The sequence below is a fragment of the Streptosporangium jomthongense genome (genome assembly GCF_042650425.1).
Lineage (GTDB): Bacteria > Actinomycetota > Actinomycetes > Streptosporangiales > Streptosporangiaceae > Streptosporangium.
Genome location: NZ_JBHSBC010000049.1, coordinates 125,748 through 181,630, shown reverse-complemented (window position 1 = coordinate 181,630; position 55,883 = coordinate 125,748). Strand labels below are relative to the sequence as shown.

Sequence of the window (55,883 nt, the reverse complement as noted above, 5' to 3'; positions counted from 1 at the left end):
AGACCAAGGATCTGCCGCTCTACGTGCTGCAGAGCACGCTGAGCGGGGTCGGCCAGGCCCTGCAGTTCGGCGGCCGCGTGAAGGACAGGATCAGGCGCCTCGCCGGGCAGGACGTGGAGGAGGAGACCGAAACCACCGAGACCGCCGAGCAGGCCGCCGACGACAAGCCCGCCCGCAGGGAGCCGGTGATCTTCGCCCCGCGTCCCGACAGGACGGCCGCCAAGGAGACCGCCGAGCCCGCCGAGCCGAAGGCCGAGGCGAACGGCGCCAGGACGCGCCCCGAACCCGTCATCTTCGCCCCCGCGAAGCCCGCCGCGAAGCCCGCCGCCGAGCCCACCGCGAAGTCCACCACCGAGCCCGCCACCGAGCCCACCGCGAAGTCCACCACCGAGCCCGCCACCGAGCCCACCGCGAAGTCCACCACCGAGACCCCGGAGAAGGCCGCCCCACAGGCCGAGACTCCCGGGGCCGTCGCTGAGCCCGCCGCGAAGCCCGTCGGTGAGGTCGCCGAGGAAGCCTCCGCCGCCCCGGCTGACGCCCCCACCGACGCCGCCGTGAGCGCCCCCGCTGACGTCCCCGCCAAGCCTTCGGCCGAGACCCCCGCCGAAGCCCCCGCCGAGGCTTCCGCGGACGCCCCTGCGGAGGCCCCTGCCGAGCCCCTCGCTGAGACCACCACCGGGACCCCGGAGAAGGCCGCCCCGCAGGCTGAGACCACCGAGGCCCCCGAAGCCGCTGAGGCCGCTGAGCCTTCAGAGGCCTCAGGGACGAAGGCGGCCGAGGAGGAGGAGGAGGAGAGCGCGCTCGTGGAGCCGATGCCGGGGTACGCCACCCTGACGATCGCCTCTCTGCGCGCCCGGATGCGCGGCAAGTCCGCCGAGCAGATCGGTGGCCTGCTCGCCTACGAGCGGGCCACCTCCGCCAGGCCCGAGGTCGTGCGCATGTACGAGAACCGCCTGGCCAAGCTCCAGGCCGCCGAATGACGGCCCGGGCCGCGTAGGCTCTGCGGACATGACCTCGAAGACCACCCCCGAACAGCCGCTTCCCGTCCGCACGGTGCTGCAGATGGTCGGCGGCTGGATCGGCAAACTCGGCACCGTGTGGGTCGAGGGGCAGATCACCGAGCTGACCGCCCGGGGTGGCACGGTCTTCCTGACGCTGCGCGACCCGGTGGCCAACGTCTCGGCCCGTGTCACCTGCCCGCGCGGCGTGTACGAGGCGACCGTCCCCCGCCCGGTGGACGGCGCCCGGGTCGTCATGCACCTGAAGCCGGACTTCTGGGTCAACAAGGGTTCCTTCGCCTTCACGGCCCTGGAGATGCGCCCCGTGGGGGTCGGCGAGCTGCTGGCCAGGCTCGAACGCCTGCGCCAGCTGCTCGCCTCCGAGGGGTTGTTCAAGGTGGACCGCAAGCGGCGGCTGCCGTTCCTGCCCGGCGTCGTGGGGCTGATCTGCGGCCGTGACTCGGCCGCGGAGCGCGACGTGCTGGAGAACGCGCGGCGCCGCTGGCCCGCGGTGCGGTTCAAGGTGGAGACGGTCGCCGTGCAGGGGCCGTACGCCGTGACCGAGGTCACCGAGGCGCTGCGCGGGCTCGACGCGGACGACGAGGTCGAGGTCATCGTCGTCGCGCGGGGCGGCGGCTCCCTTGAGGACCTGCTGCCCTTCTCCGACGAGTCGCTGGTCAGGGCCGTGGCGGCCTGCCGTACGCCGGTGGTCAGCGCCATCGGCCACGAGCAGGACAACCCGTTGCTCGACATGGTCGCCGACGTGCGGGCCTCGACCCCCACGGACGCGGCCAAGAAGGTCGTGCCCGACGTCGGTGAGCAGCTCACGCTGGTGCGCCAGCTACGTGACCGGGGGCGCAGGGTCGCGGGCGGGTGGCTCGACCGCGAGCTGACCTGGCTGGCGGCCGTACGGTCCCGGCCCGCGCTGGCCGACCCGGTCCGGGAGATCGAGCGCAGGGCCGAGCAGGCCGAGCAGCTCAGGGACCGTGCCCGGCGCTCCCTGGGCGCCTCCCTCGACCGGGCGGAGGACGCCCTGGGGCATCTGCGGGCCCGGCTGGTCGCGCTGTCGCCCGCGGCGACGCTGGAGCGCGGCTACGCGATCGTGCAGCGCCCCGGCGGCGAGGTCGTACGGCGGGCGGCCGACGTCGCCCCCGGCGCCGAGCTGACGATCAGGTTCCCCGACGACCGGGTCACCGTCAGACGGGACTCCGCCACGTGAGCGAGGGGTAGCCGTCGGCGGTGAAGCCCATCTCCCGGTAGAGCGGCGCCCCGTCGGAGGTGGCGTGCAGGTCGATCCTGCGGATGTCCCTGGCGCGGTACCACGCCATGAGGGCGGCCAGCACGGCCCTGCCGTGTCCCTGCCTGCGGTGGGCGGGGTCGGTCGTCATGCCCTGGATGTAGCCGTAGCGTCCGTCGGGCAGGCCGGGGCCGGGGAAGCGGTCGAAGATGAGACCGACCCCGCAGGAGGCGAGTCCGCCCTCTGGGGCGTCGACCACGTAAACGGCGGTGTCGAGACTGCCGATCCGCTCGCTGAGGCTGTCGGCGTAGGACTCGCGCCAGCCTCCGTCGATCGGGAAACTGCCGTCCATCGCCATGCGGTCGGCCAGGATCTGGCGGAGCCGTACCAGTTCGGGGATGTCCTCGGATGTCGCGGGGCGAACACTCACCGGCCCAGTCTCCCAGGCGGAAGATCGTCGGCGGTCGGCGGGTCCCCGTCAGGGGCCTGTCCGCGGAACTTTCCACCTACCGAGGTCGCCCAGGCCGCGCCCCGCGGAACAAGCCCTAGGGTGGGGGCGTGGCCGATGAGAAGACACCGTCGTACGAGCAGGCGCGTGAGGAGCTGACCGAGGTGGTCCGCCGTCTTGAGGCGGGCGGGCTCACCCTGGAGGAGTCCATCCAGCTGTGGGAACGGGGCGAGCGGCTCGCGGCATTGTGCGAGGAGTGGCTGCAGGGCGCCCGGGTGAAGCTGGCGGCGGCCATGGCGCAGCGCAGGGGGCCGGACCCGGCGGGAGACACGCCCTTCCAGCCCTTCTAGGTCAGTTTGGTCTGCTGCTTGAGGGTCGCGGCCAGGGCGGACAGCTCGTCCCACTGGGCGGTGCCGGTGACGACGAGTGTGACGTCGGGCAGAACCCTCACCAGGGAGCGCTGGTTCTTGTCCTCGCGGAAGCGCTTCTCCCAGATCACCCCGTCGACCTGGAGGCTGCCCTGGGGCCGGTCGCTGTTGGCCATCCGGTTGGCGAACCCCGCGGCGGGCCGTTCGTCGCTCTGGGCGATCAGGGCGTGGGCGCGCTTGGCGGTGGCGAAGCCGAGCCGCCAGGTCACGGTCGTCTTGCCCTCGCTGTCCTTGCCCTTGGTCATCCGCGAACTCGTCGGCACCCAGTTGGCGAGCACGGACGCGGGGGACCACACCTGGTACGGCGCGTCCCGGCGCATGTTGGCCACGTCGATCGAGTAGTCGACCTTGGGAATGTGCTCGGTACGGCTCTGCGGGGTCACCAGGAGAAAGACACCGACGCCCGCGAGACAGACCATCATCGCGAACGCGTATCCGTAGAAGCCCTGAGTGAACCGTCTCACGACCATCGAGACTATCCGCTCGCGGGGGCGCTCCCGCCTCAGGGGCGCCGGATCTGCCCGATGATGCCCAGTACGTTCTCGGCGAGGGCGCGGGAGGTCTCCTCGTCCGGTGACAGGACGACCTCGATGACGGCGGCGTCCAGCGCCCCGGTGAGCACCACGACCAGCGCGTTCTCGTCGTCGAACAGGCTGGCGCTGCGCCTGGTCCACCGGCGCAGCCGTTCGCGCATGACGACCTCGAAGCCGGGCGGCCCGTCACCGCGCAGGAACAGCGCGGCGATCTCGCGTTCTGCCAGGCAGCCGTCGAGGTAGGCGCGGGCGCCCGCGACGAACAGCCGCACGGGGTCGTCCTCACCCGTGGCGCGGGCCGTGTGGACGGCCTGCCTGGTCCGCCGGGCCTGCCGCTCCTGGAACTCCTCGAACAGCGTCAGGTAGAGGTCGGCCTTGCCGGAGAAGTGGTGGTAGAGGCTGCCGACGCTCGCCTCGGCCCTGGAGACGATGTCGGTGACGCCGGTGTCGGCGAAACCGCCGGTGAGAAAGGCCTCCCTGGCTGCGGCGAGCAGGGCCGTACGTGTCGCGGCGCCTCGTTCCGAGGCGCGTGCGGTCAGGCCCGCGGGTTCCCGTTCCGTGTCACGGCTCATCGTGGGGACATTATCCTCCGCTGCTCGGTCAGAAGAGGGACAACTACGATCGATGTGCAGCAATCCACGAGAGGGGCCCTCCGCCATGTCCGATCAGACGACCGTCCCTGCCGAACTGGCCACGGGTGAACACGCACCTGATCGCAACCTCGCCCTCGAACTCGTCCGGGTGACCGAGGCGGCGGCGATGTCCGCGGCCCGCTGGGTCGGGCGGGGTGACAAGAACGGCGCGGACGGCGCCGCGGTGAACGCCATGCGCCAGCTGATCAACACTGTGTCGATGAGCGGTGTGGTGGTGATCGGCGAGGGTGAGAAGGACAACGCGCCGATGCTCTACAACGGTGAGCGCGTCGGCGACGGCAGCGGCGCCGAGTGCGACGTGGCCGTCGACCCGATCGACGGCACCCGGCTGACCGCGCTCGGCATGCCGAACGGCATCTCGGTCATCGCGGTCAGCGAGCGCGGCTCGATGTACGACCCGTCGGCCGTCTTCTACATGGACAAGCTGGTCACCGGGCTCGAGGCGGCCGACGCGGTGGACATCAACGCCCCGGTCGCCGACAACATCGCCGCGGTGGCACGTGCCAAGGGCGGCGCGCCCTCCGACGTGACCGTGGTGATCCTCGACCGGCCGCGCCACGACAAGGTCATCCGGCAGATCCGGGAGGCGGGCGCCCGGATCAAGCTCATCACCGACGGCGACGTGGCCGGTGCCATCATGGCGGCCCGCGCGGGCACGGGCGTCGACCTGATGCTCGGCATCGGCGGCACGCCCGAGGGCATCATCGCGGCGTGCGCGCTCAAGTGCCTGGGCGGGGTCATCCAGGGCAGGCTGTGGCCGCAGGACGACGCCGAGCGGCGCAGGGCGCTGGACGCCGGTCTCGACCTCGACGCCACGCTGACCACCGACGACCTGGTCAGGTCGGACGACGTCTTCTTCGCCGCGACCGGGATCACCGACGGTGAGCTGATGCAGGGCGTGCGCTACCGGAGCGGGCGGGCTGTGACCAACTCTCTGGTCATGCGGGGCCGTTCCGGCACGATCCGCAAGATCGAGAGCGAGCACCAGCTCTGGAAGCTGCGGGCCTACAGCGCGATCAACTTCGACGACGCGAGCTGACCCGTCACGCCGACCGGCGGCGGAACCACGGCCTGCGGGGACGTTTGGGCGACTTGGCGACGACGTTGCCCATGGTGACGAGGCCGGTGATCTCGATCACCGGCCCGTCCGGGGAGGGCGGGACCTGGTTCTTCCTTCCCGCCATGAACCCCGACCCGGACATCAGGATGCGCACCCCCTCGGGGACGATCAGGGTGAGGGTGGCGGCCATCACGGTGACGTTCAGCGTCACGTGGCTCGACTGGAGCACCGCCTCGCGCAGGTCGAGGGTGACGTTGGCGCAGATGGCGGTGGCGGAGTAGCGGGTGGGCACCACCCAGCGGCCCGCGTGTGTCTGGGTGCCGAAGAGGGCCATGACGGGCCGGACGTCGGTGCGCAGGGGCTGCTCCTCCGGCGGGAGCAGGTCCGTGGTGAACGCCGCGAGCTCACCCAGGGTCCTGGCCTGGTAGACGGCGGTGAGGCGTTCCTCGTGTTCGTCGGGGGTGAGCCTGCCGTCGGCGAGCGCGTCGGCCAGCACCGCCGCCACGCGTTCCCGGTCGTCGTTGCCCGCCCTCAGATCACCGGGACGCGGTTCGTACACGGGATCGCGAGGCGCCGGGGGAGGGTAGCTGTCCACCTCTCGACCATAACCTTCCGGGGAACCCGTGAAGCCTCCGCGTGAGCGTCCGTTGACCGTCGGGTACGGCAGCGCCCCGGTCCTGCGGGTCTCCCGGCTCGCCGGAGGCTTCCGGCCCTCCCTGCCCGCGGGCCCTGTCCACGGTTGCGTCCGGGAGGCCGTCTAGGGCGCCTTCGTCATGGGCAGGCGCGGGTCGTCGGGGGCCTGGCCGTGCGCCCGGATCTCGGTGGCCGCCGCCGGGCGCTCGGGCCCGGCCAGCACGCTCAGGTGGTAGAGGTCGTGGCCCGGCGCCGCCGTCGACGGGCCGTGGCAGCCGTGCGGGACGAGCACCACGTCCCCTGAGGAGACCTCGGTCACCGTCTCGTGGGCGCCGTGAATCCGCTGGTAGCCGGGCCCGCCCTCGAAGTAGTAGATCCGCTCGCGCACGGCCCCGCACTCCGGGGTCGCGTCGTGCTCGTACGGCGGGCAGGGCGTACGGTTGCCGCCCGGGGTGAGCACCTCGACCGCGACGAGCCGGTCGCACTCGAAGGCGCCGGGGGCGCAGAAGCCGTTGATCTGGCTGCTCGTCCGGCCCTCCCCGCGCACCTCGACGGGCACCTCGCGGGCGGGGCCGTACCTGACGGGGAAGCTTCTGCTCGCGCGGGCCGTGGGGAAGGCGAAGCGGCCTGCGCCGGTGATCCTGACCGTCGCGCCGACGGGCAGGTAGGCGAAGTCGCTGACCGCGTGGAAGACGGAGACACGCCCTTCGAGGGCGAGCCGTACGCCGTCGCACTCGATCCGGCACGAACCGGAGAGCGGCAGGACCAGCATCTCCTCGTCGCCGGTGCAGAAGAGCACGCTCTCGTCGGAGAGCGTGAGCAGGCGGAGCCCGGCGTGGTTCCAGCCCGCCGTCTCCGGGGTGATCCACAGCGCCCACGGCGCCAGGGTGGAGGTACCCGCGGGGACGAGGGTCATGGTCTCTCCCGACGTCGTGTTTCGCACGATCCTTCGCCCATGCCGCCTCCAGCGTGTCCTGGCCGTTACCGGCAGGCGTATAACACCGTCGGCCCGACCACAAGACCCACCGCCGCACACGGTATGACGGCGGCCGTGGACATCGACATAACGACGGCCGATTCCCGCGCGAATTACCCGTCCGACCTGCGCCGGGGCCGGGGCGGGCGGCCGGACTACCTTCGACAACCGCGGCCCGGGACCGGGTCGCGGGGTTCGACTGGAGGAGGACACATGGACCTGCGACTGTCCGGACAGGTGGCCGTCGTCACTGGGGCGTCCAAGGGAATCGGGCTGGCGGTCGTGAGCACCCTGCTGGCCGAGGGCGCCCGGGTGGTCGCCGCCTCGCGCGGGAGCAGCCCGGGGCTTGAGGAGCTCGCCGGAGACGACCTGGTGCACGTCGCGGTCGACCTCATGGAGCCGTCGGCTCCCGGACTGGTGGTCGCCCGTGCCGTCGAGGAGTTCGGCGGGCTGGACATCCTGGTCAACAACGCCGGAGGGCCGCCGCCCGGGGTGACGTTGCCGCGTTCGTCGTTCTTCGAGGCCGGTGACGACGACTGGCGGACGGTGTTCGAGCTCAACCTGTTCTCGGTGGTGCGCGCCGTACGGGCGGCCGTCCCGCTGATGCTGCGGCGGGGCGGCGGGGCGATCGTCAACGTCTCCTCGGGCAACGCCAGGCAGCCCTCGCAGATGAACGTCGACTACGGCGCGGCCAAGGCGGGCGTGAACAACCTGACCAAGGCTCTGTCCGAGGAGTTCGGCCCGCAGGGCATCCGGGTGAACACGGTCTCCCCCGGTCCGGTCCGCACGCCGTGGTGGACCAAGCAGGGCGGCGCGGCCGACGTCATCGCCTCGATGACGGGTTCCGACCGGGACAGCGTGATGGACCGCCTGGCGCCGGAGATGATGCGCCTGACCACCGGCCGCCTGGTCGACCCGCAGGAGGTGGCCGACGCGGTCGCGCTGCTGGCCTCCCCGAGGTCGGCCAGCACCACGGGGGCCGACTTCGTGGTGGACGGCGGCTTCCTCAAGGCGGTCTGATCCGTCGCCTCCTCCGGAGGTCAGTGGGTGAGCCGCTCGTGGGTCTGTCCCTGGATCTGTCCGGGGCTCTGCTCCGGGGCGCTGCGCTGGCTGGGCAGGTCACTCCTCTCCAGCCGGCGCCTGCGCTGCTCCGCCTTGGAGATGTCGGCCGGCTGCTGGGGCGCCTCGCCTTCGTTGCTTCTGATGGTCGCCAGCGCTATCGCGATCAGCGAGACCGCCAGTCCCGCGACCACGAGGAGAGCCAGGATCGCGAGCATCACGATGTTGCTGCTCAGGATGGTGTCCACGGTTCTCATGACGTCCTCCGGCCTTCTCTCTTTCCACCTTTCTCCTCTTCTTCGCGAAGGGTGGTCGAAAAGCCGTCATTAAAGGCCCAAATGTTGATATATGCCTTTTGGTGGGTTTGTGGTGCCCGACCACGGCGAGGAGGCGTGAGCGGCAGGCCGTACCCTCTATGAGACCGGAGAAGGCCACCGGCACGGAGGACCGAGGACGATGCCCGAGTTCGACTACACCGACCTGCTTCCGCTGGGACAGGACGAGACCGAGTACCGCCTGATCAGCACCGAGGGGGTGCGTGTCGTCGAGGCGGCGGGCCGCAGGTTCCTCGAAGTCGATCCCGAGGCGCTGCGACTGCTGACCGAGACGGCCGTCCACGACATCTCCCACTACCTTCGCTCCTCCCACCTGGCCCAGCTTCGCAAGATCGTCGACGACCCCGAGTCGAGTGGGAACGACCGCTTCGTCGCGCTCGACCTGCTCAAGAACGCCTCGATCTCGGCGGGCGGCGTGCTGCCGATGTGCCAGGACACCGGCACCGCGATCGTCATGGGCAAGCGGGGGCGTCACGTGCTCACCGACGGCGCGGACGCCGAGCACATCTCGCGCGGTGTCTACGACGCCTACACCAGGCTGAACCTGCGCTACTCCCAGATGGCCCCGATCACCATGTGGGAGGAGAGGAACACCGGCTCCAACCTGCCCGCCCAGATCGAGCTGTACGCCGAGGACCCCAACGGGCACCCCGACGAGTACAAGCTGCTGTTCATGGCCAAGGGCGGCGGCAGCGCCAACAAGTCCTTCCTGTACCAGGAGACCAAGGCGGTCCTCAACGAGAAGCGGATGCTCGCCTTCCTTGAGGAGAAGATCCGCTCCCTGGGCACCGCCGCGTGCCCGCCGTACCACCTGGCGATCGTCGTGGGCGGCACCTCTGCCGAGTTCGCCCTGAAGACGGCCAAGTACGCCAGCGCCCGCTACCTGGACTCCATCCCCACCTCGGGCTCCCCCAGCGGCCACGGCTTCCGCGACACCGAGCTTGAGGCGAAGGTCTTCGAGCTCACCCAGAAGCTCGGCATCGGCGCCCAGTTCGGCGGCAAGTACTTCTGCCACGACGTCCGCGTCATCCGCCTGCCCCGGCACGGCGCCTCCTGCCCGGTCGCCATCGCGGTCTCCTGCAGCGCCGACCGCCAGGCGCTGGCCAAGATCACGGCCGACGGGATCTTCCTTGAGCGGCTGGAGACCGACCCGGCGAGGTTCCTGCCCGAGACCACGGACGAGCACCTGTCCGACGACGTGGTACGGATCGACCTCAACCGCCCGATGCAGGAGATCCTCGCCGAGCTGACCAAGTACCCGGTCAAGACCCGCCTGTCCCTGACCGGCCCGCTGGTCGTGGCCCGCGACATCGCGCACGCCAAGATCGGCGAGCTGCTCGACGCGGGCGGCGAGATGCCGCAGTACATGAAGGACCACGCGGTCTACTACGCCGGTCCCGCCAAGACCCCCGAGGGATACGCCTCCGGATCGTTCGGGCCGACGACGGCGGGCCGCATGGACTCCTACGTCGAGCGCTTCCAGGCCGCGGGCGGTTCCATGGTCATGCTGGCCAAGGGCAACCGCTCCAAGCAGGTCACCGACGCCTGCGCGACCCACGGCGGCTTCTACCTCGGCTCCATCGGCGGCCCCGCCGCCCGGCTCGCCCAGGACTGCATCAGGAAGGTCGAGGTCCTGGAGTATCCGGAGCTGGGCATGGAGGCCGTCTGGAAGATCGAGGTCGAGGACTTCCCGGCGTTCATCGTGGTCGACGACAAGGGCGACGACTTCTTCACCGACCGCACGGGGCCGGTGCTGTCCATCGGGCGGCGCTGACCTGAGACGACCCTGGGAGGGGGCGGGGAGATCCTCGCCCCCTTTTCCGTGTTCCGTTTTGCGTCCCTGCCAAGGTGTTCCGGCGGCCGCGTTTCAATGGCCGGATGGACACCTCACGGGCGCGGGCCCTGTTCGCGACCGCCAGGGTCGCCCGCCTGGCAACCGTCAGCGCCGGTACCGCCGGCGCGCCCCGGATCGTCCCGGTGACCTTCGACGTGGACGGTGACACGGTCGCCTTCGCGATCGACCACAAGCCGAAGCGCACGACGGATCTGCGGCGGCTGCGTGACATCGCCGCCGACGACCGGGTGTGCCTGCTGGCCGACCACTACGAGGACGACTGGACGCGGCTGTGGTGGGTCCGTGCCGACGGCAGGGCCAGGATCGTCACGGACGGGCCCGGCAGGGAGCGTGCCCTGGCCCGTCTGGCCCGGCGCTACCCGCAGTATCGCGAACGGCCTCCGCACGGCCCCGTCGTGCTCATCGAGGTGACGTCGTGGACGGGATGGGCCTTCAGCGATCCGCCGAGGGAGGGCTGAGAAAGGTCCCGCGCGGGAGGACGGTGCGAACGCCCTCGATCCGACCGGCTCGGGACGGCCCGGACCACACGGACGTCCGTGCCGCGCCGCGCCGTACGGGTGCGCGGGACCCCCTCCGGACCAGCTGACACCTGCCATCATGATGTAATTGCGAATTACTTGCAACTACTAAGAGTCCTAGGTCGCAAGTCTGATGCACATGCATGTATCCGGCAGTAGTGTCGGCGAAGTACCGACCAACGAGGAGGTAGACCTTCATGGGTGAGTACACCCTTCCGGATATGCCCTACGACTACGCGGCGCTTGAGCCCGCGATCACCGGCGAGATCCTGGAGCTGCACCACTCCAAGCACCACGCCGCCTACGTCAAGGGCGCCAACGACACCCTGGAGCGGCTGGCCGAGGCCCGCGACAAGGGCGAGTTCGGCGGTCTCGTCGGCCTTGAGAAGACCTTCGCCTTCAACCTGTCCGGCCACGTGCTGCACTCGATCTTCTGGGAGAACCTCTCCCCCGACGGCGGCGACCGCCCCGACGGTGAGCTGGCCTCCGCCATCGACGAGCACTTCGGCTCGTTCGAGGCCTTCCAGAAGCAGCTGACCACCGCGACCGCCGGAGTGCAGGGTTCCGGCTGGGGCGTGCTGGCCTGGGAGCCGCTCAGCCGCCGCCTGGTCGTCGAGCAGATCTACGACCACCACGGCAACGTCGGGCTGAACACCACGCCGCTGCTGGTCTTCGACGCCTGGGAGCACGCCTACTATCTCCAGTACCGCAACGTGCGCCCCGACTACGTCGAGAAGCTGTGGTCGCTGATCAACTGGGACGACGTGAAGCGGCGCTTCTCGACAGCGACGAGCGCGAAAATCTGACCGAAGAACGCAAGAAGTTTCGGCCCGGTCCCTACTGGTCGCATTACGCAAATCGGTAAGCTGCCCATCATGCGTGCGCCCTCCGGATACCTCCTTGCAGCGCGCTACCGGCTTTCCGAGCCGGTCGGGCGCGGCGGCATGGGTACCGTCTGGCGCGCGCACGACGAGTTGCTCGACCGCGAGGTCGCGGTCAAGGAGGTGCGGCTGCCCCTCGTCCTGGACGAGGACCTGCGGGCGGAACTGTGCGCCAGGACCGAGCGTGAGGGGCGGGCGACCGCGATGGTCGCCCATCCCTCGGTCATCACCGTCTTCGACGTCGTGACGGAGGACGAGCGTCCCTGGATCGTGATGGAGCTGCTGCGCGCCAGATCCCTGGAGCAGCTCCTGCAGGACCGGGGACCGCTGCCGCCCCGCGAGACCGCCGAGATCGGCCGCCAGGTCCTCGGGGCGCTGCGGGCCGTACACGCCAAGGGGATCCTGCACCGGGACGTCAAGCCGAGCAACGTCCTGGTGACCGACGACCGGGCGGTGCTCACCGACTTCGGCCTGGCCGCGCTCGAAGGCGACGTGTCGATCACCCAGGCGGGCATCGTGCTCGGCTCCGCCGGATACATCGCCCCCGAGCGCGTGCTCGGCGCCAAGGCCACCCCCTCGGCCGACCTGTGGTCGCTCGGCGCGACCCTCTACACCGCCGTCGAGGGCCGCGGCCTGCACGGCCGCCGTACGGCGCCCCCCGCCCTGGCCGCGTTGACCAGCGGTGAGCCGATCCCGATGGAGAAGGCCGGCCCGCTGACCCCGGTACTGCGCGGCCTGCTCATGATCGACCCGGCGGCCAGACTCGACGCGGTGCGCGCCTCGATGATGCTCGCCAGGGTCGCGGCGGGCGGGACGGCGGAGGAGCCGCTCGCCAGGACCACGGGCAGGATCGGCAGGAACACCGCGACGCTCACGGTCCCGTCGTTCAACCGCCGTCCGCAGCACCGTGGGCTGCACCGCGCGGGTTCCGCGCCGTTGCCGCCGCCCCCGCTCATCCCTCCGCCTCCGCAGACCGTGGCGCAGCCTCCCGCGCCACCCCCGCCGTACCCGCCGCCCTCGTCCAGGGCGCACCGCCGCCCGGCGGAGGGGATGCACCGCAAGCCGATGAGCCAGGCCCCGGAACCGCGGCCGTTTGTCCGGTTCGTCACGCCCCTGATCCGCCTGGTGCTCCCTCGGCTGTTGTGGCCTAAGGAGCTCCGTAAGCGAAGATAAAGCGAGCTTCAAGGAAGAATCGCTATCTTCTTCTCATGCCGGAACAGCAGACGCGCGTGCTCGCTGACCGCTACGAGCTGATCACACCGCTCGGCCGGGGGACGATGGGGACCGTTTGGCGTGCCCACGACCGTTCCCTCGGTCGTGAGGTCGCGATCAAAGAGATCCGTCAGGAGCCCGGGCTCAGCGAGGCACAACGCGCCGAACTTCGGGAGCGCATGATCCGTGAGGGTCGTACGGCAGCCCGCATCAGTCATCCCTCGGTGGCCACCGTCCACGACGCGATCGTCGAGGACGGCAGCCCGTGGATCATCATGGAGCTCGTCCAGGCCCGCTCCCTCGAACAGGTCATCGAGGAGGAGGGGCCGCTGCCGCCCCGGCTCGTCGCCGAGATCGGCGTGGACCTGATCGGCGCGCTGCGCGCCGCCCACGACCAGGGCATCCTGCACCGGGACGTCAAGCCGGGCAACGTGCTGGTCACCGAGAGCGGCAGGGTGGTGCTCACCGACTTCGGCATCGCCAAGGCGGAGGGGGACAGCAGCCTCACCAAGACCGGCATGGTGATCGGCTCGCCCGGCTACACGGCGCCGGAGCGGGCACGCGGTGAGCACACCGGCCCCGAGTCCGACCTGTGGTCACTCGGCGCGACGCTGTACTTCGCCGTCGAGGGCCGTCCGGCCTACGAGCGTTCCTCGGTGGCCGAGACCCTGGCCGCGCTGATGACGGACAAGGCCGATCCGCCGACCCAGGCCGGCCCGCTCCGGCCGGTGCTCGAACACCTCCTGGAGCGGGACCACACCGCCCGTCCCTCACACCTGCAGGCGATCGCGATGCTCAGGACCGTCGCGGACACCCCGACCGGGTCCATCCCGGTCGTGCCGCCCCTGGAGGCCCCCGGCGCGTCCCAGAAGGCGGCCTCCCAGAAGGCGGCGCCCGGAACAGCCGCCGGGGGCACCGGGGGCACTACTGCGAAGGCCGTCCCTGGGGCGTCCAGGCCTGCCGGGGTACCCGTCAACCCCGTCCAGTCCCCGTCCCGCCCCTCCACGGCCCAGCCGCCCGTACAGGCCCCGGCTCCGGCTCCCGCCCAGCCCTCCGCGCCGGCTCCCGCTCCGGTCTCCTCGCAGGGAGACGACGAGGAGTTCGACGCCAACCGCACGGTGGTGGTCATCCGCCCCAAGGGGGGTCTGCGCCTGCCTCCCGGTCCGCAGGCCGCCGCTCCCGTCCCGCCGACGACCCCCGCGCCGGTCGACGGGCGCCCTGCCGTACCCGGCCTCGGAACGCCGGTCGCGGGAGCGCGGACTCCCTCCCCGCCTGCCCCTCCGGTGCGGGACAGGCCGGTCGCGGGCCCCTCGGCCCCTCCCCCTTCCCCGGGCTTCCCGCCCGGCGGAGCCGTACCGCCGCCGCAAGGACCGCCGCTCCAAGGACCGCCGCAGGGTCCCTGGGCGCCCGCCGGGCAGCCGGGGGACGGCGTGCGTTCCCACGGGCTCGGGACCGACCTGTTCGCCATCGCCGGGCAGAACGGCCCCTCCGCCCAGAACGGTCAGGCGCCCCAGCGGAAGTCCTCCGGGAGCCGGGCCGGGGTGCTCGTCCTCATGGGCGTGGCGGCCGTCGCCCTGGTGGTGATCGTCATCCTGGGCGTGTCCTTCCTGACCGGCTGAACCGGCTGAACCGGCTGAACCGTGGCGCCCGGCGACGGACCGGGCGCCACGGGACGTCGCCGGGTCAGACCCCGATCACGTTCAGGGACACCCACAGCGCCACGACCGCGAGCGGCAGCGTGNNNNCCGACGGTGAGCAGGCCGAGCCGGGTGAACTCCCCCAGCTCGACCCCGGTGTCGTGCTCGCGCACGATCCGCCGCCACAGCAGGGTCGCCAGGGACCCGGCGTAGGTGAGGTTGGGCCCGATGTTCACCCCGATCAGCACCGCGAGGACCGCGCCCGGCCCGGCGGGGGCGGTCAGCGGCAGCAGGACCAGTACGGCGGGCAGATTGTTGATCACGTTCGCCAGAACCGCGGCCAGCGCCGCGATCCCCAGCAGGGCGGGCAGGCCGGTGCCACCCGGGACCAGGTGACCAAGCGCGTCGGCGAGGCCGTTGCCGACCACCGCCCGCACCACGACGGCCAGCGCCAGGACGAAGGCCAGGAACGGCACCGCGGCCGACCGCACGACGGCCACCGGGGTGGTGTGCCCCCTGGCCAGGGCACGACAGGCGAGTACGGCCGCGCCCGCCAGGGCCGCCCACGCGGGGTTGATCCCCAGCCAGGAGGCGACCACGAACCCGGCCAGCGTGCACACCACGGTGACCAGCGCGAAGACCGGTGTCTCACGAGGCTCGGCGACGGCCGGGGCCACGGCCCCCGCGTCCAGATCCGTGGCGAAGAATCTCAGGAACAGGACGTACTCCACCCCGACCGCGACCAGCCAGGGCAGGGCCATCAGGGCCGTGAACCGGGTGAAGCTCAGGCCGCTGGCGGCGAGGGCGAGCAGGTTCGTCAGGTTGGAGACCGGCAGCAGCAGCGAGGCCGTGTTCGACAGGTGGGCGCATGCGTACACGTGCGGCCCTGGGCGGGCGCCGAGCCGGGCGGCGGTGGCGAGCACGACCGGCGTCAGCAGCACGACCGTGGCGTCCAGGCTGAGCACCGCGGTGATGAGCGAGGCGGCGGCGAACACCTGGGCCAGCAGGTGACGTGGCCGTCCCGCCGCGCCACGGGCCATCCAGACGCCGCAGGCGTGGAACAGCCCCTCGTCGTCGCACAGCTTGGCCAGGACGAGCACGGCCGCCAGGAAGCCGACAACCGGTCCCAGCCGGGCCATCTCGGCGACGGCCTGTTCCACGGAGATCGCCCCGATCGCGACGACCGCTCCGGCGGCGGGGACCGCGACCACGGCCTCCTGCCAGCCCCACGGCCGGATGACCGCGCAGGCCAGCACCGCCAGGAGCAGGAGGACCGAGACCGTCTCGGCGAGCACGGCGTTCAACGGCGTCCTTTCCTGGGCGGGACCTTCCGGGCACGGACAGGGCGGCCACAACTGTGGGAGGAGTCTCGCAAACGCCCTCAGGTATGGTCACGTCACCCCAGGCGTCCGTGTCCGGCGAAGGCGCAAACTGGAAGCATGAGCGAGTTTCGGATCGAACATGACTCGATGGGCGATGTGCGGGTCCCGGCGGACGCGAAGTGGCGGGCGCAGACACAGCGGGCCGTCGAGAACTTCCCCGTCTCCGGCCGTGGCCTGGACAGCGCGCACATCGCGGCACTCGGCCTGATCAAGGCCGTCGCGGCCGAGGTCAACACCGAGCTCGGCGTGCTCGACAAGGAGATGGCCGAGGCGATCGCCGAGGCGGCGACGGACGTCGCGGAGAACGAGTGGGACGCCGAGTTCCCCGTCGACGTCTTCCAGACCGGCTCAGGCACCTCCTCCAACATGAACGCCAACGAGGTGATCGCGACCCTCGCCGAAGAGCGTCTCGGCCGCCCCGTCCACCCGAACGACCACGTCAACGCCTCGCAGTCCTCCAACGACGTGTTCCCGACCTCGATCCACGTCGCGGCGACGACCGAGGTGACCTACCACCTGATCCCGTCCCTGCGGCACCTGGCGACCGCGCTCAGGAACAAGGCGCTGCAGTTCGAGGACGTGGTCAAGGCGGGCCGTACGCATCTGATGGACGCCACCCCGGTGACGCTGGGGCAGGAGTTCGGCGGTTACGCCACCCAGATCGACAACGCCATCACCAGGGTTCGCGGGGTGATCCCCCGCCTCGTGCAGCTGCCGCTCGGCGGCACGGCCGTGGGGACCGGGATCAACACCCCGCCCGGCTTCGCCCCCAAGGTCATCGAGAAACTCCGCGAGGCGACGGGCCTACCGTTCTCCGAGGCCCCCGACCACTTCGAGGCGCAGGGGGCCAGGGACTCCATCGTGGAGCTGTCCGGCCAGCTCCGCACCGTCGCCGTCTCGCTCAACAAGATCGCCAACGATCTGCGCTGGATGGGCTCGGGGCCGCGCACCGGACTCGGGGAGATCAACCTCCCCGACCTCCAGCCCGGTTCCTCGATCATGCCGGGCAAGGTCAACCCCGTCGTCCCCGAGTCCGTGTGCATGGTCGCGGCCCAGGTCATCGGCAACGACGCGGCCATCGCCTTCGCCGGGGCCTCGGGCAACTTCGAGCTCAACGTGATGCTGCCCGTCATCGCCCGCAACGTGCTGGAGTCGATCCGGCTGCTGGCCAACGTCTCCCGGCTGCTGGCCGACCGCTGCGTCATCAGGATCACCGCCAACGTGGACCGGCTGCTCGAATACGCCGAATCGTCCCCCTCGATCGTCACCCCCCTCAACCGGCACGTCGGCTACGAGGAGGCCGCGAAGATCGCCAAGCAGGCCCTGGAACAGCGCAGGACGATCAGGGAGGTCGTGGTCGAGCGCGGTCACGTCGCCAACGGCGCCCTCACCGAGGAGCAGCTCGACGCGCTGCTCGACGTGCTCTCCATGACCCGGCCGCCGTCGGCTCCCGAGGATCGGGGAGACTCCCGGACATGACACAGATCAAGATCTACGGCCGCCGCGACGTCTGGGCCGACCGGCGCCGGGAGGTGTCCGACACCCTGCACGCGTGCCTCACCGAGGTGTGGCGGCTGCCCGAGGACAAGCGTTTCCACCGGTTCCTGCTGCTCGACGCCGAGGACCTCCTCTGCCCGCAACGGAGCGAGCGGTACCTCATCGTGGAGATCGTCTGTTTCACCGGCAGGACGGACGAGGCCAAACGCGACCTCATCCGCGCGCTGTTCGCCAGGGCCCAGGAGCGACTCGACCTGCCCGCCGCCGACCTGGAGATCGTGATCATCGAGTCTCCGCAGGTCAACTGGGGCATCCGGGGCATGCCCGGTGACGAGCTCACGCTGACCTACCCGGTTTCCGTCTGAGGCGACTGGACTCTCCCCCCGTGGGAGAGTCCAGCCTTACGGCATGAAGCAGATCCACCGCGACCTCTACACGGCCACCGCGACCCCGCGCCTCCTCGACGTCCCCGAACTGCCCTGCCTCATGTTCGACGGCTCGGGCGCCCCCTCGGACGAGTCGTACCTCGACGCCGTCGCCGCCCTGTACGGCGTGGCCTACGCCGTACGCGCCGAGTTGAAGCCGGTCGTGACCTACTCGGTCGCCCCCCTCGAAGGGCTCTGGGACGGCGACCCCGGCGACCTGTCCGCCATGCGCTGGACGGCCCTCATCCCCCAGCCCGCCCAGGTGACCGCCGAGATCGTCGAGCGGGCGGTGGAGACCGTACGGCGTAAGCGGCCCGGGACGCGGCTCGACGGCCTGCGGCTGGGCACCATGAACGAGGGCAGGTCGGCCCAGATCCTGCACGTCGGCCCCTTCAGCGAGGAGCCCGCGACGGTCAAGACGCTGATGGAGTTCATCACCGGGCAGGGCCTGGCCCTGACGGGCAGGCATCACGAGATCTACCTGTCGGACTTCCGCCGCACCGCCCTGGAGAAGCAGCGGACCATCATCCGTTACCCCGTCGGCTGACGGGCCTGGCGTCCACCGGATCGGCGGGACCGGACACTACATTCGACGTCATGACTGATCTGGCGGGGCGACTGGCCCTGGTGACCGGGGCGGGCAGCGGGATCGGACGGGCGTGCGCGCACCGGCTGGCCGCCGCCGGGGCGCACGTGGTCGTGCTGGACAGGGACGCGGGGGCCGCCGCCGAGGTGGCCAGGGAGGTCGCCGGGACGCCGGTCGTCGCCGACCTGGCCTCGCCCGGCTTCGTCGACCTGGTCCCCGCCGACGTGGACGTCCTGGTGAACAACGCCGGGTTCCAGCACGTGGCGCCGATCGAGGAGTTCCCGCCCGAGGTGTTCTCCACGATGCTGAAGGTCATGGTCGAGGCGCCGTTCCTGCTGGTCAGGGCGGTGCTGCCGGGGATGTACCGGCGGGGCTGGGGGCGGGTCGTCAATGTCTCCTCGGTCCACGGCCTGCGTGCCTCGCCGTACAAGTCGGCCTATGTCACGGCCAAGCACGCCCTCGAAGGGCTGTCGAAGGTCGTCGCGCTCGAAGGCGCCGAACACGGCGTCACCTCCAACTGCGTGAACCCCGCCTACGTCCGCACGCCCCTGGTCGAGGAGCAGATCGACGACCAGGCGAGGAACCACGGCATCGGCAGGGACGAGGTCGTGGAACGGATCATGCTCGGCCCGGCGGTGATCAAGCGGCTGATCGAACCGGAGGAGGTGGCCGAGCTGGTCGCCTACCTGTGCGGCCCGCACGGCTCGTTCGTCACCGGGGCCTCCCTGCCTCTCGACGGAGGCTGGACGGCCCGCTGAGAGCCACCGCCGGGGCGGGCGCGACAATGACGTCATGAGCGCGCGGGTCTTCCTCGAACTACTGGCCAGGGAGGCGTCCGCCGTGGAGTTCGAGGGCCCGGTCCTGGCCGCCAGGAGCGCGGGCGCGGACGCCGCGACGCTGGCCGACCTGGAGGAGGCCAAGATCGTCGCGCTGCGGGTGCGGGAGCTGCTGCGGCGCAGGGCCCGGCGTGAGGCCGAGCTGTCGGCGCTGTTCGACACCGCGGGCGACCTGGCCGGGCTGCGCGACCTCGACGCCGTCCTTGAGGCCATCGTGCGCCGGGCCAGGCAGCTGCTCGGCACCGACGCCGCCTACATGACGCTGCACGACCCCGACCGGGGAGACACCTGGATGCGGGTGACCGACGGCTCGGTCTCGGCCAAGTTCAGGGCGTTGCGGCTGCCCATGGGAGCGGGGCTCGGCGGGCTGGTGGCCCAGACGGCGACGCCGTACTCGACGGCCGACTACTTCGCCGACCCCCGTTTCCGCCACAGCACGGACATCGACGACGCCGTGGTCGAGGAGGGGCTGGTCGCCATCCTGGGCGTCCCGCTCAAACTCGGCGGCCGGGTCATCGGCGTGCTGTTCGCGGCCAACCGCGGCGTGCGGCCCTTCAGCCAGGACGAGGTGGTGCTCCTGGGCTCGCTGGCCGCGCACGCGGCGGTGGCGATCGACAACGCCAGGCTGCTGCAGGAGACCAGGAACGCCCTTGAGGAGCTGAGCGAGACCAGCCGCCTGGCCAGCGCCCACAGCGGGGCCGTCGAGCGGGCGGCGCACGCCCACGACCGGATGGCCGGGCTGGTGCTGCGCGGCGGCGGCGTCGAGGACGTGGCCGCCGTGGTGACCGAGGTGCTCGGCGGCTCTCTGGTCGTGCTCGACGACGCGGGACGGCCGATCGCCGGCGACCCGGGCGAACTGGGCGAGGGCGTCACGGCGGTGATCGCCGAGGCGGCCAGGACGTCCCGCGCGCTCGGCCGTACGGTCAGGAGGGGCAACCTGCTGGTCGCCTCGGTCGACGTGGGCGCGGAACCGTTGTGCACGCTCGTGCTGCGGGCCGCGGAACCGGTCGCCGACACCGACCAGCGCATCCTGGAACGGGCGGCGCTGGTCACCGCGCTGCTGACACTGTTCCGCCGTACGGTCGCCGAGGCCGAGGGCCGGGTCAGGGGCGAGCTGCTCGAAGACCTGATCTCCCGTCCCGGCATGGACGGCCTGACCGAGCGGGCCCGGCGGGTCGGCGTCGATCTCGGGGCCGCCCACGTGGTCGTCGTGGCCCGCTACGGCGACGAGCGGGAGCGGGCCGCGTTCTGGGCCTCCTCGCACGCCGCGCTCAACCGCGGCCTGGCGGCCCAGGGCGGGGACGAGGTCGTGCTGCTGCTGCCCGGCGAGGACCCCGGCGCGCTCGCCAGGCGGGTCGCGGCCGAACTCGGCGCCGCCCTCGGCCGTCCGGCGACGGCGGGCGCCTGTGGCCCCGTACGCGGCCCCGGAGAGGTGGCCGGGGCCCACCAGGAGGCAAGGCGCTGCGCGGACGCCCTGGTGGCCCTGGGCCGCGAGGGAGAGGGCGCGGGCGTCGCCGAGCTCGGCTTCGTCGGGCTGCTCGTCGGCGGAGGCCGTGACATCGAGGCGTTCCTCACCGCGACCGTGGGCCCGGTGCTCGACTACGACGCCCGGCGGGGGACGGCGCTGGTGCGCACGCTCACCGCCTACTTCGGCACCGGCTGCTCCCTGTCCCGTACGGCCGAGGCCCTGCACATCCACGTCAACACGGTCACCCAGCGCCTTGACCGGGTGGCGCAGCTCCTGGGGCCGGGCTGGCAGGCCCCGGAACGGGCCCTGGAGGTCCAGCTCGCCCTGCGGCTGCACCGGCTCAGCGGCCGGCCGGGCTCGGCCCCGCCGGGTCAGCCGGGCACGTAACGCCGCTGGGCGGCCCTCGTCACCCTGACGACCCTGCGAACCCCCGGGATGCGCAACGCCACCCGTTTGAACAGCGGGTAGCGCGGGGCCGGTCTCCTCGCGGCGGAGGCCGCGCGGACCTCGACCCGGCCACCGAGGCTCATCCCGACCTTGAAGCGCAGTCCGACCTCCCGGTCCCCGATCCGCAGGAACGGCCGCCAGTCGCCGGGGGCGAGGAACCCCTCACGGTAGACCCGCCGTACCGGCACCTTGGCGACGAGCCGCCCGGCGAGCTGCCCCGGCACGCCCGGCTCGACCAGCGCGGGCGCGCAGATCTCGTGCTCCCCCCTGCTGGCCCTGCGCAGCACCAGCTCCGCCGCGGGCCCCCCGCTCGGCGGCACGTACGGCACGGGCACCACGACGAACACGTGGTCGCGCCGCGAGGTGACGGTCGCCCCCGGGGAGACCAGCGCGATCGACTCGGCGAACGAGCGGGGCTCGACGCACACGCCGAGTTCTCCCCGGTCCGACCACCAGGGGATGACCAGGCGCTCGGAGTGGTCGGCCAGTGTCCCGGTGCGGTTCGGCGGGGAGCCGGTCACCCGGGCGCGGACCTGGTGGGGGCCGCCGTACATGCGGACGTGGACCTCCCACAGGCCGGGGGGCAGCGCCTCCCCGAGGGCCGCGGAGGAGGCGTCGAGCCTGGCCGATCCGGTGACCTGGAGCCTGACCCCGTTGTGGTGCCTGCTCTGGATCACCGAGCAGGTGACGGGCAGGAAGTAGATGAGCCCGCTCTCCTCGTGCCTGACGTAGACCTCGAACCTGGCCCGGGAGGCGGCGTGGGTGACGTCGGCCAGCTCGGGCCGCAGGCTGAGGCCGTCGAGGGGAACGGGCGGCTCCCAGGCCAGACCGTCGTCGCCGTACCGGACGAACCGCACCGGTTCCCCGCCCGCGCGGACGATCTCCACGGCGAGGTTCATGGTGAAGGCGCCGTCCTGCCAGGACAGGCCCCTGAGGTCGGCCCGCAGGCGGGTGCCGCGCATGGCCTGGGCGAGTTCGACGAGCTGGTCGAGCCTGCCCGCGCGCAGCAGCGCCGCGCGCACACGCATGTGGACGGGCAGGTAACGGTCCAGGCGTGGCGGGAAACGCTGCACGACCAGTTCGCGCAGGGTCGTGAAGGTCGCCGCCCTGTCCTTGGACGAGGTGACGAACCCGGCCCCCGCGAGACGGCGCAGCACGGCCGTGCGGAACCAGTGGGCGTACATCCGGTCGCGCCGCCGCCCCTGGGGGACCTCGTAGTCGACGACGTCGAGCAGTTCGCGTAGTTCGGTGGCGTGGACGTAGGGGTCGTCCTCCTGACGCGCCGGACGTTCCCCGAGGAGGCAGCAGACCCGGTCGGCCAGGACGGTGATCGTCCTGGCCCGCAGGTAGGCCCTGGTCACGAACGTCTGCTCGGCCAGCGTCCCCCCGGGGTCGGGGAAGGTGAGCACCTCCTCGTCGAGGAACTCCCTGCGGTACAGCTTGTGCGGCGTCGGCAGGGTCAGCAGCCGGTCCCCGAGCAGGTCGGCGTTCTCCCGGTTGCGTTCGAAGATCTTGGACGGCGGTGCCTGGCCGTCCGCCAGCCGCCCGATGAGGATGTCCGCTCCGGTCTCGACCGCCCGGTCGTACATGCGCTCAAGGGCGAGGCGGTCGAGGCGGTCGGTCTGGTCGAGCAGGTAGACGTACTCGCCCCTGGCGACCGCCATGGCGACGTTGCGCCCGCGCATCGGCGAGCCGGTCCGCCCGAGGTGCAGGACCCGGACGTTCGAGCGGACCGCGGCGATGGCGTCGAGGCGGAGCTGGATTCCGTCGTCCGATCCGTCGTCGGCGAAGATGACCTCGTACTCCTCCGAGGACATCGACTGTTCGAGCACGGACCGGATACACGCGTCGGCGGTATCACCGGGGTTGTACACCGGCACTACGACGCTGACTTTTACATCCATGCGCCCAAGCGTGCGACGCCCGCGTCTTCGAGATGGTCAGACTTGCCGACTCTTGGAGTCTCAGTACCACCCCGTGGCCTGGGAATGGCCCCAAGCACCACAAGGGGTGCCGTAACGCCCCTTGATGTAGGTGAGGCCCCACTGGATCTGGGTGGCCGGGTTGACCTGCCAGTCGCTGCCCGCGCTGGCCATCTTGCTGCCGGGCAGGGACTGCGGGATGCCGTAGGCGCCGCTGTAGCGGTTCATCGCCCGCTCGTTCCAGCCGCTCTCCTTCATCCAGAGCTTCTCCAGGCAGCCCCACTGGTCGCCCCAGCCCATGGCCTCAAGCATGCTCTTGCCGAGGGCCTTGTTGCCGGTGGGGTTCGCGCTTCCCGGCGGGAAGGCCTTGGGGTCGAAGCCGTTGCCGCCCGGCGCCTTCTTCGGGATGACGATCGGGTCCAGCGGGTCACGGTCGCCGCGCGCCGCCTTGAGTTTGTCCTCCTTGGCGGCCTGGGCCGCCTGCGCCTTCATGACGTCGGTCTTGGGGTCGGGCGCGAACGGGTCGCCGCCGCCGAACACCCTGGCCAGTTCGTCCACCGAGAGCGCCGACGCCGAGGAGGTGGCCGAGGCGTTCTGGATGGCGGTGTGGACGGTGAAGCCCCCGCCGCCGACCACCACGACGATCGACGTGCCGATGATGACGGCGCGCTTGGGAGTCAGCCATCCCCGCGGCTTGACGGTCCCGTCGGAGCGGGCCGTACGACGGGAACGCGGAGCCCGGGGCTCCTTCAAGTGCGGTGATCCTGAACTCACGACCTATGAGCTTGCCGTGCTCTGGGGGGTGCTTCGCAACCCGAACGATGGAGTTGACGGCTGTTCACGGAACGTCCAATGGGATTTGTGTGACCTAGGTGCGTGACTACATGGTCTTTCCTTGACACCGACCGGCAAATGTGATGTTAATCACACTTTTCTCAGGAGACCTGTCCCACGGGCCCCTGTTCCGAGGGAAGTGGCCTCGGTCAAGCCTCACAGAACAGCGTCATGATCTCGCCCAACCCTCGTCACAGTTTCGTGACGTGGCAGGTGCTATCGGGCATTGCAACAATAATGACCGCGTGGCTGGCATCCTCCTTGTAGAAGACGACCCCTCGGTCCGGACGGGACTTGAGCTGGCACTGAGCCGTCAGGGCCACACCGTGACCTCGTACGGCACCGGCGAGGAGGCACTCGACCACATCCGGTCGCGCCGCCCCGAGATCGCCGTGCTCGACGTCATGCTTCCCGGGATCGACGGAGTCGAGGTGTGCCGCAGGATCAGGAAGCTGGACCAGCTCCCGGTGATCCTGCTCACCGCGCGGGGCGACGACCTGGACGTGGTGGTCGGGCTTGAGGCCGGAGCTGACGACTACGTGATCAAACCGGTCGAGCCGAGGGTTCTCGACGCCCGGATCCGCGCGGTCCTGCGCCGGGTCGAGTCCCTGGCCTCCGACCGCATCACCTTCGGCGACCTGGTCGTCGACCGGGGGGCGCTGAAGGTCTCGCTCGCCGGCCGGGAGGTCCACCTGACCCCGACCGAACTGCGCCTGCTGCTCGAACTGGTCCGTCACCCCGGCCAGGTCCTCAACCGCAGATACCTGTTGCGGGCCGTGTGGGACCACACCCACGTCGCGGACTCCCGGCTGGTCGACGCCTGCGTCCAGCGGGTCCGCGCCAAGATCGAGGCGGTGCCCGCCGAGCCCGAGTTCATCCACACGGTGCGTGGTTTCGGCTACCGCTTCAGTCCGCCGTGAGACGGATCTACACCGGCCTGCGCGGGCGCCTGGTCATCACCTTCACCCTGATCGCCATCGCGGCCTCCTCCCTCGTCGCGGGGATCGGCTACGAGCTGGTCAAGACCCGGGTGATCGAACGCGCAGAACAGGTCGCGGTCGGCGACGTGCGCAACACCCTCGAAGGGATAAGGGTGCCCATCGGCGGCCTCTGGCCCGGTGAGACGCCGCCGACCGACACGGAGATCGACGAGCTGCAGAAGAGGCTGCGGACCCCCAACGGCGCCGTCGTCGTCCGCTACGAGGACCCCCGCGTGCCGCGGGACGAGTACCTCTACCCGGACGGCGACTTCAGCATGAACGACGTCCCGACCGACCTCGTCCTCGGGGCCGACCGCAAGATCGCGATCAAACGGCAGCGGATCAACGGCCGCATGTGGCTGATCGTCGGCACCCCGGTGTGGCGGATCGAGCCGATCCACACCGCCCAGCCGACCGGGATGAGCATCTTCGCCTTCGTCCCGCTGTCCGAGGAGGAGCAGCTCCTGAACGACCTGCGCCAGCCCCTGGCGGCGGCGGGGGTCATCATGCTGGGCATCGCGCTCGCGGTCGCCCTGCTGTCGGCCAGGCGGGTGCTGCTGCCCGTCAGGAGGCTCGGCTCCGCCGCGCGCGCCCTCGGCGCCGGCCACCTGGACACCCGGCTGCCGGTGCACGGCCAGGACGAGCTGGCCGAGCTGACCGCGACGTTCAACGACACCGCGGCCGCCCTTGAGCGCAGCGTCTCCGAGTTGCGCGCGCTTGAGGCCATGTCCCGCCGTTTCGTCGCGGACGTGTCCCACGAACTGCGGACCCCGCTGACCGCGATGACCGCGGTGACCGACATGCTCTCCGAGGAGGCGGACCGGCTGCCCAGCGAGCCCGCGGCGGCCGTACGGCTGGTGCTCAGGGAGATCGCGCGGCTGCGGACCCTGGTCGAGCAGCTCATCGAGGCCAGCCGGTTCGACTCGGGGACGGCGACGCTGCACCTGGACAGCGTGAACGTCGCCGACGCGGTCAGCGACTGCCTTGAGGTGCGGGGCTGGCTGGACAAGGTGCGGACGAACGTGCCGCAGGGCCTGACCTTCTCCCTCGACCCCCGGCGCTTCGACGTGATCGTGGCCAACCTGGTCGGCAACGCCCTGCGCCACGGCGAGCCCCCCGTCGTGGTGACCGCGCGGAGCACGCCGAACGGGCTTGAGGTGAAGGTGCGCGACCACGGCAAGGGAATCCCCGCCTCCGACCTGCCGCACGTGTTCAACCGCTTCTACAAGGCCGGGGCCAGGGGCGACGGCAGCGGTCTCGGCCTGTCCATCGCGCGGGCCAACGCGCACCTGCACGGCGGCACGATCTCGGTGCGCCCGCAGGACCCGGGCACGCTCTTCACGGTCTGGCTGCCCCCGGCATGAACCGAGACACCAGGAGAACGAGGAGAACGGCGATGCGGCGCGCGCGGCGGCTCACCTGCCTGCTGACGGCCGTCCTGACGCTGAGCGCGTGCGGGATCGCGCCGACCGAGGTGCAGGACCTGGGACGCCCCCCGGTGATCAGCTACAGCCCCACGTGGGTGACGGTCTACCTGCTCCACAACGGCCGTCTGGAGCCCGCCAACGTCCCGGTCGGCTCGAACTCGGCGAAGAACATCATCGACGCCCTGTTCAGGGCGGGCAAGCAGCCGCCGAAGCCGGAGCTGAAGCTGACCAGCGCGCTCGGCTCCTTCAGCCACCACGACACCGAGACCACGAGGTACCGCGACGAGTCGCCGCGCAACGACCCGTCGGGCAACCTGGGCTACCGGCTGACCGTGATCGTCACGGGCGCCGGGGAGATGTCCAGGGAGGCTCTCGCCCAGATCACCTGCACGATCCGGCAGAACAAGCAGGAGAGCATCTGGAGCGTCGAGGTCACCAGGCTGTTCCCCGGAGCGCCGAAGACCTGGGGGGAGCACACCTGCTTCGAGTACCGCGATCTCGCGGCCAAAGGGGTGCGACTCCCCCCGTGATCGTCACGGGCCCTGCGGCCCGATCACATCGTGACGTCCTCCAGCATCTCGGTGACCAGCGCGGCGATCGGCGAGCGCTCGGAACGGGTCAGCGTGACGTGGGCGAACAGCGGGTGTCCCTTGAGCTTCTCGACCACCGCGACCACGCCGTCGTGCCTGCCGACCCGCAGGTTGTCGCGCTGGGCGACGTCGTGGGTGAGCACGACCCTGGAGTTGGCGCCGATCCTGCTCAGCACGGTGAGCAGGACGCCCCGCTCCAGTGACTGCGCCTCGTCCACGATGACGAAGGCGTCGTGGAGCGAACGCCCGCGGATGTGGGTCAGCGGGAGGACCTCCAGCATGCCCCTGTCGATGACCTCCTCGATCACCTCGGGGCTCGTCACCGCGCCCAGGGTGTCGTAGACGGCCTGGGCCCACGGGCCCATCTTCTCGTTCTCCGAACCGGGCAGGTAGCCCAGCTCCTGGCCGCCGACGGCGTACAGGGGGCGGAAGACGATGACCTTGCGGTGCTGGCGCCGTTCGAGCACGGCTTCGAGGCCCGCGCACAGGGCCAGGGCCGACTTGCCGGTTCCCGCCCTGCCGCCCAGCGAGACAATGCCGACCTCGGGGTCCATCAGCAGGTCGAGCGCGATGCGCTGCTCGGCGGAACGGCCGTGCAGGCCGAAGACCTCCCGGTCGCCGCGCACCAGACGGACCGACTTGTCCGGCTGCACCCGGCCGAGGGCGGAACCACGGCTGGACAGCAGCCGCAGGCCGGTGTGGGTGGGCAGGTCACGTGCCTCGGCCAGGTCGGCCGTACCGTGCTCGAAGAGCGTCTCGACGTCCTCGGTGGTCACCTGGAGCTCGGCCATGCCCGTCCAGCCCGACTCGACGGCGACCAGTTCCGCCCGGTACTCCTCGGCGGCGAGACCGATCGAGGCGGCCTTGATCCGCATCGGCAGGTCCTTGGAGACCAGAACCACGTCGTGCCCCTCCGCGGCGAGCGTGCGCGCCACGGTCAGGATGCGGGTGTCGTTGTCGCCGAGCCGGAAGCCGACGGGAAGGATGGATGGGTCGCTGTGGTTGAGCTCCACCCGGATGGTGCCCTCTCCGATGGGCATCGGCTCGTCCAGCCGTCCGTGTGTCACCCTCAGGTCGTCGAGGGACCTCAGCGCCTTGCGCGCGAAGTATCCGAGTTCTGGATGATGGCGCTTGCCCTCCAACTCGGTGATGACGACGATCGGGAGGACCACCTCGTGCTCCGCGAAACGGCTTATCGCCGCTGGATCCGCCAGGAGGACCGAGGTGTCCAGGACGTACGTACGCCGGTTGGTGACCGGCGACGTCGGTGAGGACGACGAAGGGTTTGCCACGCGTTCTCCCCCGGGCGCCATGGGGGGCGCCCTGCCATGAGCTGGGATGCGGACCGGACCCGGACCCACGCTCGCGGCATGACGAGGAGGCACCGGTGACCGGCCCTCCTTGGCAGGTCGTGACGCAAAGGTGGGCCCTCTCCGGAGTAGACGAGCTGCGCCCGTCTACTTGTTACGGTACGTCCTGAATGCCCGTCTTCCAACAGGGCAAGTCCTGCTGAAAGACGGAGTTCACGTCCTGTTTCAGGAGCCGTACCGTCGGTGCCGCGCGGCGTACGAGCGCAGGGCCCGCAGGAAGTCGATTCTGCGGAAGTCAGGCCAGTAGGCCTCGCAGAAGTAGAACTCCGAGTGGGCGCTCTGCCACAGCAGGAAGCCGGACAGCCGTTGCTCTCCCGAGGTCCTGATGACCAGGTCAGGGTCGGGCTGGCCGCGCGTGTAGAGATGCTCCGCGATGTGCTCGACATCGAGGACCTCCACGATGTCCTCGATGCTCGCGCCCTTGCTGGCGTGCTCCTGGAGAAGGGAGCGCACCGCATCAGCGATCTCACGCCTTCCCCCATACCCAACGGCAACGTTCACAATCAAACCCGGACGGTGTGATGTTGCCTCTTTAGCGTTTTTCAGGACACGGGCCGTGTGATCGGGCAGCAGGTCAAGCGCTCCCATGGGCTTGACATGCCAGCCGTCATCCACGAGTTCCTGGACCACGTCCTCAATGATCTTCACCAGGAGGTCCAGCTCGTCCTGGGACCGGTTGAGGTTGTCACTGGACAGCAGCCACACGGTGACCACCTCGACCCCGGCCTCCCGGCACCAGCCGAGCAGCTCGGAGATCTTGTCCGCGCCCTTGCGATGACCTCGGCTGACGTCCTCAAGGCCCATCGAACGCGCCCAGCGCCTGTTCCCGTCGACGATCACGCCGACATGCCGGGGGACCATCTCGCTCTGACGGGACAGCTTCCCTTCCAGCCGCCTCTCGTAGAGCCGGTAGACGAGATCACGCACGCCCATTGAAGCCCTCCCCTCAACGCCCGCCGTCGAAGGGCGCCGCCAGGCAATTATCGCCGCCCCAGAGACCTCCGCGCCCCCTCTATCGGGGTTCTGGGGGAGTTGCCGGACTTCTGTGCTCCCAGACATTCCTCGGCCTCGGCGACGAGTCCGTCCACGAAGGCCCCGAGTTCCGCTGAGGTGAGCACCGCGCGCATCCCGACACCGCCCTGGCCCCAGGCTTCGAGGAAAGCCCGCCTGGCCAGGCGCCACTCTCCCGGGTGGTCCCGACCCCCGGGAATCCAGATCGGGATGGTGCGCAGCTGGCAGCGCAGCTCACCCCCGCTGACGATCCCCCTCCTCGTCCGGTACCGGAAGGTGAACAGCTCGTCGTCCTCGGGGAAACGGTCGTCCGGATCCGGCCACTGGTCCTGCTGACCGGCGCGGGCCTCCGCGACGCCCGTGGCGAGGCTGACGAGGAACCACCCGCACCTCTCGCCGACCGTCCCGTACAGCGCGCCGTCCCGGTGGAGTTCGAGCGTGACCTCGTACGGCGAGCCGATGCTGTCGCGGCACGCCACCGGCGTAACGGTCAGGTACGACCCATCAAGGCAACGCAATCCCCCCACCTCAGAGAGGGTATCCCTGGCACAGGCTGCCAAAACGTCCCCGGGGCCGAGCGGGCCACCATGGGACACCCCCGTCCCGGCTCAGCCGCTCCCTCTCCCCAGGACCCGGCCGAGCAGCCGTCCCAGCCCGCCGGAGCGGCCGACCGGCGCGGCGGCACCGGGGGGCTCCGGGAGCAGCCCCCGCTCGCCGAGCCAGGCCACGAAGTCACGCGCGTCGGCCCGGGAGCCGCCCTCCGGCTTGGGGCGTCCGCGCGCGTAGCCGTCGAAGTGGGCCGCGAAGCCGTCGCCGAGCAGGACGACCAGGTCGGGCCTGACCCTGGCGACCGTACCGCGCCGTTTGGAGATCAGCGCCCCCTCCTGGACCCGCAGCCGCGCCGCGTCGAACCCCTCGGGGACCTCGCCCCCCGCGACCAGGGCCGCGACCAGCTCCGCCTGCGCCCTGCCCAGCTCCTGCCGCGCCCGCTCACGGGAAGGCTCAGACACGGGCCATCGCACCGCGGATACGGCCGAGCTCCTCCTCGAACACGGCGTCACTGGGGTAGTCGCCGTCCCATTCGAGCAGCACGCCCGGCGGCTCGGTCCTGGCGCACAGCTCGGTGAGGATCTCCAGCACCTCCTGCGGCACCCGGGAGGTGTGCGTGTCGTGCCAGAGCCCGTGGTGGGAGTGCCCGCCCGCGACGTGGACGTAGGCCAGGGCGGAAAGCGGCAGCCCGTCCAGCGCGGAGACCGCCCCGAGCCCCAGGTTGACCTGGTTGGTGTAGAGGTTGGCGACGTCGACCAGCAGCCCGACCCCGGTCGCCTCGACCAGCTCCCCGAGGAACTGCGCCTCGGTCATCTCGTCCTCGGGCCAGCCGAACAGCGCCGCCACGTTCTCCAGCGCCAGCGGTACGGCCAGCGCGTCCTGGGCCCGCCGTACGTTCTCCACCACGACCGACAGGGCGGCCCTGGTGCGCGGCACGGGCAGCAGGTGACCCGCCTCCATGCCGCCCGCCCGCACGAAGGCCAGGTGCTCGCTGACCAGGGGTGAGCCCAGAGCCCGCGCGCAGGCGTCCAGGTGGGCCAGCCTGTCCGGGTCGGGCGGCTCCGCGCCGCCGATCCCGAGGCCGACCCCGTGCGGGATCACCGGAACGCCTCGGGCCAGCAGCACCCGCAGCGACTCGGGGAGCGCGCCGGGCCGGATGTTCTCCGCGATCACCTCGACGAAGTCGACACCGGGCATGCGCTCGACGGTCAGGTCGATCTCGGGCCGCCAGCCCAGGCCGACCCCCAGCCGCCCGGCCGCCCCGTGCTCAGCCACCGCCGCATCCTCCTCCGCAGCCGGAACCACAGCCGGAGCCGCCGCCGCAGCTCGACCCGCCCGAGTCCCCGCCACCGCCCGAGTCCCCTCCTGCGCCCCAGTCTCCCGACCCGAAGTCACCACCGCCGCCGAAGGAGGAGCCGTCGGAGGAGGACGAGCCTCCGCCGCAGGCGCCCGCGGCGCAGCTCGACCCGCCGCCGGCGGTGTGGGCGTTCCTCTTCAGCTCCTCGGTCAGCAGCGGGTCACCCAGCTCGCCCAGGCCGTACAGGGCCACGGGGAAGGCGACCGCGAAGGCCAGGTCGGAGGTCGCGGGACGGGCGCCGCGCACGTGGACCCCGCGGGCGGCGGCGAGCGTTTCGTGCCCGGCCCTGCTGAGCGCCCCCCGCAGGGCTCGCCGCATCCGGGAGTAGACGACGAGCCCGCTCACCGAGGCCACCGCCCCGGCCAGCGTGGACAGCACGCCCAGGTGCCCCCACGACAGGACGGACAGCAGCGAGCCGAACTCGAAGAGCGCCGCGATCACGGTGAGGACCAGCAGCCTGCGGTGGAGTCTGCGCGCCTCGGCGAAGGCGCCCTCGGGCACCAGCAGTCCCATCCCCAGCAGGCGGTAACGCAGGCCGTCCACGGCGACCCCGGTCCCCACCGTACGGCGCAGCTCCGCCGCCGGGCAGGAGCCGCCCCGCTGCCTGAGGGCGTCGAGAACGGCCTTCTCGACAGGTTCCGCAGGAGGCAGGGCGCCCGTCACGAGGCTGATCCGGCCGCCCCTGGCGACCCGGATCGAACCCGCCCTGGCCAGCACGCCGAGCGCGGTGTTGACCGCCCTGAGCGGCCCACCGGCCAGATAGGCCAGCTCGTAGGGGCCCAGGGGCGCGCCCGTACCCCTCGGGGGGCCCGCGAGCACCCTGCGATGCTCGCTCCGCAGCCCCACCGCGGTGGTCCATACAGCCGCCACGAGGGTGACGCCGATGACGAGCAGTGTGAATTCCATGTCCGCCTCCGGGGGAAAGGCAAGGCGTGCGCGCGTGACTGTTCTGTCAGGTAGACGTGGGGAACGTCCCCGAGGTTGCGCCTGACCGCCTTTTTGTCGTCATCTTTGTCGCCTTGGTCTTCCCCTACCCCCGTACGGCACCCGTACGACGCGACACGCCGGTCCCCGTACCGGAACCGGCGTGTCGGATGTCCCCGGCGAAAGGGACGCGTGGATCAGCCCAGACGCTCGACCAGCGCCCGGTACTCGTCCCACAGTTCCCTGGGCAGGTGGTCGCCGAAGGTCTCGAAGAAGGCCGGGACCAGGGCCGCCTCCTGGCGCCAGACCTCCTCGTCCACGGTGAGCAGGGTGCGCAGGTCCTCGGCGGGGATGTCGAGGCCCTCGGTGTCCAGCTCGGCGGGCAGCAGGCCGATGGGCGTCCGCACGGCCTCCGCCTCACCGTTGAGGCGGTCCACGATCCACTTCAGGACGCGGCTGTTCTCCCCGAAGCCGGGCCAGATGAACCGGCCGTCCTCGCTCTTGCGGAACCAGTTCACGTAGTAGACCCGCGGGAGGCTGACGCCCTCACGCCTGCCCAGGCCGATCCAGTGGGCGAAGTAGTCGCCCATGTTGTAGCCGCAGAAGGGCAGCATCGCGAACGGGTCGCGGCGCAGCTCGCCGACCTTGCCCTCGGCGGCGGCGGTCTTCTCCGAGGCGATGTTGGCGCCGATGAACACGCCGTGGTTCCAGCTCAGCGACTCGGTCACCAACGGTACGGCGCTGGCCCTGCGCCCGCCGAAGAGGATGGCCGAGATCGGCACGCCCCTGGGGTCCTGCCACTCGGGGGCGATGGTCGGGCACTGCCCGGCGGGCACGGTGAAGCGGGCGTTGGGGTGGGCGGCGGGCTCGTCGCTCTCCGGCGTCCAGTCGCGGCCCCGCCAGTCGGTCAGGTGCGCGGGAGGCTCGTCGGTGAGCCCCTCCCACCACACGTCGCCGTCGTCGGTCAGGGCGACGTTGGTGAAGATGCTGTTGCCCCAGAGCGTCCTGATCGCGTTGGCGTTGGTCGACTCGCCGGTGCCGGGGGCGACGCCGAAGAACCCGGCCTCGGGGTTGATGGCGTACAGGCGGCCGTCTTCGCCGAAGCGCATCCAGGCGATGTCGTCGCCGACCGTCTCGACCTTCCAGCCCGGGATGGTCGGCTGGAGCATGGCCAGGTTGGTCTTGCCGCAGGCGCTGGGGAAGGCCGCGGCGATGTAGCGGGTCTGCCCTGAGGGGGGCGTGAGCTTGAGGATGAGCATGTGCTCGGCGAGCCAGCCCTCGTCGCGTGCCATCGTGCTGGCGATGCGCAGGGCGTAGCACTTCTTGCCCAGCAGGGCGTTGCCGCCGTAGCCGGAGCCGTACGACCAGATCTCGCGGGTCTCGGGGAAGTGGCTGATGTACTTGGTGGAGTTGCACGGCCACGGCACGTCGGCCTGGCCGGGCGCGAGCGGCGCGCCGACCGAGTGGACGGCCTTGACGTAACCGCCGCGCTCCTCGATGAGCCGCAGGGCCCGCTCCCCCATCCGCGTCATGATCCGCATGGAGACCACCACGTACGGCGAGTCGGTGATCTCGACGCCGAGCTGGGAGATCTCACCGCCCAGCGGCCCCATGCAGAACGGCACGACGTACATCGTGCGCCCGCGCATGCAGCCCTTGAAGAGCCCGGCGAAGGTCCGGCGCATCTCGTCGGGGGCGATCCAGTTGTTGGTCGGGCCCGCGTCCTGTTCGCGCTCGGAGCAGATGTAGGTCCGGTCCTCGACACGGGCGACGTCCGTGGGGTCGGAGGCGGCGTAGAAGCTGTTCTGCCGCTTGGACAGGCGGGTGAGCGTCCCCTGCTCGACCAGCAGGTTCGTCAGCCGGGTCCATTCGACCTCCGAGCCGTCACACCATTCGATCCGGTCGGGCTGGGTCAGCTCGGCGATCTCGTTGACCCACGCGGCCAACTCTTCGTGGGTGGTAGGACTGGGGGCGGTTACGTCCTCGATAACGGACACTGCTACGGCTCCTTACGCTCCTCAGGGCCAGGTCATCATTGACGACCAAACCGCCGTTAATCCAATTGGCATAGACCAGTGAATAACGGCTGTCCGTCGCCGCAACGACTCCGAACCGGCCCCGGCGACCGGCATAAGGGCAGGCAAGGAGTCATGATGTTCCGGGTGACCTACCCAAAAGAAGCGACGTTAAAGGAGCGTGTTCCGCCAGTGGTATAGGCCATTAACAGAGGTCTAAACCAATCACCGCACAGGTTCAGACCAATTTCGGCCCGTTTTCCCTGGCCCGCCTCAGGAACCGATGTCCGGGCCGGAGGCGCGCACCCGGTCGACGTGCTGAAGCGCGTCGCGCAGATCGGCCAGCCAGGTGTCGGTGTGGGCGCCCACCAGACGCACACACCAGGCGAGCGCGTCACTGCGGCTGCGTGCGACCCCAGCCGCCACAAGAGTGTCCAGGACGCGCCGCTCGGGCTGGCGCAGACGTGTCATGACCGGGACCGAGAGTGTGGTGAACATCACCGTCTCGTCACTCACCGCGATGCCCCACGAGACCTTCCTGCGGAAGCGGTGCTCGGCCTCCCGGGCGATCTCGACGCGCCGCTCCCTGGTCTCCTCGCGGAAGCGCTGGATGCCGCCCTCGACGGCGGCGGCCCGCTCGATCTCGGAGACGCCCTCGGCGGGCGCGGGCGCGGCGAGCCTGCCGACGACCGTGATCTCCTCACGGTCGAGCACGATCTCGGGACGCCCCTCGAACCACCCCTCGGGCAACCGCCCGGAGAACCAGCCACGCAGCTTCTCGACCGTTTCGTCACTATCCATGTAATCGAGATTACATCGCTTCATCCAAGGGGACCATCGCCGGTCCCGGACAGGGACGGGTGGGCCTCCTGTGGCACTCGTTGCAGTGTTCACACCTGTCGCCTAGACGCGACAATCGGCCCATGAGCTCACCTCAGCGCCCCGAGGGACTACGCGAACGCAAGAAGGCCAGAACCCGGCGAACCATCCAGGAGCAGGCACTGCGCCTGTTCGCCGAGCAGGGCTACGACGAGACGACCGTCGAACAGATCGCGGAGGCCGCGGAGATCTCGGCGAGCACCTTCTTCCGCTACTTCCCCACGAAGGAGGACGTCGTCGTCCAGGACGACCACACCCCCCTGGTGATGACGGAGCTGGCCGCCCAGCCCCCTGAGCTGGCACCGGTCCCGGCGCTGCGCGCGGCGGTGCACACCGCCTTCACCCGGCTCGCCCCCGAGGAGGAGGCGCAGATCCTCGCCATGACCAGGCTCCAGCTACGCCACGTCGCGCTGCGGGCCAGGGCCGTGGACAGCATGATCTGCACGATCGACACCCTCGCCGAGGCCCTCGCCGGACGCCTGGGCCGCCACAGCGGCGATCCGCTGAGCCGTACGGCCGCGGGCGCGGTGGTCGGCGCGATCCTGCCCGCCCTGTTCGGCTGGGCCGAGTCCGGCGGCGTCACCCGCCTAGCAGACACCGTCGACGAGGCCCTGTCCCTCCTGGAAGGAGGCCTAAAGGTCTAGGACTCCTCCGGTGCCATCCGTGAGGGGTGTGGCTTGTGCCTTACCGGTGCCATGCGTGAGGAGTGTCCGGCTTGGGCGCGTCGGTGCTTGGACTGAGGAGCGAAGGAGCGAAGCGGATGAGCGACGAGGGAAAGCGCCGACTCGAAAGCGCCCAAGCCCGCGACGCCGCAGGCGGCGCAAATAGGCACAGTCATCTCACCTGGGCGGCTATCTGGGGGCTGATGCGGACGGCGCCGGCGAAGTTTCTGGTGTAGATCGGGACGAGCTTCACCACGTCACCGGTCCTCGGCGCGTGCAGCATCTTGCCGTCGCCCCAGTAGATCGCCACGTGGGAGACGTAGCCGGGGTTGGTCGGGTCGTTCCGCCAGAACAGCAGGTCACCCGGCTGGGCCTGGGACAGTTCGATCCGCGGCCCGGAGACGAACTGCTGGTGGGTCACCCGGGGGACCTGGATGCCCGCCTGGCGGTAGGCCCACTGGACCAGGCCTGAGCAGTCGAAGGTGTCGGGGCCCTCCGCCCCCCACACGTAGGGGCGGCCGAGTTTGCTGATCGCGGCGGTGAGGACGGTCCTGATCTGGGGGGCCGTCGGGAAGGCGCCCACAGGCCAGACGGTGCGCCTGGGGGCGGTGAACACCGGGTTGATCGTGGCGACCTGGCTGCCCTTGGGCAGGACGCGCAGCAGCCTGTTGCGCAGTTCGGCCGAGTCGGCGCCCGGCGCGCTCACCACCAGCGCGTTGTCCTGGGGGAAACCGAGGGAGCGCGCGGTCTGCTGGGAGACGACGGCGTCGATGGCGCCCATGCCCATGGTCGCGTAGGCGCCGACGCGCAGGCTCGTCCTGGAGGTGGAGACGGTCTTGCCCAGGGTCATGCCGCCGTCGTTGCCCAGGACGAAGGAGACGACCAGTTCTCCCGCCGAGACGTTGCGCCAGAGCCGGTCGGAGCGGGCGGTCGGCTTGGGGGTGAAGGCACGGAACGTCGAGGGGTTGACCCCCAGCGTCTGCACCCGTTTCCCGTCGAGGACGACCTCGGCGGCGTCGGCGCGTTCCACCGCCCGTACCCCGGAGAGCCGGGTCACCCTCGCCACGACCGCCGAGCTGAGCGGTTTGTTCGTCACGACGAACAGGTGCGGCTTGCGGATCGTGGTCAGCGGGGCGACCGGCGGTGGCGGGGTCTGGGCCGGGGTGGGGGTCGCCGTGTTCTGCGGGACCTCCTGGAGAGCTCCCTGGAGCGTCTGTCTGGCGACGGGCCTGCGCAGGGCCGTCGTCGAGGAGTCGTCGGGCAGCCTCAGGACGATCACCACGGCCGCGGTCAGCATGACCACCGCGACCGTCGCCACGATGGGAACGGCAGGGCGCGGCGTGCGGATGCGGGGGCTGTAGGCGAGGTCCTGTCTGGCCTCGTCGATCAACCGGGAGACACGCGTCCGCCTGTCGGGCACGACATCTTCCCTTCCACCCGTCCTGATCCACCCCTACGTAGAGTGCCGTACGCCGCGCCACAATGCGCAGGAACTCACCAAAACGCTCCAAACACGACACGCTGTGCAGTGGCGGCGGGGTTTCGGCCGGCCCGAAGGGCCCTGGACATGGCTATCCGCCGGGACCCGGTCCCGGCGGATCAGCGTGTCCGATGCGGATCAGTTGCCGATGTACGGCACGGCCTCGATGATCTCAACCGTGTTGGACCTGCCGTTCGGCATGGTGTAGGTGGCCTTCTCGCCGATCTTCTTGCCGTTGATCGCCGCCCCCAGCGGCGACTTGGGCGAGTAGACGTCGATCGGGGCACCGCTCTCCTCGCGGGAGGCGAGCAGGAAGGCGACCTCCTCGTCCTCTCCCTCGAACCGTACGGTGACGGTCATACCGGGCCCGACCACGCCCTCGGCACGGGGGGCCTCACCGACCTTGGCGTTGTCGATGATCTGGCGGAGGTGGAAGATGCGGGCCTCCATCTTGCCCTGCTCGTCCTTGGCGGCGTGGTAGCCGCCGTTCTCCTTCAGGTCGCCCTCTTCCCTGGCGGCCTCGATCTTCTTCGCGATGTCGACACGCCCGGGCCCCGAGAGGTACTCAAACTCCGCCTTCAGGCGGTCGTACGCCTCCTGAGTTAGCCAGGTGACGCTCTCGTTTCGGGAGTCGGCCACGGGTTCTCCTTGCTTCCTCTGTGGGGCTTGGTACTAAGGGGTAGCGCTCGTTCGAATTTCGACAGGCTAACAAGTTAACCGGCCGAGCGCTTCCCCAAATGTCTCACTATACGAGATAGCAGTAGTGAACGTCGCCGGAAGTAGCCTGGCTACTGGTCTCTAGCCTCTCGGTAAGGCGGACATACCCCTCACCAGCGGGAATATTGACCTCGCGGCTGCCCACTTCGACGTGGCCCACATCCATGGCCCTGAGCCTGCACACGGCGGCGCGGCTGGACGGCTTGACCACTTCGAAGGTGATCTGCAGAGAATCGCCGCGGCTGGTGTCGAACGCGATGACCTGGTCGATGACCTCGGTGTTGCCCTTGGACGCCCACATCACGTATCCCCAGCCCCCGGCGCACACCGCGCAGAGGATCGCGATCACGACGTGCACGACGAAGCGCCCCCTGCGCTCCGGACGGTCGGGGAAGTCGTCCGGGGTGCCGAGCACGGGGCCGGTCTGACGGCCCGTCCCGGCCTCGCTGGTGGCCATGCGGAATCTCCCTGCGCTACCTCGGTGTTATCCAAGACAATTGTCTCTCGCGGGGGCCTTGCCCTCGCGACCGCCCAAGAGAAACTAACCTCTCTTTAGAGTGACCCAGCCCAACCCGGGGAGCGGTGCGGCAGGCGGGGCCGAGCACGTCACGGCGATGAGCGCGTCCGTGCGGCCCGCGCGGACCCCAGCGCGCCCAACGAAGAGGAGACACCGAGCCCGTGAGTGCACCGCTGAGGCTGATGGCAGTTCACGCGCATCCCGACGACGAGTCGAGCAAGGGTGCCGCGACCATGGCACGCTATGTCGCCGAGGGCGTGGACGTGCTCGTCTGTACCCTCACCGGAGGGGAACGCGGCTCGATCCTCAATCCCAAGATGGACCGTCCCGACATCCTGGAGAACATCGGGGAGGTCAGGCGTATGGAGATGGAACGCGCGCGGGAGATCCTCGGCGTCGAGCAGCGCTTCATGGGGTTCGTCGACTCGGGCCTTCCCGAGGACGAGAGCGAGCCGTTGCCCGAGGGGTGCTTCGCCGTGCAGCCGCTTGAGGTCGCCGCCGCGCCGCTGGTCGCCGCGGTGCGCTCGTTCAGGCCGCACGTCATCCTCACCTACGACGACGACGGCGGCTACCCGCACCCCGACCACATCATGACCAACCGCGTCTCGGTCGAGGCCTTCGAGGCGGCGGGCGACCCCGACCGCTACCCGGAGGCGGGCGAGCCCTGGCAGCCGCTCAAGCTCTACTACCAGATGGGCTTCACCAAGGCCCGCTTCGAGGCGCTCCACGAGGCGATGAACGCCCGCGGCATGGGCTCGCCGTACGCCGACTGGATCTCCCGGTGGGAGGACCGGCCGGAGAAGTGGCCGGTGACCACCCGGGTGCCCTGCGGCGACTACTTCGAGGTCCGTGACCTGGCGCTCCTGGCGCACGCGACGCAGGTCGACCCGGACGGCTTCTGGTTCGTCTGCCCGCGCGAGCTCCAGGCGGAGATCTGGCCGACCGAGGACTACCACCTGGCCCGCTCCCTGATCGACACCACGCTCCCCGAGGACGACCTGTTCGCCGGCATCCACGCCGACGAGGTCTCCCCCGCCTGCCACTAGGGAAATCACCGGCCCCTTCGGCCCCGCCGGAGGCGGGACCACGGGGTCGGGATGGCAGACTTGAAGGGTGCCTACAGATCCGAACTCTCTCAATTCCCTGGTCAGCCCCGGCCTGCTGGGCTTCCTGATGGTCGCCGCGCTCGGGCTCGCCCTCTACCTGCTCGTCAAGTCGATGCGGCGGCAGATCTCCAAGATCGAGGTGCCGTCCGAGGCCGAGCTGCGGCAGCGCGACAGGGACGGCGCCACGCCGATCTCATGACCAGGCGCGCTCAAGGGCCTTCGGCAGGCCCCAGCGCCCCAGCGGGGTGAGCACCTCGCTCTTGTCGACGATGCCCAGACAGGCCCACAGCGGCGTGACCGAGCTGAAGAGGGTCTCCGCCGCCTCCAGGTCCTCCGGGTCGTCCATCTGGACGTCGATGTCCTCGGACTCGGCGATGAACCTGGCGATCCGCTCCGGTGAGGCCAGCACGCCGGGCCCCCGCCTGGCCAGCGTCGCGACCACGGCCAGCCAGTCGGCGTGGTGGATGGCGCACAGCGCGGCCAGCACCGCGTCCTCGTGGCTCAGCTCACCGTCCAGGTCGGCGAACTCCTCGGGGACGTCGTCGTCCTCCGGCAGGTCGGAGACCGGTCCCGCGATGCCCGCGGTGACGCTCAGCCACAGCTCCTCGTCGTCGGCGGGAAGCGGCTCCCCCTCGTAGCCCGCGCAGGCCCGCAGTACGTTTCCCGGGTAGCCGGGGTCGGCCAGCACCTCGCGCAGCCGTACGCAGGCGGCGCGCAGGTCCGCGGCGGGGCGTTCCGGGGGCGGCAGTTCGGCCAGGATGCGCCGCAGCTCGCCGAGCGCGAACGCCTCCTCCTCGTCCCAGGCCGCGAACAGCTCCTCGTCCTGCTCGTCGCTCACCGCGATCCCCGGCACCCGCCCGTCGGGCAGCGGGCCGTTGAGCCAGCGTTCCTGCAGGTCCTCGTAGGCCTCCCTGGCCCGTTCGTCCCGTAGCGCGAGCGCGTCCGGGTCGATCTCCCCCGAGGCGACCCGCTCCTCAAGGAAGGACACCATCCGCTGGAACATCTCCCTGGCGACCGGGCCTCGTTCGTCCTCCTCGGGCCAGACGAAGAAGCTGCGGGTGAGCAGGAGGGGTTCCGTACCGGTCGACTCCAGCCACCGCTGCACGTCACCGACCGTCGCGTTGCCGGACTCGATCGCGCCAAGCGTCGTCTTGGCCGAGTCCCAGAAGTGGGGGGACAGCGGATTGCCCAGCGCCGCCAGCGCCCTGCGCAGGTCGGGAACCGCCACCAGGGCGACCCCCGAGGGTACGGCGAGCAGCGCGCGGGCCACGTCACGACGGGTCAGCTCAAGGGCGGGCCGTCCCGCGTGCACACAGACGAAGTCGAGATCCACGCCCAGTGAGCCTACGCGCGAAGCCGCTCGAACACACCTCCCAGCCCGTAAACTTCCTCCCCGCGTCCAAAGAGGGATCGCCGGGACACCTCACCCCATCCCTCCTGCCGTTTTCCCCGGCGCCGGGAAAGCCATCTAGAAAGCACCCATTCCTCATTTGTCGCTTTAAATCTATCAGACAACAGATATGACTAATAGTCATGATTTTTCGCCAATCTCCTGCTAGATCATGATTATCGCCTTTTGAGCAGTCTCGGCGATCTTCGAGACGTCAGGAGAACTCGTGCTACGACCCCCCAGAAGCGTCGCCACGGCGACGCCCGTCGCCGTGATCCTCTCCCTCACCGCGGCCCTCGTGACAAGCACCCCCGCCCACGCGGCCGACCCGCCCGCCCAGGTGGAGCCCCGTACCGGCACCGAGACCCCCGCCCTGGTCAGCGGCCTGAACGAGGCTCCGGTCAGCGGCGACCCCGTCACCGTCGCCCGGCACCACCTCCGCCAGGGCCGGTACGGGATCACGAACGTGAACACCGACCTGGTCCCCCTCGACGTGGTCCGCGACGGCCAGGACGAGACCGTCCGGTTCGAGCAGCGCTACCAGGGCATCCGCGTTTTCGGCGCCAACTACCTCGTGCAGATGACGAAGGAGGGCAACGCCCACCGGGTCACCGGAGCGGGCGGCCGTTTCCTCACCGAATTGAGTGTTTCGACCACGCCGAAATTCCCGGAAAGACTCGCGCTCGACGTCGCGCTTTCCCGGACCGCGGCACGGACCGGCGGCGAGAAGGAGTCCCTCACCGCGGTCTCCGGCGGCCTCGTCGTCGTCCCGACCGGCAAGGGCCTGCTGGCCTGGCGGGTGACCGTCACCGGGACCGACGCGCGCAGGCAGCTGCCGCTGCTCACCGACGTCTACGTCAACGCCGGGAACGGCGCCCCGCTGTTCGCCTCCGACCGGATCCGCACCGCCGTCGAGAGCTCCGCCGAGGGACCCCTCGCCACCACGGGCACGACGGTGCGCGGCGCCACGGTGCCGATCAACGCCTACCGGCGGGCCGACGGCAGGTACGAGCTGCGCGACCGCACCCGGTGGAACGGCACCGCCGGCGAGGTCGTCACCTACGACGCGCAGAAGCGCGACGTCTCGCGGTTCCAGGGCTCGCTGCCCGCGGACACCCCGATCGTCGCCTCCGACACCCCCACCTTCACCGGCGCCACCACGGAGATCGGCGCGGTGGACGCCCACTGGGGCGCGAACCAGGTCTACGAGTACTACCGGCGGCTCGGACGTGACGGGCTCGACGGCAAGGGCGGCTCGATGCTCTCGGTCGTCAACGTCACCTCCTCCGGCAGGCCGTACATCAACGCCTTCTGGGACGGCACCAAGATGGTCTACGGCGGGGGCGGTGACCAGTACTACTCGCTGGCCTCGGCCCTGGACGTGGTCGGCCACGAGATGACCCACGGCGTGGTCGAGCACACCGCCAACCTGGTCTACTTCGGCCAGTCCGGCGCGATGAACGAGGGCATCGCCGACTACTTCGGCAACGCCATCCAGAGTGACGCCGAGGGGACCGACCCGGCCGACCCCGACGCGGGGCTGCTCGGCGAGACGCTCTGCCGTACCGGGACACCGCGTCAGTGCGCCCTGCGTGACCTCAACGACGGGCGGGTGGCCGCCGACGACTACGTGGGCTCCACCGGCCGCATCGACAGCGCGGGCGTCCACCTCAACTCGACGATCTTCAGCGGCGCGCTGTGGGACATCCGCGAGAAGCTCGGCGCCAGGGCCGACAAGGTCGTCCTCAAGGCCCTGTCCGAGTACATGACCCCGCTCGACGACTTCAGCGACGGCAGGCGAGCGGTGCTGGCGGCGGCCGTACGGTCCCGGCTCGGGGCGCGGGACCTGCTGACGATCGCGCGGGCCTTCGACGCCCACGGCATCAGGAACGGCTGGGAGCGTCGCATCGCCACCGACCACGACGTCCTGCTGCGCGGCGTCACCGACCCCTACGCCCAGCCGGACGCGGCCGGTGACCGTTACGTGGTCACCAACTCCTCCGCCGACCAGACCGCCCCCGCGGCCGTCTACACCGGACGGGTGCGCGGCGGCAAGGCCGTCCAGCTCTCCGAGCCGAACGAGATGTCGAGCTACGACGCCGTGACGGACGGCAGGAGCGCGGTGTGGACGACCTACGTCCAGCGGGAGGACGGCTGGAAGATGCAGGTGTGGAGCAGGCCGCTCGACCGCTCCCAGCCGCAGCGGCTGATCCACGAGGGCGACGGCGACGTGCCCAACATGGCGGTCGACGGTGACACGATCGCCTACTCGGTCTGGGACTCGGCCACGGGCGGCTACGACCTGTGGGTCAAGAAGGGCGACGCGGCCCCGGTCAACATGACGCCGCAGCCCGGGATCTACAGCAGGGTGCCGACGATCAGCGGCGGCCGGATCGCCTACATCAAGCTGTACCTGTGGGAGGGCGGCCCCCGCCGTATGGTCATCACCACCCGTGACCTCGCGACGGGCCAGGAGACCGACCTGCCGGCCCCGCCGAGCCCGCCGAACGTGATCGGGCTCGTGAGCGGCCCGGTGCTGACCGGCACCTCCCTGTTCTGGCTCCAGGACGCCCAGCAGGACGGTCTTCAGGGCATCATGCGCGCCGACGCCGACGGCGGTTCCCCGGTGGCGCTCACTCCGGACGACGCCACCTCGCCCAAGCTGCTGGACATGGACGCCACGGACACGGCCGTCACCTACAGCGTCTACCCCGACCTGACGGTGATCAGCAACGACACCCTGCCCAAGATCACCCAGATCCCGGCCAGGGGCGGCAAGGCCGTACGGGTCACCTGCAACCGGGGTGAGCAGGCCCAGTTCGCCTCGGGCGAGGGCGGCAGGGTGATCTGGATCGACGGCACCGCGGCCCACGTGGACCTGGCCACCCGGGCCCGCCCGAGGGGTGCCTGCCGGGCGGCGTAACCGTACCGAGGTCGTTCAGCGGGCGTGGGGGCGCCCGCTGGACGGCTCCGCGAGCGGGATCAACGGGCGGTATCGGATGGATCCGCCGTTAAAGTGTGATGATGTACGTACGGCAGTCCGACAAGCTGGCCAACGTCTGCTACGACATTCGCGGTCCCGTACCGAAGCGCGCGGCAGAGCTGGAGTCCCAGGGTCACCACATTCTCAAGCTGCACATCGGCAACCCTGCTCCGTTCGGCTTCGAGGCTCCCGAGGAGATCCTGCAGGACATCATCCGCAACCTGCCCGTCTCCCACGGCTACGGTGACTCCAAGGGCATCCTCAGCGCCCGCAGGGCCGTCGTGCAGCACTACGAGGGGCACGGCTTCCCCGACCTCGGCGTGGAGGACGTCTACCTCGGCAACGGCGTCTCCGAACTGATCGTGATGGCGATGCAGGCGCTGCTCAACAACGGCGACGAGGTGCTGGTCCCCTCCCCCGACTACCCCCTGTGGACCGCCGCGGTCTCGCTCAGCGGCGGAACCCCCGTCCACTACGTCTGCGACGAGGGGGCCGACTGGCTGCCGGACCTCGACGACATCGCCTCGAAGATCACCGACAGGACCAAGGCCCTGGTGATCATCAACCCGAACAACCCGACGGGCGCCGTGTACCCGCCCCGGCTGCTCGAAGGCCTGGCCGACCTGGCCCGCAGGCACGGTCTCGTCGTCCTCGCCGACGAGATCTACGACCGGATCCTCTACGACGGCGCCGTCCACACCTCGATCGCGGCGCTGGCCCCCGACCTGTTCTGCCTGACCTTCTCCGGCCTGTCGAAGACCTACCGGGTGTGCGGCTACCGCTCGGGCTGGATGGTGCTCTCCGGTCCCAGGGAGCGGGCGTCGTCCTACATCGAGGGCCTCGACATCCTGGCCAACATGCGCCTGTGCCCCAACGTGCCCGGCCAGCACGCCATCCAGGCCGCCCTCGGCGGCCACCAGAGCATCGAGGACCTCGTACGGCCCGGCGGACGCCTGTGCGAGCAGCGCGACCGCGCCTGGAAGCTGCTCAACGACATCCCCGGGGTGAGCTGCGTCAAGCCCCTGGGCGCGCTGTACGTCTTCCCCAGGCTCGACCCCGAGGTCCACCCGATCACCGACGACGTCCGCTTCGCCCTCGACCTGCTCGAACGGGAGAAGCTCCTCATCGTGCAGGGCACCGGCTTCAACTGGGCCCGCCCCGACCACTTCCGCCTGGTCACCCTCCAGCACGCCGACGACCTCGAAGAGGCCATCGGCCGCCTGGGGGGCTTCCTGTCCACCTACCGGCAGTGACGTCCCGGGACCGCTTCTCCGTCGTGCCCTGACGGGAAGGCGGTCACGACCGCCCGGCCCCCTCACGGTGGCGCGGCGAACCGTCCACCGGCGCCTCCCGCGTGTGCGCGGCCCCTGGCCGGGCGGGCAGGCCGAGGTGGGCGATGATCCGGTCGGCGACGGGGGCCAGCAGGTCGTGGAGGCGGCGGGTGGCGTCAGCGCCGAGGGTGGCCCAGGGGCGTTCGGCGAGTTCGTCGGTCCGTTCCTCGACCGCCCGGCGGAGGGCCTGGCCCGCGGTGGTGAGAGAGCGCGTGTCGGGCTCCAGCAGCCCGCGGGTGATCAGGCGCCGCTCGGCCGCCTCCCACTCCTCGTCCGTCCACTCCCGGATCCCCTGCAGACGCTCGCGCCGGTCCGCGCCCGCGGCGACGACCAGCACCAGGGCCTCCGGCCCTTCGACGCCGGAGTGCAACAGCGTGGCGAAGTGGCCGTCACCCCGGTGTTCACGCAGAGTGGTCGCGGCCTGCCAGAGCGCCAGGTGAGGTCGCGACGGCAGGGGCAGCGCGGCGTTGGCGCTGCCCAGCGGGCGGCCCGGGGCGTCCCGGCAGGCGTTCGCGGCGAGCCCGGCGAGCCCGGCCGCCTCGGCCAGCTCGGGTGCGGCGACGGACTCCTCCCCGAGGATCGCGCGGAGACCGGCGTCCGCGGCGGCCAGTCGCGCCGCGAGCACCGCTTCGGGGTTCGTCTCCGCCCGGACCGCGCGGACTTCGCGCTCCACCATGCGCGGGCTGAAGTGGTGGAACAACGCGTGGACAGCGGCCGGGGAGACCTCCCCCAGCGGAGCGGTGCGCAGCGCGAAGTACGGCGTCCAGCGGCCGGTCAGCCCGAGCCTCCGGAAGGCTTCGCCGGCCTGCGGGGCGAGGACGGCCACCAGATGGTAGGGCTCCAGGACGGCGCGCATGGCCCGGGTGAGATCGTTCACGGAAGCCTCCGAGGCGGGTGGGAAAGGTCGTGGAGCAGGCCCGGGCCGTGCTCCGATGTGCCCGGTGACCTGTCAGGGAACGCCGATCACCGCCGCCAGGTCGGGCCGGGCCCGGGTCGGCAGCAGTTCCGTGACCTCGTGCGCCACCAGACCCGCCCGCAGGTAGGGGTCCTCCCCCAGGATGCGGTCGAGCTCCTCCCGGGACACCCCCTGGGCGAGGATGAACCCTCCGGTGGCCGGCACCTTGCGGCCGCCCAGAAGGAACGTCCCGCTCCTGAAGTGCTGGTCGATGAAGACGTAGTGCTCATCGCGCAGCGGGAGAATTCGCTCCTCCGGGACCAGATAGGACAGCAGTACCAGGAACATGCGGCCGCTCCCAGAGCTCATTGTCGGTGATGGGCGACGACGGACGGGGTGAGGGGACGCACCGCCGGACGACGACGGCGCGCCCCGCTCCGGTCCGTCCGGGTCAGTCGGTCTTCTGGGCCAGCAGCAGCAGGCCACCGGGGATGTTGGGACGGACCGTCTTGCGGATCTCGAACCCGCCCTGGCGGAAGGCGTCGCTCCAGCCCTCCTCGCTGAGCAGGCCCTGGCCCATCAGCGCGTGGATGAGGGTGAACTCCGGGGTGAAGGTCTCCGGGCAGGCGCGGTCCCGCTGCGGGGGAAGCACCTCGGCCGCGAGCACGTGCGCCCCGGCCGGGAGCCTCTCGGCCAGGCCACGCAGATATGAGACGAAGTAGTCGAGGCCCTGCTCCAGCACCTCGTGCATGAAGAAGAAACCGACCACGAGGTCCACGGTCTCCAGGCCGGGGATCGCGGCGGCGTTGGAGGCGTCCGCCTCGACCACCGTGATGCGCTCCGTCAGGCCGTCCTTGGCCACTTCACGGCGGGCCTCCGCGATCGCGTCGGCGCTGATGTCCACGCCCAGGCCGTCGGCGTCCTTCAGCCCGCAGATCCCGATGAGGTTGCGGGCGTTCCCGCAGCCGAAGTCGGCGACCCGGGTGAACTCGATCTCGGACAGCAGGGAGTGCACATACGGCTTGAGGTCCTCCAGACCGAGGTCGGCCGAGGAGACCGCGACGATCCGGCCGTCGCGCGAGATGTCCTTGCCGTACTTGCTCTTGCCGGAGACCAGTTCGCCGAAGCGCCAGAACGGCTCGCCGAAGCCTCCCGCGATCCAGAAGATGTAGCCACGGTCGCGCAACAGTTCCCGGCCGTACCCGGTGAGCCGGTAGACGTCGCCGTCGGGTGCCACGACCCCGCGGTCGACCAGGTAGAAGACGGTGTCCCGGGCCAGCTGGAGGTTGCCGCCCACGTCCTCGACGCGCAGCCCCTTCTCCTCAAGGATGTCCAGCACGCCCAGGTCGTCGAGCGAGGCGATGACCGAACACATGATGTAACCCTCAAGCAGCTCGAAGGAGTGCCGACGGGGGATGCCCCGGATAGCGAAGTCGTTCGTGGCCATAACAGTCCTTTCATGTTTCCTCTCCGCGGCCCCACGGGCAGCGGCGCAGGAAATTGGACGACAGGATACGAGGACGTTCAGCGCCCGCCGGAAAGCCGCCCCGACCATGGGACAAAACGTTCGCCCAGGGCCGGAAAAAGAAATCCGGAAACTATCGGCGGGGCTGTCGAAAACGGGCCGACGGGTAAATCCTCCAGGCTCGCCGTGGGAGTCGGATCAGCCGACGCGATGATTATGCCGCACGCGCCGGTGACGAACCAGAGGCCGGGATCGATTTTCTCTTATTCTGGGACGGAATGCGATGATCACTCGTGCTTCGGGCAGGTGCACAAACCGTCGAAGCCCTGGGCGCGGCGCTCAGAAACAGTGAATCCTCCGGCGCCCCAGTTGTCCAGCGGCACTTCCTGAACAATGACGTAGATCCGCTCCGGATCCTTGCGCAGCACGTCGTGCACCAAGTCGGTGACGCCGTCGATGAGTTGCTTCTTCTTCTCGGCGGTGAGGTTCTCGTTGATAACCTGAATGGTGACGATCGGCATAACGCTACCTCCGGGTCGGGAAGCCGTCGGCGCCGGCCGTTGACGGCCTCGGACCGGCGCCGTGATCAATGAATCAGGTGCAGCGCGTCTGGGACGGCGAGCCTCGGTCAGGCCGCCGGACGGGGCAGGGTCCGCGGCTTGTAGGACGGGCGGTTCGCCTCGAACGCGGCGATCTCGTCCTCGTGGCCCAGTGTCAGAGTGATGTCGTCCAGACCGTTGAGCAACCGCCAGCGGGCGTTCTCGTCCATCTCGAACGGGGCGGTCACACCGTCGGCGCGTACCTCACCGGACTCCAGGTCCACGGTGATCTCGGCCGCCGGGTCGGCCTCGGTCAGGGACTGCAGCCGTTCCACGACCTCCTGCGGCAGCACCACGGTGAGCAGGCCGTTCTTCAGCGAGTTGCCGCGGAAGATGTCGGCGAACCGGGAGGAGATCACGGCCTTGAAGCCGTAGTTCTGCAGGGCCCAGACCGCGTGCTCGCGCGAGGAGCCGGTACCGAACTCGGGTCCCGCGACCAGCACGGTCGCGCCCTGCCGTTCGGGCCGGTTCAGCACGAATTCCGGGTCGGCGCGCCAGGCCGCGAAGAGCGCGTCCTCGAAACCGTCGCGGGTCACCCGCTTGAGGAAGTGGGCGGGGATGATCTGGTCGGTGTCGACGTTGCTGCGGCGCAGCGGGACGGCCCGGCCGGTGTGGACGGTGAACTTCTCCATGCTGTCAGGCCTCCAGCAGGTCGGCGGGGGAGGAGAGGCGGCCGGTGACCGCGGTCGCGGCGGCGACGACGGGCGAGACCAGGTGGGTGCGTCCGCCCTTGCCCTGCCTGCCCTCGAAGTTACGGTTCGAGGTGGACGCGCTGCGCTCGCCGGGCGCCAGCTGGTCCGGGTTCATCCCCAGGCACATCGAGCAGCCGGCGAACCGCCAGTCGGCGCCGGCCTCGGTGAAGACCTGGTGCAGGCCCTCCGTCTCCGCCTGCAGCCGGACCTTGGCGGAGCCGGGGACCACCAGCATCCGGACCCCCTCGGCGACCCGGCGGCCCCGCAGCACGTCGGCGGCGGCGCGCAGGTCCTCGATCCGGCCGTTGGTGCACGAGCCGAGGAACACCGTGTCGACCCGGACCTCGCGCAGCGGCGTGCCGGCCTCAAGCCCCATGTAGGACAGCGCCCGTTCGGCGGCGGAGCGCTCGACCGGGTCGGTGAAGGACTCCGGAGCCGGGATCAGCGAGCCCAGAGGAGCGCCCTGTCCGGGGTTGGTCCCCCAGGTGACGAAGGGCGTCAACGCGGCGGCGTCGATCACCACCTCCTTGTCGAAGACCGCGTCCTGGTCGGTGTACAGCGTCTTCCAGTAGGCCACCGCCGCGTCCCAGTCCTCGCCCTGCGGCGCGTGCGGGCGGCCCTTCAGGTAGGCGAAGGTGGTCTCGTCCGGGGCGATCATCCCGGCCCTGGCGCCCGCCTCGATGGACATGTTGCAGATGGTCAGCCGGCCCTCCATCGACAACCCGCGGATCGCCTCACCGCGGTACTCGATCACATGGCCCTGGCCGCCGCCGGTGCCGATTTCGGCGATCACGGCCAGGATCAGGTCCTTGGCGGTGACCCCCTCCGGCAGCTCGCCCTCGACGGTGACGGCCATCGTCCGGAACGGCGCCATCGGCAGGGTCTGGGTGGCCAGCACGTGTTCGACCTGCGAGGTGCCGATGCCGAACGCCAGGGCACCGAAGGCTCCCAGGGTCGAGGTGTGCGAGTCTCCGCAGACCACCGTCATGCCGGGCTGGATCAGGCCCAGCTGCGGGCCCATGACGAAGACGATGCCCTGCTCGGCGTCGCCCAGCGAGTGCCGCCGCACACCGAACTCGTCGCAGTTGCGGCGCAGCGTCTCGATCTGGTTGCGGGAAACCGGGTCGCTGATGCGGTCGATCACGTCGGTCGGGACGTTGTGGTCCTCCGTCGCGATGGTCAGGTCGGTGCGCCGTACCGAGCGCCCGGCAAGCCGGAGGGCTTCGAACGCCTGCGGGCTGGTGACCTCGTGAAGCATGTGCAGATCGATGTAGAGAAGGTCGGGCTCGCCCTCGACACGTCGGATGACGTGCTCGTCCCAGACCTTCTCGGCGATTGTCCGTCCCATACGGCCCTCCGAGTTTCCGTGCATTATCTTGAAATGTGAGACGACACGTCTCGCAACGGACCGGACTCTAGTCGATCACAAGCCACGTCCGGAGCCAAATCCCAAAACGGCACAGGACAACTGTGACCCAATCTCTTTACGGACTAAACCCCCTTCGGAATATCTGGAATCTCCCTATGGATTAAACCCCTCCGGATATGAGTCTCGAATTCTGAGATTTTTAGCCGGAATCGTAGACATACTCGGTCTCCAAAAGTAGCTTCGCCAACGGCGCAACCCTGCCCGGGAGATGGCCGAGTGGCCGTTCACAGAAGGAGATTGTCGCTATGTCCGTTTCTGTGGAGTTAGCCCTTCCCCGATGCGCGGACGCTCTCAACCCCCGTGCACTCGTCGAAATCATCAGCTCCTGGCTGCACATTCCCGCCACCGAACTCGATCTCACCGTCAACGCCGACCAGCGCAGGATCGTGATCGAGGCCGTGCGCACGATGAACGAATTGGCGGGCGGCGGCGACTCAGCGGCTTTCCATCAACAACAGTTACTGCTCTCCAGGCTCTACGGCCTGGTGCTGCGACTCCCCCAGGCGGTCACCGCCGAAGGTTCCGTGGTACTCCACGAGGTGGTCCGGCTGCTGGAGGAGGCCACTCTGGCCCGCGAGGACCACGGGGTCGACACCGTCCTGCTGGACGAGGCGCCCGCCGACCCGAAGGACTACCTGTCCTGGCTCAAGAACCTCGCCCGTCGGCACCCCGCCTACAAGCATCCGTACTACGCCGAGTTCATCCGCGACCGCGCCGGGCGCGAGGACCTGCGTACCTACGTCATCCAGGAGTCGGTGGTCGACGGCCGTTTCGACGACCTGCTGGCCATGATGCAGGTCGGAACCACGGACGACGCCAAGCTTGAGATCGCCCGCAACTACTGGGACGAGATGGGCAACGGTGACGCCGACCAGGTCCACACCCATCTGTTCAACCAGATCTTCCAGGTGTTCGACATCGGCGCGGACGAACTGGAGGACGCGCTGACGGCCGAGGCCCTGCTGTCCGGCAACCTCGCCGTGATGCTCTGCCGCTACCGGCGCCTGTACCCGGAGGCCGTCGGCTTCCTCGGGATGACCGAGTGGTTCGCCCCTGACCGCTTCGTCCAGGTGGTCCACGCCTGGGAGCGGCTGGGGCTGCCGGACGTCGGCATCGTCTACCACCGGCTGCACATCACGGTCGACTCCCTGCACGCCGCAGGGTGGTTCCACAACGTGATCATTCCGGCGGCGGAGTCGCCGGCCATGCGGCGCGGCATCGCCCGCGGCGCGCTCTTGAGACTCAACTCCTCCGCGCGCTACCTGGACGAGCGGCTGGCAGAGGCGCGCTCCCGCTCCTGAGCAGTGATGTGTCCCATGGCCGGAGGCCCGTCCTCCGGCCCCACACACCCGCACCCCCTGGAGTCCGCCATGCCCGTCCCCCAGCGCGGCCGGCCACCGCACACCGAACACGTCCTGCGTGAAGAGCTGCGGCTGCTGGTCTGCCGGATCAAGAACAGCGACCCCACGGCCCTCGGCGACACCGACGACTACGCCTCGGCACTTGAGTACGACTCGCTCGACTTCGTCGAGCTGGCGGTACGCCTGGACACCGAGTACGGGATAGAGGTCGGCGCCGAGGCCGACGACCTTCCCGCTCTGGCCTCCCTCGACACCCTGACCGCCCTGGTCCGCGACCGGAGGACGCGATGAACCCGCGCCACGGCCGGCTTCCGTCGCTTCTCGGCGCGCTCTCCGCCCTGGCCGAGGACACCCCCCGGCGCACCGCCCTGGTCGCCGACGATCGCGGCGTCGACTACGGGGAGCTGCACGAGCGCGTCCAGCGGACCGCCGCGGCGCTGGTGCGCCGGGGGGTGGGCCCCACCCAGCGGATCGCCGTGGTCGGCCACAAGACGGTGGACGCGGTGGTCGCGCTGCTCGCCGTACAGCGGGCCGGCGCGGCTTACGTACCGCTCGATCCCCGGGCACCCGCGGCCCGGCTCGCCGACCTGGTCGCCGACGCGCGCTGCCCGCTCGTCCTGGTCTCCGCCACCGACACCGACCTCGCACGCGACCTGGCCGAACGGACCGGGGTCCTCCCGCTCGGCGTCGGCGAGGCCGCCGCCGAACCAGCGACGGCCCCGCTGCCGGAGGAGATCTCCCCGGAGAGCGTCGCCTACTGCATGTACACCTCGGGAAGCACCGGCCGCCCCAAGGGGGTGCAGATCCCGCACCGGGCGGTGGACGCCTTCTTCGCGGCGGTCCATCCGCTGCTCCGTGTCGGGCCGGACGACCGCTGCCTGAACACCTCGGCGCTGCACTTCGACGTTTCGGTCGTCGATCTGCTCTACCCGCTGACACGGGGCGCGACGGTGCACCTGGCGCCCGCCGTCCCGATGCCGCCGCTGCTGAACCGGCTGATCGAGCAGGAGCGGATCACCTATTTCGCCGCGGTCGGCTCGACCCTGACCCTGCTCGCCGACCACGCCCGCGGCTTCGCCGGACGCGACCTGTCGCACCTGCGCCGGGTGATGACCGGAGCGGAGGTGCTCCAGCCGCACACCGTGCAGCGCTGGCTGGCCGCCGCCCCCCAACTCGTCGTGATCAACGGATACGGCCCGACCGAGGCCACCTGCCTGGTCGTCGCCCATCCCATCGACGAACGGGAACCGGACCGCACCGCGCCCTACCCCATCGGCCGTCCGCTGGACGGGGTCACCGTGCGCTTCCTGCACGACGACGGGCACATCGACGAGGAGGGGCCCGGCGAGCTCCTGGTCGCAGGCGCACAGCTCATGAGTGGTTACCTGGAGCGTCCCGAGGAGGAACGGCGGGCCTTCCTCGACCTCGACGGCACCCGCTTCTACCGCACCGGCGACCAGGCGCACCGTGACGCCGACGCCGTACTCCACTTCCACGGCCGGCGGGACGACGAGGTCAAGGTCCGCGGCTACCGGGTCAACACGCAGGAGGTGCGCCAGACGCTGGAGGCCCACCGGACGGTGGGGCGCGCGTTCGTCACCGCCTCCCGGGACGGGCGCGGCCGGGAGATCCTCGCCTGCGCGGTCACCCCGCCCGGTGCCCCGGCGAGCGTCCCCTGCGGCGACGAGAGCCCGTTGCCCGCCCTGGACGCCGACCGGGCACGCGCGCTGCGGACGCACCTGTCGGAGCGGTTGCCCGGTTACATGGTGCCCGCCGACTTCCGGCTGCTGGACGCGGTTCCGTTGCTCTCCAGCGGGAAACCCGACGTCCGCGGCATCGTGCGGCGCCTGACCGCGGCCTCCCCTCGGGGGGACGCGTGAACGCGCCGCGCGCCGCGGCCCCGGCCGGCTCGCCCGTCGACGACCTGGCGCCCGCCGGACTGCGCGCCCGCGTCACCGAGTGCCTGCGCGAGTGCGCCTCCGACCGTGCCGAGCCGGTCGTCGCCGCGCTCGACGCGGCGGGCCTGTGCTTCCCCGGGCTCCCCGACCGGGTCGTCCTCGCCGAGAGTCTCGCCGCGGCGCTGGACTTCGACCCGGCCGCCGAGGTGCTGGCCCGCCACGACAGGCCGGGGGCGGGCGCAGGCCTGCCGGTGGCCGCGCTGCAGGTCGCCGCCTCAGCCCGCCTGGTGGCCACGACCGGCGGCTGGCTCGGCACCCGCCACTCCTTCGGGCAGCGCCTGATCGACCACCAGGTCGTACGGTTCCGGCTCGCGGAGCTGATGGCCTACGCCGAAGGCGCGCGGCATCTGGTGCACGCGGCCACGGCCGACACGGCGGCCGGCGCGCGGGGGGACGGCGTGGTCGAGGCCGCCCGCCTCCAGGCCCGCAAGCTGCTGCGCCGTACCGCGAGGGTCTGCCTGCACCTGCACGGCGCCAGTGGGTATGTCGCCGGTCACCCGGCTCAGCGGCTCCTGCTCGCCGGTCACCGGCCCGCCGACGGAATCTCCGACGAACAGCTGCTGGACGCCGTCGCCCGGCACCTGCGAGGGGCCGATGACTGAGCCTCCGACCGCGACGGCCCCGCACCACGGGCGGCCAGGACCGGGGTTCGCCACCCCGGCCGCGTTCCGCCGGAGCGTCCGGGCGCTGGTCGACCGTCACCCCGAGGTGTTCGCGCCCGCGGTCTGGGACGTCCCCGGCCGCGTTCCGCCCGGGCGGGAGGCGGTGGTCCTGCTGGGCCGCGCCGGGCTGCTCGCCCCGGCCGCCCCTGCCCCCGCCCCGGTTCGGCAGGTGCCGCCGGAGCCGGACCCGGCCCCGTCCTGGCAGTTCGCGGCGGCGTTGCACGAGGAGCTGGGTCTGCTGCCCGCCGGGGCGGTGGTCCTCACCCAGGTCGAGGTGGCCGCCAAACTGCTGGCCGCCTTCCCGGCCACCGCCCACGCCGCCCGCCAGGCCCTGGCGGGGCGGTCTCTCGCCGCGCTCGCGGTGACCGAGCCCGGCGGCGGCCTGGACTTCGACGCCATGACCACCTCGGTGCGCCGCGGTGACGAGGGGGTCGTCGTCGAGGGGGAGAAGTGGCTCTCCAGCAACGCCCCCTTCGCGGACGAACTGCTGGTGCTGGCCCGGGACACCGCCTTCGCCGACTCGGCGCTCGGGCGTCACTCCCTGGTGCGGGTCCCCGTGGACGCGCCGGGGGTCGAGGTCCACCCGCTGCGGACCCTGGGGCACCGGGGCGTCACCGGGCGGATCCGGCTGACCGGCGTCCGGCTGGCGCCTGAGGCGTTGCTCGGCTCGCCCGGTACGGGCCTGCTCACCCTGATGAGGCACTGGGTCCACGAGCGCGTCATGGTGGCACTGCGGATGACGGCGATGGCCGAGGGGCTGCTCGCCCTGCTCCGCTCCGCCGGTGGGCCACGCTCCGGGTACGCCGACCGGGCCGCCGCCGAGCTGTTCGTCGACATCGCCCAGGAGCGGGCGTCCTGCCGACGGGCGCTCGAACTGCTCGGAGCCGGCGGCTGCCCGCCCCGGACCGCGGCGGGCTGCAAGCTCCGATCGGCCGACGTGCTGCGGCGTACGGCCGAGGCCGCGCTCCGGCGCGAGGCGGAACTCGCCTCGACCCGGCCGCGCTTCGCCGGACTCGACCCTGCCGATCCGGGGCTGGCGGAACGCGCGTTGCGCGACGCCACCGGCCTCGCCCTGGCCGGCGGCAGCGACGAGGCCCTGCTCATGGTGATCGCCCGGGAGCTGCGGTGACCGAAGCCGTTCCCGCGCGCCGATCGGCCGCGCTGCCCTGCCGTACCCCGGTCGAAGGATCGCCGCCGCTGTTCCTGCTGCCCGCCGCCGGTGGCTCGACCACGCTCTACCGCGACTGGCCGGACGCGCTCGGACCGGGGGTCACCCCGTGCCCGGTCGAACCTCCGGGCCGTGGGCGCAGGATGGCCACCCCGCCCTTCACCGATCTGGCGGAGCTCGCGGGCGCGCTCGACGAGGAGCTCACGCCCCCGGCCGGGAGTCCCTGGGCTCTGCTGGGGCACAGCATGGGCGCCCTGGCCGCCGTGGCCTGGGCGGCCAGGGCACACCGCCGGGGCCGGTCGCCGAGCGTGCTCTATCTGAGCGCGGCCGCTCCACCATGGCTCCACTCCACCGCCGAGCCCCTGGTCCACCTCGACGACGACGGCCTGTGGCGCCACATGCTGGGCCTGGGCGGCCTGTCGGCCGAGGTGGCCGGGAACGACACGGCCCGCAGGCTGCTGACCCCTCTGATGCGGGCCGACGTACGGGCCGCCGCGTCCTGGCGG

At 70.8% G+C, this 55,883-nt stretch carries 56 protein-coding genes (1 of these 56 only partly in view); 29 read left to right on the top strand and 27 right to left on the bottom strand.

Translation table 11 applies throughout. The features are described 5' to 3' along the window. Window positions 1-980, top strand: partial view of a hypothetical protein gene (locus ACFOYY_RS37690; RefSeq protein WP_386196044.1) — the 3' portion only. The gene continues 79 nt to the left of window position 1, outside the view; the window shows 980 of its 1,059 coding nt (coding positions 80-1,059); its start codon lies off the left edge, out of view; its stop codon occupies window positions 978-980. Window positions 981-1,008: 28 nt separating this feature from the next. Continuing rightward, complete coding sequence (gene xseA / locus ACFOYY_RS37685) at window positions 1,009-2,217, top strand: exodeoxyribonuclease VII large subunit (RefSeq protein WP_352013775.1); 1,209 nt, start codon at window positions 1,009-1,011, stop codon at window positions 2,215-2,217. On the opposite strand, the gene ACFOYY_RS37680 is transcribed toward xseA, so the two are convergent. Further along, window positions 2,195-2,665, bottom strand: a complete 471-nt coding sequence (locus tag ACFOYY_RS37680) for a GNAT family N-acetyltransferase (RefSeq protein ID WP_352013776.1) — start codon at window positions 2,663-2,665, stop codon at window positions 2,195-2,197. The two genes, xseA and ACFOYY_RS37680, sit on opposite strands and share 23 nt — an antisense overlap. Window positions 2,666-2,793: 128 nt before the next feature. On the opposite strand from ACFOYY_RS37680, the gene ACFOYY_RS37675 reads away from it, so the two are divergent. Then, complete coding sequence (locus tag ACFOYY_RS37675; RefSeq protein WP_386196041.1) at window positions 2,794-3,033, top strand: exodeoxyribonuclease VII small subunit; 240 nt, start codon at window positions 2,794-2,796, stop codon at window positions 3,031-3,033. Here ACFOYY_RS37675 and ACFOYY_RS37670 read toward each other — a convergent pair. Together ACFOYY_RS37670 and ACFOYY_RS37665 are read right to left on the bottom strand one after the other, a co-directional pair. After that, complete coding sequence (locus ACFOYY_RS37670) at window positions 3,030-3,575, bottom strand: DUF4245 domain-containing protein (protein WP_386196039.1); 546 nt, start codon at window positions 3,573-3,575, stop codon at window positions 3,030-3,032. The genes ACFOYY_RS37675 and ACFOYY_RS37670 overlap by 4 nt on opposite strands. A 38-nt stretch (window positions 3,576-3,613) precedes the next feature. Continuing rightward, window positions 3,614-4,216, bottom strand: a complete 603-nt coding sequence (locus ACFOYY_RS37665; RefSeq protein ID WP_386196037.1) for a TetR/AcrR family transcriptional regulator — start codon at window positions 4,214-4,216, stop codon at window positions 3,614-3,616. Between the two features lie 85 nt (window positions 4,217-4,301). Between ACFOYY_RS37665 and glpX the strand changes: the two genes are divergently transcribed. After that, entirely contained in the window at window positions 4,302-5,336 is a 1,035-nt protein-coding gene (gene glpX, locus ACFOYY_RS37660; RefSeq protein ID WP_386196035.1) for a class II fructose-bisphosphatase, read from the top strand. A 4-nt stretch (window positions 5,337-5,340) separates the two neighbouring features. Here glpX and ACFOYY_RS37655 read toward each other — a convergent pair whose 3' ends face one another. Then, window positions 5,341-5,952: a DUF1707 SHOCT-like domain-containing protein gene (locus ACFOYY_RS37655; RefSeq protein ID WP_352013781.1), complete on the bottom strand. Its 612-nt coding sequence runs from the start codon at window positions 5,950-5,952 to the stop codon at window positions 5,341-5,343. 162 nt (window positions 5,953-6,114) lie between these two features. Next, entirely contained in the window at window positions 6,115-6,906 is a 792-nt protein-coding gene (locus ACFOYY_RS37650; protein ID WP_362914155.1) for a 5-deoxy-glucuronate isomerase, read from the bottom strand. A gap of 273 nt (window positions 6,907-7,179) precedes the next feature. Between ACFOYY_RS37650 and ACFOYY_RS37645 the strand changes: the two genes are divergently transcribed. After that, on the top strand, window positions 7,180-7,986 hold the full coding sequence (locus ACFOYY_RS37645; protein WP_386196033.1) for an SDR family NAD(P)-dependent oxidoreductase: 807 nt from the start codon (window positions 7,180-7,182) through the stop codon (window positions 7,984-7,986). A 20-nt stretch (window positions 7,987-8,006) separates the two neighbouring features. Here the strand turns inward: ACFOYY_RS37645 and ACFOYY_RS37640 are convergent, their stop codons facing one another. Continuing rightward, entirely contained in the window at window positions 8,007-8,282 is a 276-nt protein-coding gene (locus ACFOYY_RS37640; protein ID WP_386196031.1) for a hypothetical protein, read from the bottom strand. 199 nt (window positions 8,283-8,481) lie between these two features. Between ACFOYY_RS37640 and ACFOYY_RS37635 the strand changes: the two genes are divergently transcribed. The 5 genes from ACFOYY_RS37635 to ACFOYY_RS37615 all read left to right on the top strand — a co-directional run bounded on the left by ACFOYY_RS37635 (window position 8,482) and on the right by ACFOYY_RS37615 (window position 14,445). Further along, window positions 8,482-10,134: a fumarate hydratase gene (locus tag ACFOYY_RS37635; protein ID WP_352013785.1), complete on the top strand. Its 1,653-nt coding sequence runs from the start codon at window positions 8,482-8,484 to the stop codon at window positions 10,132-10,134. Window positions 10,135-10,238: 104 nt separating this feature from the next. Further along, the gene (locus ACFOYY_RS37630) at window positions 10,239-10,673 is read left to right on the top strand and encodes a TIGR03668 family PPOX class F420-dependent oxidoreductase (RefSeq protein WP_386196030.1); all 435 of its coding nucleotides are present in this window, start codon (window positions 10,239-10,241) and stop codon (window positions 10,671-10,673) included. 257 nt (window positions 10,674-10,930) lie between these two features. Continuing rightward, the gene (locus tag ACFOYY_RS37625) at window positions 10,931-11,539 is read left to right on the top strand and encodes a superoxide dismutase (RefSeq protein WP_352013787.1); all 609 of its coding nucleotides are present in this window, start codon (window positions 10,931-10,933) and stop codon (window positions 11,537-11,539) included. Between the two features lie 69 nt (window positions 11,540-11,608). Next, window positions 11,609-12,787 carry a serine/threonine-protein kinase gene (locus tag ACFOYY_RS37620; RefSeq protein WP_386196028.1) on the top strand — a complete coding sequence of 393 codons (1,179 nt, stop codon included), beginning with the start codon at window positions 11,609-11,611 and terminating at the stop codon, window positions 12,785-12,787. A 35-nt stretch (window positions 12,788-12,822) separates the two neighbouring features. Beyond that, window positions 12,823-14,445, top strand: a complete 1,623-nt coding sequence (locus tag ACFOYY_RS37615) for a serine/threonine-protein kinase (RefSeq protein WP_386196026.1) — start codon at window positions 12,823-12,825, stop codon at window positions 14,443-14,445. Here ACFOYY_RS37615 and ACFOYY_RS37610 read toward each other — a convergent pair. Beyond that, entirely contained in the window at window positions 14,328-15,674 is a 1,347-nt protein-coding gene (locus ACFOYY_RS37610) for an SLC13 family permease (RefSeq protein WP_449343629.1), read from the bottom strand. The genes ACFOYY_RS37615 and ACFOYY_RS37610 overlap by 118 nt on opposite strands. Window positions 15,675-15,902: 228 nt before the next feature. Between ACFOYY_RS37610 and ACFOYY_RS37605 the strand changes: the two genes are divergently transcribed. The 5 genes from ACFOYY_RS37605 to ACFOYY_RS37585 are packed head-to-tail and all read left to right on the top strand — an operon-like array spanning window position 15,903 to window position 21,044. Then, window positions 15,903-17,324: a class II fumarate hydratase gene (locus tag ACFOYY_RS37605; protein ID WP_386196024.1), complete on the top strand. Its 1,422-nt coding sequence runs from the start codon at window positions 15,903-15,905 to the stop codon at window positions 17,322-17,324. Then, window positions 17,321-17,707: a tautomerase family protein gene (locus ACFOYY_RS37600; RefSeq protein WP_386196022.1), complete on the top strand. Its 387-nt coding sequence runs from the start codon at window positions 17,321-17,323 to the stop codon at window positions 17,705-17,707. The genes ACFOYY_RS37605 and ACFOYY_RS37600 overlap by 4 nt, the downstream gene beginning before the upstream one ends. A gap of 43 nt (window positions 17,708-17,750) precedes the next feature. Then, window positions 17,751-18,314, top strand: a complete 564-nt coding sequence (locus ACFOYY_RS37595) for a GyrI-like domain-containing protein (protein ID WP_386196019.1) — start codon at window positions 17,751-17,753, stop codon at window positions 18,312-18,314. 50 nt (window positions 18,315-18,364) lie between these two features. Continuing rightward, window positions 18,365-19,111 carry a 3-hydroxybutyrate dehydrogenase gene (locus ACFOYY_RS37590; RefSeq protein WP_352013793.1) on the top strand — a complete coding sequence of 249 codons (747 nt, stop codon included), beginning with the start codon at window positions 18,365-18,367 and terminating at the stop codon, window positions 19,109-19,111. Window positions 19,112-19,145: 34 nt separating this feature from the next. Beyond that, window positions 19,146-21,044: a helix-turn-helix domain-containing protein gene (locus ACFOYY_RS37585; RefSeq protein ID WP_386196017.1), complete on the top strand. Its 1,899-nt coding sequence runs from the start codon at window positions 19,146-19,148 to the stop codon at window positions 21,042-21,044. Here ACFOYY_RS37585 and ACFOYY_RS37580 read toward each other — a convergent pair. Both ACFOYY_RS37580 and ACFOYY_RS37575 read right to left on the bottom strand, forming a co-directional pair. Further along, window positions 21,029-23,008, bottom strand: coding sequence for a glycosyltransferase family 2 protein (locus ACFOYY_RS37580; protein ID WP_352013795.1), 1,980 nt, complete (start codon window positions 23,006-23,008; stop codon window positions 21,029-21,031). The two genes, ACFOYY_RS37585 and ACFOYY_RS37580, sit on opposite strands and share 16 nt — an antisense overlap. Window positions 23,009-23,068: 60 nt before the next feature. Beyond that, window positions 23,069-23,779: an aggregation-promoting factor C-terminal-like domain-containing protein gene (locus ACFOYY_RS37575; RefSeq protein WP_352013796.1), complete on the bottom strand. Its 711-nt coding sequence runs from the start codon at window positions 23,777-23,779 to the stop codon at window positions 23,069-23,071. Window positions 23,780-24,105: 326 nt separating this feature from the next. On the opposite strand from ACFOYY_RS37575, the gene ACFOYY_RS37570 reads away from it, so the two are divergent. From ACFOYY_RS37570 to ACFOYY_RS37560, 3 genes are read left to right on the top strand one after another with little or no spacing between them, the layout of a single operon-like run. After that, the gene (locus ACFOYY_RS37570; RefSeq protein ID WP_352013797.1) at window positions 24,106-24,780 is read left to right on the top strand and encodes a response regulator transcription factor; all 675 of its coding nucleotides are present in this window, start codon (window positions 24,106-24,108) and stop codon (window positions 24,778-24,780) included. Beyond that, window positions 24,777-26,204, top strand: a complete 1,428-nt coding sequence (locus tag ACFOYY_RS37565) for an ATP-binding protein (protein WP_352013798.1) — start codon at window positions 24,777-24,779, stop codon at window positions 26,202-26,204. Before ACFOYY_RS37570 ends, ACFOYY_RS37565 begins: the two co-directional genes overlap by 4 nt. A gap of 32 nt (window positions 26,205-26,236) precedes the next feature. Then, window positions 26,237-26,797 (top strand): hypothetical protein, encoded by a 561-nt coding sequence (locus tag ACFOYY_RS37560; protein ID WP_352013799.1) that lies wholly within the window; start codon window positions 26,237-26,239, stop codon window positions 26,795-26,797. A gap of 23 nt (window positions 26,798-26,820) precedes the next feature. On the opposite strand, the gene ACFOYY_RS37555 is transcribed toward ACFOYY_RS37560, so the two are convergent. The 8 genes from ACFOYY_RS37555 to ACFOYY_RS37520 all read right to left on the bottom strand — a co-directional run bounded on the left by ACFOYY_RS37555 (window position 26,821) and on the right by ACFOYY_RS37520 (window position 34,884). Continuing rightward, window positions 26,821-28,170: a PhoH family protein gene (locus tag ACFOYY_RS37555; protein WP_352013800.1), complete on the bottom strand. Its 1,350-nt coding sequence runs from the start codon at window positions 28,168-28,170 to the stop codon at window positions 26,821-26,823. Between the two features lie 222 nt (window positions 28,171-28,392). Then, on the bottom strand, window positions 28,393-29,160 hold the full coding sequence (locus ACFOYY_RS37550; protein ID WP_352013801.1) for an isoprenyl transferase: 768 nt from the start codon (window positions 29,158-29,160) through the stop codon (window positions 28,393-28,395). Between the two features lie 47 nt (window positions 29,161-29,207). Further along, window positions 29,208-29,717 (bottom strand): hypothetical protein, encoded by a 510-nt coding sequence (locus ACFOYY_RS37545; protein WP_352013802.1) that lies wholly within the window; start codon window positions 29,715-29,717, stop codon window positions 29,208-29,210. 129 nt (window positions 29,718-29,846) lie between these two features. Continuing rightward, window positions 29,847-30,248: a hypothetical protein gene (locus ACFOYY_RS37540; protein ID WP_386196012.1), complete on the bottom strand. Its 402-nt coding sequence runs from the start codon at window positions 30,246-30,248 to the stop codon at window positions 29,847-29,849. Beyond that, entirely contained in the window at window positions 30,241-31,062 is an 822-nt protein-coding gene (locus ACFOYY_RS37535; protein ID WP_362776641.1) for a DUF692 domain-containing protein, read from the bottom strand. The genes ACFOYY_RS37540 and ACFOYY_RS37535 overlap by 8 nt, the downstream gene beginning before the upstream one ends. Further along, on the bottom strand, window positions 31,055-32,050 hold the full coding sequence (locus tag ACFOYY_RS37530) for a TIGR04222 domain-containing membrane protein (RefSeq protein WP_352013805.1): 996 nt from the start codon (window positions 32,048-32,050) through the stop codon (window positions 31,055-31,057). The genes ACFOYY_RS37535 and ACFOYY_RS37530 overlap by 8 nt, the downstream gene beginning before the upstream one ends. A gap of 215 nt (window positions 32,051-32,265) precedes the next feature. Beyond that, complete coding sequence (locus tag ACFOYY_RS37525; protein ID WP_386196009.1) at window positions 32,266-34,065, bottom strand: phosphoenolpyruvate carboxykinase (GTP); 1,800 nt, start codon at window positions 34,063-34,065, stop codon at window positions 32,266-32,268. A gap of 291 nt (window positions 34,066-34,356) precedes the next feature. Next, a complete protein-coding gene (locus tag ACFOYY_RS37520) occupies window positions 34,357-34,884 on the bottom strand; it encodes a hypothetical protein (protein ID WP_386196007.1) in 528 nt (175 codons plus the stop codon). Between the two features lie 122 nt (window positions 34,885-35,006). Between ACFOYY_RS37520 and ACFOYY_RS37515 the strand changes: the two genes are divergently transcribed. Further along, on the top strand, window positions 35,007-35,606 hold the full coding sequence (locus ACFOYY_RS37515; RefSeq protein ID WP_352013808.1) for an acyl-CoA-like ligand-binding transcription factor: 600 nt from the start codon (window positions 35,007-35,009) through the stop codon (window positions 35,604-35,606). A gap of 190 nt (window positions 35,607-35,796) precedes the next feature. Here ACFOYY_RS37515 and ACFOYY_RS37510 read toward each other — a convergent pair whose 3' ends face one another. The 3 genes from ACFOYY_RS37510 to ACFOYY_RS37500 form a co-directional block, all read right to left on the bottom strand. Continuing rightward, entirely contained in the window at window positions 35,797-37,044 is a 1,248-nt protein-coding gene (locus tag ACFOYY_RS37510; RefSeq protein WP_352013809.1) for a C40 family peptidase, read from the bottom strand. 198 nt (window positions 37,045-37,242) lie between these two features. Then, the gene (gene greA, locus ACFOYY_RS37505) at window positions 37,243-37,743 is read right to left on the bottom strand and encodes a transcription elongation factor GreA (RefSeq protein WP_352013810.1); all 501 of its coding nucleotides are present in this window, start codon (window positions 37,741-37,743) and stop codon (window positions 37,243-37,245) included. 106 nt (window positions 37,744-37,849) lie between these two features. Next, window positions 37,850-38,278, bottom strand: coding sequence for a DUF4307 domain-containing protein (locus tag ACFOYY_RS37500; protein ID WP_362914126.1), 429 nt, complete (start codon window positions 38,276-38,278; stop codon window positions 37,850-37,852). A gap of 221 nt (window positions 38,279-38,499) precedes the next feature. Between ACFOYY_RS37500 and mca the strand changes: the two genes are divergently transcribed. Then, the gene (mca, locus tag ACFOYY_RS37495; RefSeq protein WP_386196004.1) at window positions 38,500-39,384 is read left to right on the top strand and encodes a mycothiol conjugate amidase Mca; all 885 of its coding nucleotides are present in this window, start codon (window positions 38,500-38,502) and stop codon (window positions 39,382-39,384) included. A 67-nt stretch (window positions 39,385-39,451) separates the two neighbouring features. After that, window positions 39,452-39,643 carry a hypothetical protein gene (locus tag ACFOYY_RS37490; protein ID WP_352013813.1) on the top strand — a complete coding sequence of 64 codons (192 nt, stop codon included), beginning with the start codon at window positions 39,452-39,454 and terminating at the stop codon, window positions 39,641-39,643. On the opposite strand, the gene ACFOYY_RS37485 is transcribed toward ACFOYY_RS37490, so the two are convergent. Then, complete coding sequence (locus ACFOYY_RS37485) at window positions 39,638-40,777, bottom strand: hypothetical protein (RefSeq protein WP_352013814.1); 1,140 nt, start codon at window positions 40,775-40,777, stop codon at window positions 39,638-39,640. The two genes, ACFOYY_RS37490 and ACFOYY_RS37485, sit on opposite strands and share 6 nt — an antisense overlap. A gap of 283 nt (window positions 40,778-41,060) precedes the next feature. Between ACFOYY_RS37485 and ACFOYY_RS37480 the strand changes: the two genes are divergently transcribed. Together ACFOYY_RS37480 and ACFOYY_RS37475 are read left to right on the top strand one after the other, a co-directional pair. After that, window positions 41,061-43,757 (top strand): M4 family metallopeptidase, encoded by a 2,697-nt coding sequence (locus tag ACFOYY_RS37480; RefSeq protein ID WP_386196001.1) that lies wholly within the window; start codon window positions 41,061-41,063, stop codon window positions 43,755-43,757. Between the two features lie 101 nt (window positions 43,758-43,858). Next, complete coding sequence (locus ACFOYY_RS37475) at window positions 43,859-45,070, top strand: pyridoxal phosphate-dependent aminotransferase (protein WP_352013816.1); 1,212 nt, start codon at window positions 43,859-43,861, stop codon at window positions 45,068-45,070. Window positions 45,071-45,113: 43 nt separating this feature from the next. Here the strand turns inward: ACFOYY_RS37475 and ACFOYY_RS37470 are convergent, their stop codons facing one another. From ACFOYY_RS37470 to leuC, 6 genes are all read right to left on the bottom strand, one after another. Further along, window positions 45,114-46,025 carry an SCO6745 family protein gene (locus ACFOYY_RS37470; RefSeq protein WP_386195999.1) on the bottom strand — a complete coding sequence of 304 codons (912 nt, stop codon included), beginning with the start codon at window positions 46,023-46,025 and terminating at the stop codon, window positions 45,114-45,116. A gap of 72 nt (window positions 46,026-46,097) precedes the next feature. Continuing rightward, complete coding sequence (locus ACFOYY_RS37465) at window positions 46,098-46,391, bottom strand: YciI family protein (protein WP_352013818.1); 294 nt, start codon at window positions 46,389-46,391, stop codon at window positions 46,098-46,100. A 103-nt stretch (window positions 46,392-46,494) separates the two neighbouring features. Further along, the gene (locus tag ACFOYY_RS37460) at window positions 46,495-47,490 is read right to left on the bottom strand and encodes an SAM-dependent methyltransferase (protein ID WP_352013819.1); all 996 of its coding nucleotides are present in this window, start codon (window positions 47,488-47,490) and stop codon (window positions 46,495-46,497) included. A gap of 305 nt (window positions 47,491-47,795) precedes the next feature. After that, window positions 47,796-48,029, bottom strand: coding sequence for a tautomerase family protein (locus ACFOYY_RS37455; RefSeq protein ID WP_352013820.1), 234 nt, complete (start codon window positions 48,027-48,029; stop codon window positions 47,796-47,798). A 107-nt stretch (window positions 48,030-48,136) separates the two neighbouring features. Then, entirely contained in the window at window positions 48,137-48,739 is a 603-nt protein-coding gene (gene leuD, locus ACFOYY_RS37450; protein ID WP_352013821.1) for a 3-isopropylmalate dehydratase small subunit, read from the bottom strand. Window positions 48,740-48,743: 4 nt separating this feature from the next. Further along, window positions 48,744-50,147: a 3-isopropylmalate dehydratase large subunit gene (gene leuC, locus ACFOYY_RS37445; protein WP_352013822.1), complete on the bottom strand. Its 1,404-nt coding sequence runs from the start codon at window positions 50,145-50,147 to the stop codon at window positions 48,744-48,746. 326 nt (window positions 50,148-50,473) lie between these two features. On the opposite strand from leuC, the gene ACFOYY_RS37440 reads away from it, so the two are divergent. The 6 genes from ACFOYY_RS37440 to ACFOYY_RS37415 form a co-directional block, all read left to right on the top strand. Beyond that, the gene (locus tag ACFOYY_RS37440; protein WP_352013823.1) at window positions 50,474-51,529 is read left to right on the top strand and encodes an iron-containing redox enzyme family protein; all 1,056 of its coding nucleotides are present in this window, start codon (window positions 50,474-50,476) and stop codon (window positions 51,527-51,529) included. A gap of 69 nt (window positions 51,530-51,598) precedes the next feature. Further along, on the top strand, window positions 51,599-51,880 hold the full coding sequence (locus ACFOYY_RS37435) for an acyl carrier protein (RefSeq protein ID WP_352013824.1): 282 nt from the start codon (window positions 51,599-51,601) through the stop codon (window positions 51,878-51,880). Continuing rightward, window positions 51,877-53,469 carry an amino acid adenylation domain-containing protein gene (locus ACFOYY_RS37430; RefSeq protein ID WP_386195995.1) on the top strand — a complete coding sequence of 531 codons (1,593 nt, stop codon included), beginning with the start codon at window positions 51,877-51,879 and terminating at the stop codon, window positions 53,467-53,469. The genes ACFOYY_RS37435 and ACFOYY_RS37430 overlap by 4 nt, the downstream gene beginning before the upstream one ends. Further along, window positions 53,466-54,149, top strand: a complete 684-nt coding sequence (locus ACFOYY_RS37425) for an acyl-CoA dehydrogenase family protein (protein WP_362776667.1) — start codon at window positions 53,466-53,468, stop codon at window positions 54,147-54,149. Before ACFOYY_RS37430 ends, ACFOYY_RS37425 begins: the two co-directional genes overlap by 4 nt. Next, on the top strand, window positions 54,142-55,338 hold the full coding sequence (locus tag ACFOYY_RS37420; RefSeq protein ID WP_386195992.1) for an acyl-CoA dehydrogenase family protein: 1,197 nt from the start codon (window positions 54,142-54,144) through the stop codon (window positions 55,336-55,338). The genes ACFOYY_RS37425 and ACFOYY_RS37420 overlap by 8 nt, the downstream gene beginning before the upstream one ends. Beyond that, on the top strand, window positions 55,335-55,883 hold a 549-nt coding region (locus tag ACFOYY_RS37415; protein ID WP_386195990.1), incomplete at its 3' end, for a thioesterase II family protein. The genes ACFOYY_RS37420 and ACFOYY_RS37415, both read left to right, overlap by 4 nt.

Bases quoted from the DNA above. Each gene is read 5' to 3' on its own strand.
- xseA (WP_352013775.1), top strand. From the start codon at position 1,009: ATGACCTCGAAGACCACCCCCGAACAGCCGCTTCCCGTCCGCACGGTG.
- ACFOYY_RS37665 (WP_386196037.1), bottom strand. From the start codon at position 4,216: ATGAGCCGTGACACGGAACGGGAACCCGCGGGCCTGACCGCACGCGCC.
- glpX (WP_386196035.1), top strand. From the start codon at position 4,302: ATGTCCGATCAGACGACCGTCCCTGCCGAACTGGCCACGGGTGAACAC.
- ACFOYY_RS37650 (WP_362914155.1), bottom strand. From the start codon at position 6,906: ATGACCCTCGTCCCCGCGGGTACCTCCACCCTGGCGCCGTGGGCGCTG.
- ACFOYY_RS37645 (WP_386196033.1), top strand. From the start codon at position 7,180: ATGGACCTGCGACTGTCCGGACAGGTGGCCGTCGTCACTGGGGCGTCC.
- ACFOYY_RS37640 (WP_386196031.1), bottom strand. From the start codon at position 8,282: ATGAGAACCGTGGACACCATCCTGAGCAGCAACATCGTGATGCTCGCG.
- ACFOYY_RS37635 (WP_352013785.1), top strand. From the start codon at position 8,482: ATGCCCGAGTTCGACTACACCGACCTGCTTCCGCTGGGACAGGACGAG.
- ACFOYY_RS37630 (WP_386196030.1), top strand. From the start codon at position 10,239: ATGGACACCTCACGGGCGCGGGCCCTGTTCGCGACCGCCAGGGTCGCC.
- ACFOYY_RS37625 (WP_352013787.1), top strand. From the start codon at position 10,931: ATGGGTGAGTACACCCTTCCGGATATGCCCTACGACTACGCGGCGCTT.
- ACFOYY_RS37620 (WP_386196028.1), top strand. From the start codon at position 11,609: ATGCGTGCGCCCTCCGGATACCTCCTTGCAGCGCGCTACCGGCTTTCC.
- ACFOYY_RS37615 (WP_386196026.1), top strand. From the start codon at position 12,823: ATGCCGGAACAGCAGACGCGCGTGCTCGCTGACCGCTACGAGCTGATC.
- ACFOYY_RS37605 (WP_386196024.1), top strand. From the start codon at position 15,903: ATGAGCGAGTTTCGGATCGAACATGACTCGATGGGCGATGTGCGGGTC.
- ACFOYY_RS37600 (WP_386196022.1), top strand. From the start codon at position 17,321: ATGACACAGATCAAGATCTACGGCCGCCGCGACGTCTGGGCCGACCGG.
- ACFOYY_RS37595 (WP_386196019.1), top strand. From the start codon at position 17,751: ATGAAGCAGATCCACCGCGACCTCTACACGGCCACCGCGACCCCGCGC.
- ACFOYY_RS37590 (WP_352013793.1), top strand. From the start codon at position 18,365: ATGACTGATCTGGCGGGGCGACTGGCCCTGGTGACCGGGGCGGGCAGC.
- ACFOYY_RS37585 (WP_386196017.1), top strand. From the start codon at position 19,146: ATGAGCGCGCGGGTCTTCCTCGAACTACTGGCCAGGGAGGCGTCCGCC.
- ACFOYY_RS37580 (WP_352013795.1), bottom strand. From the start codon at position 23,008: ATGGATGTAAAAGTCAGCGTCGTAGTGCCGGTGTACAACCCCGGTGAT.
- ACFOYY_RS37560 (WP_352013799.1), top strand. From the start codon at position 26,237: ATGCGGCGCGCGCGGCGGCTCACCTGCCTGCTGACGGCCGTCCTGACG.
- ACFOYY_RS37555 (WP_352013800.1), bottom strand. From the start codon at position 28,170: ATGGCGCCCGGGGGAGAACGCGTGGCAAACCCTTCGTCGTCCTCACCG.
- ACFOYY_RS37550 (WP_352013801.1), bottom strand. From the start codon at position 29,160: ATGGGCGTGCGTGATCTCGTCTACCGGCTCTACGAGAGGCGGCTGGAA.
- ACFOYY_RS37530 (WP_352013805.1), bottom strand. From the start codon at position 32,050: ATGGAATTCACACTGCTCGTCATCGGCGTCACCCTCGTGGCGGCTGTA.
- ACFOYY_RS37520 (WP_386196007.1), bottom strand. From the start codon at position 34,884: ATGGATAGTGACGAAACGGTCGAGAAGCTGCGTGGCTGGTTCTCCGGG.
- ACFOYY_RS37515 (WP_352013808.1), top strand. From the start codon at position 35,007: ATGAGCTCACCTCAGCGCCCCGAGGGACTACGCGAACGCAAGAAGGCC.
- ACFOYY_RS37500 (WP_362914126.1), bottom strand. From the start codon at position 38,278: ATGGCCACCAGCGAGGCCGGGACGGGCCGTCAGACCGGCCCCGTGCTC.
- ACFOYY_RS37475 (WP_352013816.1), top strand. From the start codon at position 43,859: ATGTACGTACGGCAGTCCGACAAGCTGGCCAACGTCTGCTACGACATT.
- ACFOYY_RS37465 (WP_352013818.1), bottom strand. From the start codon at position 46,391: ATGTTCCTGGTACTGCTGTCCTATCTGGTCCCGGAGGAGCGAATTCTC.
- ACFOYY_RS37460 (WP_352013819.1), bottom strand. From the start codon at position 47,490: ATGGCCACGAACGACTTCGCTATCCGGGGCATCCCCCGTCGGCACTCC.
- ACFOYY_RS37455 (WP_352013820.1), bottom strand. From the start codon at position 48,029: ATGCCGATCGTCACCATTCAGGTTATCAACGAGAACCTCACCGCCGAG.
- leuD (WP_352013821.1), bottom strand. From the start codon at position 48,739: ATGGAGAAGTTCACCGTCCACACCGGCCGGGCCGTCCCGCTGCGCCGC.
- leuC (WP_352013822.1), bottom strand. From the start codon at position 50,147: ATGGGACGGACAATCGCCGAGAAGGTCTGGGACGAGCACGTCATCCGA.
- ACFOYY_RS37440 (WP_352013823.1), top strand. From the start codon at position 50,474: ATGTCCGTTTCTGTGGAGTTAGCCCTTCCCCGATGCGCGGACGCTCTC.
- ACFOYY_RS37435 (WP_352013824.1), top strand. From the start codon at position 51,599: ATGCCCGTCCCCCAGCGCGGCCGGCCACCGCACACCGAACACGTCCTG.
- ACFOYY_RS37430 (WP_386195995.1), top strand. From the start codon at position 51,877: ATGAACCCGCGCCACGGCCGGCTTCCGTCGCTTCTCGGCGCGCTCTCC.
- ACFOYY_RS37420 (WP_386195992.1), top strand. From the start codon at position 54,142: ATGACTGAGCCTCCGACCGCGACGGCCCCGCACCACGGGCGGCCAGGA.